This window comes from Actinoplanes sp. NPDC051346, from assembly GCF_040682215.1.
GTDB lineage: Bacteria > Actinomycetota > Actinomycetes > Mycobacteriales > Micromonosporaceae > Actinoplanes.
In genome coordinates, this window is the sequence record NZ_JBFBAJ010000014.1 from 1 (window position 1) to 56,859 (window position 56,859).

The window sequence follows — 56,859 nt, forward strand, 5'->3', positions numbered from 1 at the left end:
TGCAGGCGCTCGCCGAGACGGTCATCTGCAGAAGGAACCGCCCGGCGGCGTGCAGACCGAGCCCGACGATCACGGTCTGGGACGCTCTCGTGGTGGGTTCACCACGAAGACGCATCTGGCCTGTGAGCAGGGCCGTAAGACGCTATCGCTGGTAATCACCGCGGGCCAGCGCGGTGACAGCCCGCAACTCATCACGGTCCTCGAACGGATCAAGGTGTACCGGGTCGGTGGCGGCCGGCCACGGTCCCGTCCGGATCTGCTGCTGGCGGACAAGGCGTACACCAGCCGGGGCAACCGCGGATACGCCCGTCGCCGTCGGATCCGGGTGTGCATCCCGAGCAAGGCTGACCAGGACGCCAACCGCAAGGCAAAGGGGTCCAAAGGTGGGCGGCCGCCCACCTTCGACTCGCAGGTGTACCGGCTACGTCATGCCGTGGAATGCGGCATCAACCAGCTCAAACAGCACAGAGCGATGGCCACCAGGTTCGACAAGCTCGCCGTCCGCTACGAAGCCACCGTCACCATCGCCGTCATCAACCAGTGGCTTCGACCATTCCGAAACACGGCCTAGACCGCAAGATCCGGCCTGCGTACCGGCCCGGCCCTCCAGGGTGTGTGCAGAGGGGCCGGGCCGCTCTGGGACAGCCGTAGCCAGCACCGTTCCGCTGGTCACGTACAAGACGGTCCGCCCCGGACCCCGGGAACACCGCGACCGGGGCGACCGCCGCCGACCGGTAAGAAACCGGTGAGCGCGCGACAAGTGCGAACGCGCCGCCGGGGGCGGCGGCGCGTTCAGCTCAGCCGCAGAAGTTGTCCAGCGGCGTGAGCCACTCGGTGATGCCGGTCTCGAGCGCCTTGTCGAGGTCCTTCTCCGTCTTGAGCTTCTTGAACCAGGCGTCGTCCTCGGCGGTGCTGGTCATGCTCCGCAGGGTCTCCTCGCCGGCCGCCTTGAGCTCCGGGTCCTTCGCCTCGGCTGTGGCGTCGTTCAGCGCCTTGCCGAGGTCCTTCAGCCCCTCCTCGGCCCCGACGCGGGCCTTCTTCGCCTCGGCGGTCGCGTTGGCCTCCTTGAAGACCGTGTACTTGGCCAGTTCCTCGGCGAAGGTCTTCATATTCTTGCCGACGACGATCTTCTTGATCTTGCCGCAGACCTTTTCGGTGTCCTCGGTGTAGTCGGCCGTCGGGCTGGCCGACGCGGTCACCGTGGGCGTCGCCGGGGCGGCGGCGGTGTCGGTGTCGGACTTCGTGTCGCCGCAGGCGGAGGCGGTCAAGAGCAGCGCGCCCGTGGTGGCGGCCAGAATGATGCGTCGCATGAGGTGATTTCCCGTAAACCTAGAAAGATCAGGACAGGGCACGATAGGCGGCCCGGATGGGGGCCCGGCATCGCATCTTGGGGCTGACCGTGGGCCCGATGGGCGCGCGGCCGGCGGCGGACGCCGGTCGACTGGGCTGGATGGATGCCGATTTGCCGAGTTCGGCGGATCTTGATCGGCCGAGCGGGGCGGATCGGTGGCCGGAAGGGTTTCGATGATCGCCTATCGTGCGAGTCATGGCGGTGGATGCTATCGACGTACCCCAGCGGCCCGGCCGGGCGAGCGCGGCCTTCGGAGCCTTCGGCCGGACCGTGGCCGGCGGCCTCGGCATCGGCGCGCTGGCCGGAATGCTGACCAGTCTGGTGTTCCTCGGCACGGCTGGGCTCATGGAAGTGCCGCCCGGCGACCGGTTGAAGACCTTCGTCCAGCTACCGCTGGTCCTGCCGATCGGCCTGCTCTTCGGGATCGGGTGCGGGTTGATCGGCGGGTTGGTCGCCGGGACGGTCATCGCGGCGCTTGCCCCGTGGTGGGCGTGGCAGGAATGGCCCGCCCGGCTCGCCGGAGCGGTGATCTGTGCCGCACCGGTCCTCGTGGCCTCGCGGGTCGGCGCGGTGCTGGCACCGCACATGGGCTCGTGGTGGCCGCACCCGTTGATGGCGATCCCGGCGGCGATCGGGGCGGCCGCGGGGGGCGCCTGGCTCGGTCCCTGGCTGCTGTCCGGCTCGGCCGCGAAGGTCACCCACCACGGCCGGTACTGGGGCGCGGCGGCCGCCGCCATGCTGCTCGTGGTCGTCCTGCCGGGCGACACCCTGGCGTTCGGGCCGGGCCAGCGGATCGAGGTGGTGGCCGGGGCCGGCACCGGCTCGGGCGCGTCGGCCGCGGACGCGGCCATCAGTGGCCGGCTCGTCGGCCTGGCGGTGGACGACACCGCGGCACTGCGGGTGCTGACCCGCCAGGGCAGCGACCACTCCCTGTGGACGGTCCGCGACGGGCAGCTCTCCCGCGTCGCGGTGCCGGACCTGCGCGGCGTCAGCGGGTTGGCCACCGGTCCGGGCGGCAGCGTCTACGTCAGTACCGGGAGTAGCGTGCTGCGGATCGAACCGGACGGCCGCACGGTCCGCCGGTTCGAGGCGGACCGTGCGACCTATCTCGAGCCGGGATCCCCGGCCTCGAACGGCGTCCCGGTGAAGAAGACCTACAGCCCCTCTTTGAAGGGCGTCGCAGTCTCCGCCGACGACCGGTTGTCCATCGTCGAAAGCCACTTCAACGGGAGCACGTTCCAGCTCGTCCGCACGGTCAGCGACGGCAAGCTCCGCACCGTCCTCGGCCGCGCGCCGGACGGCCGCTCCGCCAGCCTGAAGAAGGGCTTCGCGGATGGGATCCGGGGCACCGACCTAGCGGTCGACTCACTTGCCCAGGCTTCGCTCGCGACCGCTCCGGACGGCGGCCTCTACGCGGCGGTCACCGGACGCGGCGTCGTCCGGGTCAAGCCGGACGGCACCGCCCACGCAGTCATCGGCGACTTCGCCGACGATAACGGCACCGAACCCGAGGCCGAGTGGCAGGGCCCGTGGAAGGACCGCGGGCCGGCCGCGCGGATGCCAATCGTGATCCGCGGCAACTCCGAGCCGTATCGCGGTGCCGACAACGCCAGCCTGGTGGCCGCCGCGAACGGCGACCTCTACCTGACGAACGGATGGATCGGAAAGGACCGCCGGCTGCCGGACTCGTTCGAGTGGGAAGGCGCCGCGAACGACACCCAGCAGGCCGTACTTGACGAGGCCCGCAGGGACCGCTGGAAGCAGGCCGAGGAGGAGGTGCTGCGGGTCACGCCGGACGGCCGGGTCGCCACGGTGGCCGGATACGCCGACATGATCGCCGTGCACGGCGACTGGCTCTACCTCGCGCAGGGTTTCCACGACGAGCGTGACGCGGAGCGGGTGGTGATCGTCCGGACCGCGATTCCGCGATAGGCGCCCACCCGACCGGCGGATCAGCTTTCGGTGAGTGCCGCCCGCAGGGCATTCAGCATGCCGGTGCGGAATGCGGTCATCCTGCGTTCCCGGCCGTCGAAGAGCGTGTCGGCGCCGTGGTACATGCCCGGGACGACCAGAAGCTCGCAGGCGACGCCCGCCTCACGTAGGCGGCCGGCGTAGTCGACGTCCTCGCGGTGGAACAGGTCGAGGTCACCCACCCCGATCCAGGCGGGTGCCAGGCCGGTGAGGTCGGCGCGGCGAGCCGCGGCGGCGTAGGGGCGGTCCTCGTGTTCTCGCGGCGGGTGGCCCAGATACGCCGTCCAGCCGAAGCGGTTGGACGGGGGCGTCCACGTGAACACCGGCCGGTCCGGGCCGGGGCGCAGCACCGTACGGTCATCCAGCATCGGATAGACCAGGAGCTGGAACCGGACCGGCACGCCGGTGTCCCTGGCCCGTTGGGCCAGGGTCGCCGCCAGGCCGCCGCCGGCGCTGTCACCGCCGACCGCGATCCGGGCCGGGTCGAGGCCGAGGTTCGCGGCTTCCTCGTGCAGCCAGCGCAGCACCCGGTAGCAGTCGTCCAGACCGGCCGGGAAGGGATGTTCCGGCGCCAGCCGGTAGTCCACGCTGACGACGAGCACGTCCAACTCGGCGGCGACGCGGCCGCACCAGGCGTTGCCCATCGCCGGCGTGCCGAGCACCGTGCCACCGCCGTGGATCCAGATGAGGGCGGCCCCGCGGTGGGTGCCCGTCGCGCGCCGATAGGTGACCACGTCGACGGCCGGTGAGTGCCGGTCGGCGGGCACGGTCAGTCGCTCGACGCGGACATCGGGCCGGATGCGAGCGCCGGGGAAGGTCAGCCGCCGGCCGACGGCGAGGGTCGCCGCGTTGGTGACGTGCAGCGGCAGGTAGAGGACCGGGTGTCGCAGCTCGGGCGGCACGCCGGAGACCGCCCGGCGCCGGAGGGCGACGGCGCTGGCGACGGCGGCGAACGCCGTGACGGTGGCCACAAGGACGCGGCGGGAGGTCATGGTCCGGCATCACCTTCTGGATAGGCTGGCGCAGATGCGATACGTGGCGATCGGGGACAGCTTCACCGAGGGGCTCGGCGACGAGCTGCCGGACGGGTCGGTGCGCGGATGGGCGGACCGGGTCGCCGCCGGCCTGGCCGTCGCGAGCGACGAACCCGTCGAGTACGCCAACCTGGCGATCCGCGGGCGCCTGCTCGAGCCCATCATCACCGAGCAGCTCGACGCGGCGCTGTCCCTCACCCCGGCACCGACGCTGATCACGCTCAACGGTGGCGGCAACGACATGATGCGCCCGGGCCGCGACATGTCGCGCCTCATCGACCTCACCGAGCGTGCCGTGCTGCGCTGCGCCGAGGCCGGGGTGCGCCTGGTGCTGATCAGCGGCGCGGACCCGTCCGAGCGGATCCCGTTCGGCGGTGTCATGCGACGCCGCGGTGATCTGCTCACCGCGGAGCTCGAGGCGCTGGCGGCCCGCCACGGCCTCGATTTCGCGAACGTCTTCCACGACACCGAGATCCGCCGGGCCGGTTACTGGTCACCCGACCGGCTCCATCTCAACGCCGCCGGCCATCAGCGCGCGGCCGGCCTGATCCTCACCGCGATGGGCTACCCCACCGCCGCCCACATCGTCGACCCGGGTCGGGCCGAGAGCCGCCGCCTGCTCGGCGAGGCCCGTTACTACCGGCAACACGTGCTCCCCTGGCTCCACCGGCGGGTGCGCGGCCGCTCGTCCGGCGATCACCGCACCGCCAAGTTCCCCGACTGGACCCCGGTCGGTCCCTGAACAGCCACCCCATCGCAGCTATCGATGATTGTCAACGCCGGCGGCACGGGCCGGTGTCGACCGGCTCGGCGCGGGCGGCACCCAGCTCCGCGACCTGCGCTATCTCGGCGGTGGTGAGGGCGAAGCCGGTGCCGGGGTCCTCGTCGGCCACGGCGAACACGACGCCGAGAACCTGCCCGTCCGGCGCGACCAGCGGGCCTCCGGAGTTGCCGCCTCGGATGAGGGTCCTGACGGCGTACATCTCCCGGTCCACCGCGCCGGCGCCGTAGATGTCCGGCCCCTCGACGCGGCCCACGCCGCCGATCCGGGCCGGCTGGGCGTCGTACGGCCCGTCGAGCGGAAAGCCCAACACGACCGCGTCGGCACCGGTTCCCACGGGCTCGTCGGTGAACGGCAGGACCGGCGAGACGAGTCCGGGGACGCGCAGCACGGCGATGTCGCGCCGCGGGTCGAAGGCGACCACCGTGGCCTCGAGCTCCTCGCGTCCGGTCCGGACCCGGACGTTCCGGGAGCCGGCGACCACGTGGGCGTTGGTCAGGACGCGCTCGGAGGCGTACACGAATCCCGATCCGACCGCACCGCGGGCGCAGTGCGTGGTCCGGGGCTGGGTGGCACGGATCTTGACCACCGAGCGCCGCGAGGCGGCGACGACCGAGGCGTCGGCGAGGGTCGGGTCGGGGGCGTCGACCTGTTCCGCGCGGTGACGCAGCCCGTGGAACATCGCGGGGAGGCCATCGGCGTCGACCGCCCGGGCGAGATCGGCGGAGAGCGCCCGGACCGGGCCGGGCATCAGCGCGCCCGTGCCGGCGAGGATGGCGCTCGCCCGCAGCTCGCGGTCGAGCCACGGCGACGACGCCCTCAGGGGCACGACCATGAGCGCAGCGAGGACCAGCACGGCGACCGCTGACACGACCGCGCCACCCGCCTCGTCCGCGCGGCGCAGCGGGTGGTTCCGGACGCAGTCGCGCCACCGCATGCCGTATCGGGCGGCGAGAAACCGCCCCAGCGCGGCCGACCCGAGGATGGTCACCACGGACACCACGCCCCGCGCGACGCCGACGAACGGGGCGGCGATCGTCGGACCGGCCCGCACACCCAGCAGGGCGCCGACGCAGAGGCCGGTGAGACACAGCGCGCCGAACAGCAGGCCCCGGCGGAAGCCGCACACGGCGGAGGCCAGGACCAGGAGGATCAAAATCGCATCGACGGCGCGCATCGCGCGCAGCGTACAAAGGGCAAGCCAGCAGCTCAGGCGCCGCCGTTGATGGCGCCCGTACGCAGGGCCCCCTCGGTGACCTTCCACTTGGTGAGCAGCGCGTCGTAGGACCCGTCGTTGATCATCGAGTAGAGGGCCGTCTGGATCGCCCTGGTGAGCTCCGGTCGGTCCTTCGCGATGCCGATGCCGTACGGAATGGCCTCGATCTGCGGTCCGGAGAGCTCGAGGCTGCCGTCCTTCTGCACGTCCAGGGCGGCGATCGGGAAGTCGTTCAGGGCGGCGTCGGCGCCCTTCTTCGCCACCGTGGCCGACGGGGTGTTGCTCTTGACGAGGATGGCCTTCTTGGCGCCGCACTTGGCGGCCTGGGCGACGGCCATGTCGACGTAGACGGTGTCGGGCTGCACGGCGACGCGGCGCCCGCAGAGGCCGGGCATGCCGCCGATGTCTCCGACGCCCTTGCCCACCACGATGGAGGTGCCGGCGTTGAGGTAGTTCACGAAGTCGGCCTTCTTCTGGCGCTCGGCGCGGTCGAACATCGAGGAGATCGAGAAGTCGATCTTGTGGCCCTCGACCTGGTCGAGCAGCTCGCCGAAGCCTATGGCCTGCCACTTGACGGTCAGACCGAGCTTCGCGGCGATCGCCTCGGCCAGCTGCACGTCCAGGCCGGTGAAGGTGTCACCGTCCTTGAACGTCATCGGCTCGAAGGTCGGGTCGGTGCCGCCGATCAGCGCGCCCGCCGCCTTGACGTCCTGGGGCAGCGCGGCCTTGGCCTCGGCGAGGCGGTCGACGGCCTTGCCGGCGTCCGATCCGCCGCCGCAGCCCGCCACGCTCGCGCCCAGAACGAGCCCGGTGAGAAGCAGGGAAACGATGCGTCGCCTCATGAGCCCCTCTTCGGTCGGCCGCGAACCGAACTGAGCCGAAGCGGCCACCGAATGCGGGGATTGGCCATACCGTGGGTCCGAGGAGGTAACCGTGACGTTCTCCATCCGGCGCCAGATCGCGGCTCTCGCAGTGGTCGGCTTCCTGCTCGTCATCACGGCCGGCGTTATCGGGTTCACCGGTACGTCCGCGCTCGCCGACCAGCAGCAGACCGTCCGCAATGCCGCATCCGCGCTGCAGGCGGTGCAGTCGGCGGACCTGGCGCGGGCCCTCTTCCGGGGCAACGTGCTCGCCGCGCTGGTCACCAACGATGCGACCGAACGCCAGGAAGTGCTCGACAAGCTCGGTCAGAACGTGAGCCAGGCCCGCAGCGGACTCGACGACGTCATCAGGTACGTGCCGGAGCTGCGTCCGCAGGCCGACGCGGTCCTCCCGGTCCTCGACGAGCTGATCGCCTCCGGGCAGCGGATCGTGACCCTGGCCAGCCGGGTCGCCTCCGACCCCAAGCGGACGGGGGCTCTCGCCGCCCGACCCGCGATGGACGCGGTGGACGCCAAGGTCGCCGAGACCATCGGCGCACTCAAGACGGCGATCACCGAACGGGTCACGCAGTCCGGCAAGGACGCCACCACGCTGGCCCGGCGGGCGGAGGCGGCGACGCTGGTCACCGGCCTGCTCGCGGCCCTCGTGCTGGGCGGCGCGGCGCTGCTGCTCGCCCGCCGGATCGCCCGCCGGGTGGACTACTGCCTCGCCACCGCCCAGTCCATCGCCGACTACGACCTCACCAACGACGCCACCCTGGGCGGCAGCGACGAGCTCGCCGAGCTCAGCGAGAGCCTCAAGCGCATCACCACCTCGTTGCGGACCGCCCTCACCGACATCGGCAACAACGCGACCTCCGTCGCGGCCGCCTCGGAGGAGTTGACGGCGACCAGCCGCCACCTGTCCGAGGGCGCGGGCACGGCGTCGTCGGAGGCCGCCGAGGCGAGCCGGGACATCGACCAGGTGACCACGAGCGTCGGGCAGACCACCGATGCGGCGCGCGGCCTCGACACCTCCATTCAGGACATCACCGCCGCGGTCGGCGAGGCCGACGCGGTGGCCCGCGAGGCGGTGGACCTGGCCGTCAACACCAACCGCATGATCGAGCGGCTGCGCAGCTCGAGCGACGAGGTCTCGGCCGTCGTCAACATCATCACGGCGATCGCCGAGCAGACCAACCTGCTCGCGCTCAACGCCACCATCGAGGCGGCGCGCGCCGGCGAGCAGGGCAAGGGCTTCGCGGTCGTGGCGGGCGAGGTCAAGGACCTCTCCCGGGAGACCGCGTCGGCGACCGGAGACATCTCCGCCAAGGTGACGGCGATGCAGGCGGACACGGCCGGCGCGTTCGAGGCGATCAGCCGGATCAGCCAGGTCATCGACCGCATCGACGAGCTGCAGCGCTCCATCTCCTCCGCGGTCGACGCCCAGATCAGCGCCACCAGCCGGATCGTCGCCAACGTCGACGTCGCCGAGCGGTCCGCCGCGGCCGTCGCGGGTTCCATCGGGCGGGTCTCGGGCACGACCTCGCTGACCCACGAGGCGGCGAACCAGACCGAGTCCGCCGCGATCGAGCTCGCCCACCTGTCCCATCAGCTGCGGCTGGTCTCGGACCGCTTCCGCCGCTGACGGCGCCCGGGTCAGCTGTACGTCGCGGCCCGTTCGGCCTTGCCGGCGTACATGGCGGTGTCCGCCCGACCGATCAGTGTCTCCCGGTCGACGGTCTCGCCGGGCCGGGCCTGGGCCACGCCGGTCGTCACGCCCACCGACACCACGGCTCCCGGCACCGGGATCGGCGCTCGTACCGTGTCGGCGATCCGAGCGGTGAGCGCGACCGGGTCCAGACCCGCGCTGCCCCGGCACAGGATGAGGAACTCGTCGCCGCCGAGCCGCCCCACCAGGTCGGCGTGGCGGACGACGCCGGTAAGCCGGGCGGCGACGGCCCTGAGCACGGCGTCGCCGGCCGGATGCCCGTACCGGTCGTTGACGGGCTTGAAGCCGTCCAGGTCGCACAGCATGATCGTCACCTCGTCGAGGGCGCCGGAGTCCAGGTCGGCCAGGGCCCGGTCGATCTCGGCGGTGATGTGCCGGCGGTTGCGCAAGGCGGTCAACTCATCGTGCGTGGCGTGGTAGGCCAGGGTCCGCTCGGCCTGGTCCCGCTGGGCGGACAGCAACCGGATCCGCAGGAGCACCAGGGGTACGACCAGCAGCGTCCCGACCGGAAGCAGCAGGCTCGACGAACCCTCGTCCCTGATCGCCTGAACCGCCGCGATGACGGGGTTGGCGCTCAGCGAGACGGCGAGCCACCAGAGCCGCTGCTTGCGGACGGTGCGGTCCACGACGGGCGGCGGCACGGTCACCGCGGCCGCCCCGGGATGCAGTGGCGCGGCGGCGATGGCCAGGAAGGCCGCCAGCATGAGTTCGGCACTCCAGACGCCGCTGCCGCCCGGCGCCAACGCCGAGGTCACCGTCGCGGCGAGGGTGAGAACGGCGGTTGCCATCAGGTAACCGAGGGTGCCGCGCCCCGCCGCCGCCATCATGCCGATCCGCAGCAGGCAACCCGCCACGGCGCACAGCACCAGGACGTCGGCCAGCAGCAACAGCTGTCCTCCCGCTGACGCGTCGCCGGGCAGGTGCGGTCGGAGCACCCACTCCCACAGGGGTCCACCGGCGCAGAGCCCGAACAGGGCGGCGTCGATCATGCCGCCCGGGTCGGCGCTCGCCCGCCGGCGTACCGCCACGGCGGTGCCGACCAGGAACAGGGTGTGCGCGCTCGACCGGGTCAGGTCGGTCAGGGTTCCCTCGGCCCGGCCGAGGTCCTCGATCCAGGTCGGCCAGCACACCTGGATGACGAAGAGCAGCACGAGCCCGGCGACGGCCAGGAGCCACGGGCGGCGGTCCGGCAGGTTGCCGTTGGCGAGCGCGGCCAGGAACGTGACGATCGGCAGGGCGATGACCAGCATGGAGACCGACGGGCGCAGGGCCGGTCCGGCCAGCGGGTACGCCGTTGCGACGACGGCAAGCGCGGCGAGGAAGGTGGCGTGCACGAGCCAAGCCGGTGCCGTGGCGCAAGGCCGGGGCATCAGCAGCTCCTTCCGTCGGGATCGCTTCCTCCATCGACCATGGCGTCGCCGACCTGAGCCTCGCCGCGCGGCGCCGAAGATGCCAATTTGGCCCCACGGGTTCCGCTGACCCCTCCAGTCACTGCATGCTGATCGAGGGGGCACTATGAGTGACTACGACCTGCCACCGCATGTCCGGGCCGAGATCGCCAGCCCGAGCCGGGACGCCCGCCTCCTGGGCGTCGGCGAGCTGGCGCAACTCGCCACGAACGCCGACCTCACCGTGGCGGCCGCCGCGCGGCTCGCCCTGCACCGACTGACCGAGGACGACAGCCGCAGCGTCGCCGCGGCGGCGGCCACGGCCCTGGGCCGGACGGCGGTCCGCGTCAGCCCGGACCGCGTGGACTTCGGCCAGGTCCCAGCACAGACGCCGCCGCTGGTCTCGGAGGTCCTGGTCGACGGTCCCCCGCTCGCCGTCGCCGCGGCCACCGTGACCGCCGCCGGCCCCGGCCTGCGGGCCACGCTCGCCGGCCACCGCCTGCGCATCGAATGGCGGCCGATGTCGGACTGGCTCGACGGGTCCGTCACCGTACGCGGCCCGGCCGGCTGGGCCGACGTCCGCGTGACCGGCCAGATCTCCACGCCGGAACCGACGCCGCGCGACGTCCTGCGGGAACAGCTCGAGGCGGAGGCGGGAATCGGCGCCTACCCCGCCACGCGGGTGACCGTGCTCGCCCCACCGGAACGCCGGCGCACCGGCGGCACGCTGGTGATCGCCGGACTCACGGCCCTCGTGCTGCTCGGCGGCGCGGCGGCCGCCGTGGCGCTGGCCGCGAGACCCGGCGGCCGGGCGCCGGTGGCCGCGCCCCTGCCCTCGCCCGCGCTCATTCCCCGGCCGCTGACCACGGCGGCATCCGCTCCGGTGAGAGCCGCACCCGCGCCGGCGGCCGTCGCGAAACAGCCGGTCGCGCTGCGCGCGGTGAGCGTCCGCAAACCGACCGCCGTGGGCACGATCCAGGTGGGAGCCGAGCCGGAAGGCGTCGCCGTCTCCCCGGACGGCCGCACGGTGTACGTCGCCAACCAGAACTCCCGCATCCTGACCGTGATCGACGCGGCCTCCCGGCGGACGACCTCCGTACGGCTGCGCAACACGCCCCGCTTCGTCACCACCTCCCGCGACGGCCGCCTCGTCTTCGTCTCCATGTACGAGAAGGACATGAGCGGCAGCGGCGTAGCCGTCGTCGACACCGCGAACCGCCAGATCGTCCGCTACCTGGCCACCGGCGTACAGCCGTTCACACTGGCCGTCGGCCCGGACGACCGCCTGTGGGTGCCGATCCACAGCAGCGGCCGGGTCGAGATGTACGCCGCCGGTGGCACGCAGCGCGCCGACGGACGGGTGAGCGTGCCGGCGAACCCGCACGCGGTCGCCTTCTCCGCCGGCCTGCGACGCGCCTTCACCGCCAACCACGAGTCGAACGCGGTCACGGTCATCGACATGCCCACGGCCCGGGTGTTGCGATCGATACCGGTGAGCCGCGCCCCACACAGCGTCGCCGTGTCCCCGGACGGGAAGAGGGTCCTGGTCGCCGGCTACGAGGCGGCCACCGCCGACCTCATCGACGCACAGACCCTGCGGCGCACCGGACCGCTCCCGGTCGGCGACAAGCCCCAGGCCGTCGCCTTCGCCGGCGACGGCAGGCACGCGTACGTGGTCAACGAGGGCGACAACTCGGTGACCGTGCTGGACGGCTTCACCGGCGCCACGACCGCGACCGTCGGGGTCGGCGGCAGCCCCCGGAGCATCGCCGTCTCGCCGGACGGCCGCCTGGCGTACGTCTCGAACGGTGCCGACAACACCGTGACCGTCCTGCGGATCGGCGAATGACCACCGCGGGCTGGGTCGCGCTCGGCATCACCGTGTTCGGGGCGCTGAGCTACGGCGCCGCCTCGATCCTGCAAGCCGTCGCCGCCCGGCGCAGCGCCGGCACGGTCCGCACCCTCGGCCACCCGTTGTATCTGCTCGGCATCGGCTGCGACGTACTCGCCTGGGTGGGCTCGATGATCGCCCTCCGCGAACTGGCCGTGTATCTGGTCGAGTCGATCCTGGCCGGCTCACTGGCGGTCACCGTCATCGCCGCCCGGTTCGTCCTGAAATCCCGGCTGCGCCGCCGCGACGTCGCCGCCGTCGTGGTCTGCGTCGCCGCGCTGGCCACCCTGGCCCTGTCGGCCGGACCACAGCACGACGTGGCGCCGGCCCAGGTCCGCCTCTGGCTGTGCTCGGCGGCCGGCGCCCTGGCGCTGATCGGCTGGGGCGCGGCCCGAACCTGCCGGCCCGGGGTGGTCGCCGCGCTGGGCGGTCTGTGCCTCGGCGGCGCCGCCCTGACCGGTCGCTCCCTGCCGGCGGCCCGGGACCTGCTCACCGAGCCGCTCCTGCTGGCGCTGCTGACCTTCGCCGTCACCGGCATGATGCTCTACGCCCACGCCCTGCAGAAAGGCCAGGTCGGGCCGGTGACGGCGGTGCACTGGACCGCCGAGGTCGTGGCACCGTCCGCGGTGGCGCTGGCGCTGTTCGGCGACACGGTCCGACCCGGATGGCACCTGGCGGCGGCGGTAGCCGGCCTGGTCACCGTGGGGGCGGCGGTCCTGCTGGCGACCGCACCGGCGACCAACGCGGTCGCCCTGCCTCCGGCGGACACGCGGCCGGCGCGGGCACCCGACGGCGAACGGATCATCTGGTGGGGTCCGCCGCCCATCTGGATCCCTCCGGTTCGCGCGCGGGCCGGCGTCGGTGGGTCGCGGGGACGCGAGCTGACCTGGAGTCCGCTAGAGAGTCCGGTTCCCGCGTCGGCCCGCCGGCCATCGCTGGACGCGGCCGCGGTGGCGGGTCCGTGGCACGACCTCTGACCCTGCTCAGCGTTGCTGTCGGGCCAGGGAGGAGGTCGCCGCCGGGTCGTCGTCGCCCGGCGGCCGGGCGGGGTGACGGAGCTGATCGAGGCGGACCAGCGCGATGCCGGAGACGATGAACGCGCCCCCGACGGCCTGCGTCGCGCTCGGCAGCTCACCGAGCACCAGCCAGGCGATCACCACCGCGAACAACACCTCGGTCAACCCCGCGAACGACGACAGCGCCGCGCCGAGCACCCGAGCGGCGGCGATACCGGTGACATAGGCGACGACCGCGGCCAGCAGCACCAGGCCGGCGATCGGCACCATCCAGCTCGTGGTGTGGCCGGCCAGGACGACCGTGCCGAACGTGGCACGCATCGGCATGGCGCCGACCGTACCCAGAAGAACCAGAACGATCGCACCGAAGGCCATGCCGCCGCAGGCCAGCGCGATCGACGGCAGCCGCGGATCCACCCGCGCCGACAGCACGAAGTAGGCGGCCAGCCCGACCGCCGCCACCAGCCCCCACACCACACCCAGCGGATCGATCTCGGCTCCACCACCGCCGATGTCGAGCACCAGCGCCAGCCCGACGACCGCGGCCGCGGCGCCCGCGACGGTCAACCCGCGCGGTCGCTCGCCATGCCGGACCCACATCCAGAGCACGACCAGCACAATCCCGGAATACTCCAGCAGCAGGGCGACCCCGACCGGCAGATACCGTACGGCGTTGAAGAACCCGACCTGCGCGCCAGCGACGGCCAGCAGGCCGAACAGGCCGACATCGCCCAGCGAGCGACCCGCCACGGACCACCGCCCCCGCAACGCCAGCAGGGCGGGCACGGCCAGAATCAGCGCCGCGACCCCCACCCGCGCGGCCACCGCGGCGTCGGCCGACCATCCGGCGTCGATCAGCGACCGCGCGAAGGTGCCGGAGGTGCCGAAGGTGGCCGCGGACAGCAACGCCAGCCCGAGGCCCGCACCGACGGACCGTTCCGATCCCATGAACACCCTCCGCCCAGCACGGCCGCAACGAGCAGAACCGTACCCGCGCGGCGCGGCGGTCGCGGAATACGTCCACGAGATCTACCGGCGTTACGAGCACGCGCCGATCCGCGACTTCCTGCCCTTGCTCGTCGAGCGCGAGGCAATCAGGGGTCTGTCCACGAGGTCCGACGGCGACGGCCCCCGGCTGCCGGCACCTCGCTAGGCGGCGTGGCGGATTCCCACACGCCGCAGGTGGTGGGCGTCCACGCCGGCGGCGGTGAGCTGGTCCGCGAGGGCGACGGAGGAGTTGTCGAGGAACACGTCGACACACTGGTCATCGCCGAGATGACAGGCGGCGGCGAGGGTGCCGAGGTTGATCGGATCGACGTCACGCAGGTCGCTCAGGTCGAGAATCAACCGTCGCGGGCGAACGTGCCGCACGGCGTGCACGATGACACGGCGCAGGTCAACGGCGTCTTCGGCACGAAGAGCGCCGTGGGGCTGGATGATCAGGCTGCCGTCGGAACTGGTGTCGACGTCGAGCGTCGTACCGGTCATCGCGCTCCCCTTCGCCGGGTGCTGTCCGAGTCAGTCAGGGTAAGACGCACGCGAACAACGGTCGACGGTTGGGCGAATATTTCACCCGTCTCAAAGGCATGTCGGGCGGTCGGCGTAGGATGCCGGGCAATCGGCCGCGTTCTCTCGCGGCCCCGCGCCGAGGTGGTGGACATGGACACGGTGGCTCACACCGTCCGCCCCTCGCGCCCGCGACGACGATAGTCGCCGACCGCGCTTCCGCGATTCCGCTGTTTCAAGCCCGCCCCTGCCATCGGCAGCTACGCGGCTGTCCGTCCTGATCTATGCCGCCCCGATCCGGGAGTACCCGTGCCTGTGCCCTCTCTTGCCGCCATGTTGTCTCGCACGGTGGCCGATGCCGCCGACAAGGCCCTAGGTGTGACGGAGTTCGCCGCGCACATCCGACGGTCGGACCACGCCGACTTCCAGGCGGACGGCGTGCTGACGGTGGCCAAGAGCATGCGGCGCAACCCACGCGACCTCGCCACCGACCTGATCTCGGCGCTGCCGGCGGACGGCGAGCTGGCGTCGGCGCGGGTCGCCGGGCCGGGGTTCGTGAACCTCACCCTGAGCGACGCCGCTCTGTGGAGGCAGGTCGCCGCGCGCCTGGCCGACCCCCGTCTCGGCGTCGACACCCCGGAAACCGGCGTCACCACGGTGATCGACTACTCGCAGCCCAACATCGCCAAGGAGATGCACGTCGGGCACCTGCGCTCCACGATCATCGGCGACGCGCTCGTCCGGATTCTCGAACACCTCGGCGGCTCGGTGATCCGGCGTAACCACATCGGCGACTGGGGAACGCAGTTCGGGATGCTCATCCAGTACCAACTCGAGCACCCCGTCGCGCCGGCCGACGGCGACGAGATCGCGACGATGAGCCGGCTCGCCGCGCTCTACCGGACGGCACGCGCCGCGTTCGACGCCGACCCGGCGTTCGCCGACCGTGCCCGCCAGCGGGTCGTCGCCCTGCAAGCCGGCGACCCGGAGACCATCGACGCCTGGCGGGACATCGTCGCGGAGTCCACCCGCTACTTCACCGACATCTACGACCAGCTCGGCGTGCGGCTCACGCCGGCCGACGCGGTCGGCGAGAGCGCCTACAACCCGGCGCTGGCCGAGGTCGCCGACGAACTGACGCGGTCCGCGGTGGCGGTGAACAGCGACGGCGCGCTGTGCGTGTTCTTCGATGACCTTCGTGGACCCGACGGCGAACCCACCCCGCTCATCGTCCGCAAGAGCGACGGCGGCTACGGATACGCCGCGACCGACCTGGCCGCTCTGGGCCAGCGCGTCACCGACCTGCACGCCGACCGGATTCTCTACGTGGTGGACGCCCGGCAGGCCCTGCACTTCCGGATGGTCTTCGCCACCGCCCGGCGGGCCGGCTGGCTCCCCGGGACCGTCGACGCCGTCCACGTCGCCTTCGGCACCGTGCTGGGCCCCGACGGGAAGCCGTTCAAGACCCGCGCGGGTCAGACCGTCCGCCTGGCCGACCTGATCACCGAAGCCGTGACCCAGGCCCGTGCCGTCGTCGCCGGCAAGAACCCCGATCTGCCCGGTCCGGCACTGGACCAGCGGGCCAGGCAGGTCGGCATCGGCGCCCTCAAGTACGCCGACCTGGCCACCAGCCGCACCCGCGACTACACCTACGACCCGCAGCGGATGCTCGCCCTGACCGGCAACACCGGCGTCTACCTGCAGTACGCCCATGCCCGGGTCCGTTCCATCCTCGCCAGGGCCGGTGGCGGCCGACCGACCATCGACGTCACCGCCGCGCTCGAGCCGGCCGAACGGTCACTCATCCTCGATCTCGACGCCTTCGCCGATACCCTCCACGAGGTCACCGCGGGCTACGAACCGCACCGGCTCTCCGGCTACCTCTACCGCCTGGCCCAGACCCTCACGACCTTCTACGAACTCTGCCCGGTCCTGCGCGCTGAGCCGGCACAACGCGCCAACCGGCTCGCCCTGTGCCACCTCGCCGGCGACACTCTGCGTACCGGCCTCGGCCTTCTCGGGATTGACGCACCCGACCAGCTGTAGGCCGCACTCTTAACGTACGTATGGAGCACGGTTGCCGGAGGTGTCGCGATGAGCGAGCGGTACGTGGTGGCTCTGGGGGTCGACGAGACGCGGGTCGCGGTCGTGGGCGGCAAGGGCGCGCACCTGGGGGCGCTGTCGCGGATCGAGGGCATCCGCGTGCCGCCCGGCTTCTGCGTGACGACGGACGCCTTCCGGCGGATCATGGCGGAGGCGCCCTCGATCGACGATCGACTCGAGGAGCTGTCGCGCCTGGGCCCGGACGACCGGGAGGCGATCCGCACGCTCAGCGCGGAGACCCGCCGGACCATCGAGGAAACCGCCATCCCGGACGATCTCGCGGCGGCGATCAACCGCGCTCTCACCGGAATGCGCCGACCCGACCGGAAGATCGCCGCCGCCGTGCGGTCCAGCGCGACGGCGGAGGACCTACCGACCGCCTCCTTCGCCGGCCAGCAGGACACGTATCTGAACGTGGTGGGGTCGGCGGCGATCCTCCAGCACATCAGCCGGTGCTGGGCCTCGCTGTTCACCGAGCGGGCCGTGATCTACCGCATGCGCAACGGCATCGACCACCGTGCGGTCCACCTGGCGGTGGTCGTGCAGGAGATGCTCTTCCCGCGGGCGGCCGGCATCCTGTTCACCGCCGATCCCCTTACGTCCCACCGGAAGGTCGCCTCGGTGGAGGCCAGCTTCGGCCTCGGCGAGGCCCTGGTGTCCGGCCTGGTGAACCCGGATGTCTACCAGGTGCGCGACGGCCAGATCGTCACCAAGGCGATCGCCGCCAAGCACGTCGCCGTGCACGCCTCGCCGGCGGGCGGGACGCGGGAGGAGGCGCTCGACCCGGAACTGCGGGACCGGCCGGCGTTGACCGACGCTCAGGTCGTGCGGCTCGTCGAACTCGGCCGGCGGATCGAAACGCGCTTCGGCCGCCCGCAGGACATCGAGTGGTGCCTGGTCGACGACGGCTTCCAGATCGTCCAGAGCCGGCCGATCACCACGCTGTTCCCCATCCCCGAGGCCGGCGACCAGGAGAACCACGTCTATGTCTCCGTCGGCCATCAGCAGATGATGACCGACCCCATGAAGCCTCTGGGCCTGTCCTTCTGGCAACTGACGACCCCCGCGCCCATGGCCGAGGCCGGCGGGCGGCTGTTCGTCGACGTCACTCAGCGGCTGGCCTCGCCGACGAGCCGCGCCGCCTTCCTGGAACTCGCGGGCAGATCCGATCCGCTGACCGGGGACGCGCTGCGGACCGTCCTCGAGCGCGACGGCTTCATCCGGCCGCTGCCGGACGCGGGTCCCCCCTCACCTCTGCCCGGCGGCACGCCGGCCCCGATCGAGACCGATCCGGCCGTTGTCACCGAGCTGATCGCGTGCGGCGAGGCGTCCATCGCCGCCGCCAAACGCGACATCCGCGCGAAGTCCGGGCAGGAGCTGCTCGACTTCATCCGGGCGGACCTCCAGGAGCTGAAGCGGATCTTGTTCGATCCGCGGAGCCATCAGGTGTTCATGTCGGCGATGGAGGCCACGTGGTGGCTCAACGAGCGGGTCGAGGCCTGGCTGGGCGAGAAGAACGCGGCCGATCCGCTCACGCGGTCCGTGCCCCACAACGTCACGTCGGAGATGGGGCTGGCGCTCCTGGAGGTCGCCGACGTGATCCGCCCGCATCCGGACGTGGTGGCGTTTCTGCGGCACGTCGAGGACGACAGCTTCCTGGACGTGCTGCCCCGGTTCGCCGGCGGGCGGGAAGCGCGGGAAGCCATCGAGGCCTGGCTCGACACGTACGGCATGCGCTGCGTCGGCGAGATCGACATCACGCGGCCCCGGTGGAGCGAACGGCCCGCCACGCTCGTACCCATGATCCTCGGAAATATCAAGAATTTCGCGCCGGGAGCCGGGGAGCGGCGCTTCGCACAAGGGCGGCAGGAGGCCCGGGCGAAGGAACAGGAGCTTTTGGAACGCTTGCGGGCCCTTCCGGACGGGGAGCAGAAGGCCGAGGAGACAAAGCACAAGATCGATCGGGTACGAACCTTCATCGGGTACCGGGAGTATCCGAAGTACGGCATGGTCAGCCGCTACTTCGTCTACAAGCGGGCCTTGATGGAGGAAGCCGAGCGCCTCGTGCGGGCCCACGTCCTCAGGGAGAAGGAAGACATCTTCGACCTCGCGTTCGAGGAGCTCTACGACGTTGTGCGCACGCAGCGCGTGGATGACCAGCTCATCGGCCGGCGCAAGGACGCCTTCAGGACGTATCAGGCCCTCACGCCGCCCCGGGTGCTCACGTCGGACGGCGAGGTCATCGCCGGAGCGTACCGGCGCGACGATCTGCCGGCCGGCGCGCTGGTCGGCCTGCCGGTCTCCGCGGGGACCGTCGAAGGGCGGGCCCGCGTCATTCTGGACCTCGCACGGGCCGAGCTCGAACCGGGCGACATCCTCGTCACGGCCCACACGGATCCCAGTTGGACACCCCTCTTCGTCGCCGTCGCGGGCCTGGTGACGGAGGTCGGAGGACTGATGACCCACGGCGCGGTGATCGCCCGGGAATACGGACTGCCGGCCGTCGTCGGCGTGGTGGACGCCACCCGGCTGATCCCCGACGGCCAGCGGATCCGCGTGCACGGCACCAACGGGTACATCGAAATTCTGCCGTGATCCCCCGTCGAGAACCTCCTGCTGAGGGTCACCACCCGTCGATGTGCAGCACCTCGCTGAGTGGCTGTCGCGCTGCCGGACGGAAGGTGTCGCCCGTGTAGAAGGCGGTGGGAATCAGCGCTCCCTGGTGTACGTCCGCGGGAATGCCGAGGATGTCAGCGGCCTCGCGCTCGTAAGCCAGATGCAGGGTGGTCCACGCCGTACCCAACCCGCGCGAGCGGGCCGCGAGCATGAAGCTCCACGCGGCGGGCAGCAACGATCCCCACAGGCCGGCCTGATTGCCCTCCGGAAGCTTCTCGCGCCCGGTGCGAAGACAGGGGATCACGTGGACGGGCACGTCGGCGAGGTGGTCTCCCAGATAGGCGACGCTGTCGCCCACCCTTTGTTGCACCGGGGCACGGGAATCGTCGTCACCGAACAACTTGCCGGCCGCTCCCTCGGATTCCAGGTATGCCCGCACCGCCCTGCGGTAGAGGTCGCCGAGCGCGGCGCGTCGGTCCCGGTCGGTCACGACGATCCAGTGCCAGGCCTGCCGGTTCGAACCGCTGGGTGCCTGCAGAGCCACTTCGAGACATTCCCGTACGAGGGAGAGCGGCACGTCCCTCGACAGGTCCAGTCGCTTGCGGACGGAGCGGGTGGTGGTCAGTACCTGATCAGCGGTGAGCTCGGGCATTCCGGCATTATGCCCCGCCGCTCCGGGTGCCGATCCGCCACACTCGTGACGCGCAATGCACAAGAGCTGTTGTGCGACATCTCTTGTGCATGTCATGATCGCGGCATGACGTCCGACGAAGTCCGCCAGATCACCGACTCGCGCGTGCTCGCCGCCATGGCACACCCCCTCCGTCGTCGACTGATGGACGTTCTGAAGGTGCACGGGCCGTCCACGGCCACTTCACTAGCGGCCGTCACCGGGCAGGCGATCGGCAATGTCAGCCACCATCTGCGCGTGCTCGGCGACTGCGCCCTCATCGAAGAGGCTCCGGAACTCGCCCGGGACCGGCGAGAACGATGGTGGCGGCTGGTCTCGCGAAGCCTGCAATGGTCATCCGGTGACTTCCGCGACGACCCCGCCACGGCCGCCGTCGCCGACGCCGCCGAGTCGCTCAACCTCGATCACCACGTCCAGCAGGTCCGCACCTGGTTCGCCGCCGGCGACGAGGAAAAGGCCTTCTGGCGCGACCGGACGTTCGCGATGGATCACTGGCTGCGGCTGACGCCCGACGAACTACGGCAGGTCGGGGATGAGATCAACGAACTGCTCGAACGTTGGCGGCACAAGCCGGCCCCGTCCGACGGCGAACGCCAAACGGTGTTTGTCTTCGCCTACGGGGTGCCAGGACAGCCATGACGGTGCGGACCGTATCGCCCAGCCCAGCACGGCTGTCGCGGCACGGCGACTTCCGGCTGCTGTGGATCGGCCAGAGCAGCAGCCGATTCGGTAGTGCCATCACCGCCGTCGCCCTGCCCCTGGTCGCCGTCGGCACTCTCGACGCCAGCACCATGCAGATCGCCCTCCTGCAGGCCGCGGTCTGGCTGCCCTGGCTCCTGATCGGACTTCCGGTCGGGGTCTGGGTCGACCGGCTTCCCCGGCGTTCCACGATGATCACCTGCGACGTGATCGCCCTCCTGCTGTTCGTGAGCGTGCCGACGGCCGCATGGCTACACGCCCTGACCATCGAGCAGCTCCTGGTGGTCGCCCTCCTCGCCGGCACCACGACGGTGTTCTTCGAAACCGCCTACCAGGTCTACCTTCCATCGCTGCTCCACGGCGCCCGGCTGACCGAGGGCAACGCCAAACTGCAGGGCAGCGAGGCCGTCGCGCACGTCGCCGGACCAGGCGCGGCCGGCCTCATCGCCCAACTCCTCGGCGCCGTGGCCGGACTGCTGGCCGACGCGCTCAGCTTCCTCGTCTCCGCCGCCTGCCTGCTCACCATGAACCACCGAGAACCGCGCGAATCCTCGTCGGCCCCTCGCACAGCGATCCTGCGAGACATCACCGAGGGCCTGACATTCCTCGCCCACGACCCCTACCTGCGCGTCATGGCGGCCTTCGGCGCCGCCGCCAACCTCGCCCTCATCGGCTACCAGGCAATCTGGATCACCTTCCTGGTCAGGGAAAACGGCATCAGTCCCGGAACCGTCGGCGTCATCGTCGCGGCCATGGGCGCCGGCGGCGTCATCGGCGCACTCATCGCCACCACAGTCGCCCGACACCTGGGAACCGCCCGCGGCATGCTGATCTGCCAGACCGGCACCGCTCCGTTCGCACTGCTCCTGCCTCTGGCGGGGCCAGGCGCACGCCTCAGCCTCGCCGTGGTCGGCGGCATAGCGGTCAGCACCGGAGTCGTCGCCAGCAACATCATCAAGAACAGCTTCCGTCAGATCTACACACCAAGGCATCTGCTCAGCCGCGTCATCACCAGCATGCAATTGATCAACTACGGCGCCATCCCGATCGGCGCGCTGCTCGGCGGCTTCCTCGGCACCGTCCTGGGACTTCGGCCCGCCATCTGGCTCATGGCGACCGCCCTCGTCCTTTCCACCGGGATCCAGCTCATCGGCCCCCTCCGGCACCACCGCGACCTGCCCACCACGCCCGCAGCCGACCCGCGGCTGGCACTCACGGCGAGAGAATGACCGGGTTGCCGGCTGGACCTGGGAAAATTCGCGTCATCGTGTGATCCGATCGCTGTCGACGGCATGATCGATATCGACTTCGACGAGACCGGCCACCTGGTCGGTATCGAAGTGCTGGACGCACGCGCGAAGCTCGCGCCAGAGCTCGTCGCGGCCGCCGAGGACATCACCCGGCGGGGCCGGAGCCAGGGACGCACGGCAAGCTGTCCGAAACGGGACTTGCTACTCGACCGTCGACGTGATTGTTGAAAGCGTCAGGCGAGGGCCCATCGGCGCTCACCTGGAGGGCTCGTGATCACGATCCTGCTGGTCCGGCACGCGGACATCGATCTTCCACCGCTCACGGCGGATCCGTCGCTGAACGACGCTGGGCGCCAGCGGGCCGAGGCACTCGCGCACGTCGCGGGCGCCGCCGGGGTGACGACGGTGTTCACGTCATCGTTGGCCCGCACCAAGGAGACGGTGCGGCCGCTCCTCGAGGTGCTCGGAATCAGCGGGCAGGAGATGCCGGCCCCGGCCACCGTCGCGCGCAAGGTTCGCGCCGGGGAGTTCGGCGACGTTGTGGTGGTGGCCGGTCACAGCAACACCGTGCCCGAGGTGATCGCCGCGCTGGGTGTGCCGACGCCGCCCGTCATCGGCGAGACCCAGTTCGACAACCTGTTCGTCGTCACCCTGACCGAGCCCGACGGGGCAAGCATGCTCGCGTTGAAATACGCCGCCCGGTCCGCCTGACCGGCCTGCTACCGGTCGGCGGCCGGCTCCACCCGGAGCGTCGTCTCGGACGCCGGCGGCCGCATCATCGCCGCGGCGTACGGGGAGGCGCCGTATTTGCCCAGGTAGGCGCGGTCGATCGCCGCGTCGAGGTCGGGGTCGGCGGCGGGGACGAAGCGGACCGGCAGGTCGTCGGCGCCGGCGGAGATCGTCCCTATGCCGTGGTGGCGGGCTCGGCGGAACCAGCGGCCGGCGTCGCCCTTCCAGGAGCGGATGTAGAGATCGCCGCAGACGGCGACTATCCAGATCGGTGCCCGGATCGGCTCGTGGCCCGGCGCGGGCACCACGATGGTGATCTCGTGGGCCCGCGCCAGCTCGTCGAAGATTGGTGCATCCCAGCTCATACCCCACGCTAACCGAGCGGCACGTCCAGGTAGGAGCCGCCGGCGACCGTGACCGACTTTCGGGGCTCGTTCTCGTCGTAGTACAGCCCGTCCACGGTGTCGATCACCAGGGTCAGCGAGTGACCGGCGGGCAGGTCGTACGCGGTCGCGGAGAGGTTGAGGTCAACTGTTCGGGCGCCGCCCTTGGTGTCCAGCCAGGTGGTCGGCGAGTGGGTGATCAGGCCGGCGCCGCCCAGCGGGTCGAGGTCGTAGAGGTACGCCACGACCGTGCCCTGGGGCTCGGTGCCGGTCAGGTCGAGGTGCAGTTTCGGGATGCCGCGGATGCGCTGGGTCTGGGACGGCCGTTCGGAGGCCCAGACGCCGGCTCGGGAGCGGTCCACGGTGGGCAGCCAGGTCCAGGGCTGCTTGCCGGTGAACGCGGCGATGCCGTTGGTGATGATGGCGATGCCGCCGTTGGCGGTGGTGTCGCGGTCAGTCGGCAGGGTCTTGCTCCAGCCGGTGGACGGGGCGCCGCCGAGCAGGCCGGTGCCGTCCCAGGTGCGGATCGCGCCGAGTCCGTAGCGGCGGGTGTCGTCGGTGACCGCCGGCCAGTCGGCGTAGTTCTCGGTGGCCGCGTTGTAGGGCTTGATCGAGACCGGATGGTGGAGGTCGACCCCGCCGGAGATGCCGCGCAGGTGCAGGTCGAACCACCGATACAGGCTCGTCCACACCTCGTTGCTCAGGCCGATCAGGCCGGTCAGCTCCGGGATCGCGTGGTCGCCGGGGCGCAGTTCGAGGCGCTTGGGGACGGTGAGCCGCTGGTAGAAGTCCACGATCTGGTTGGGCGGGAAGAACGTGTCACCCCAGCCGTTGGCGATCAGTACGGCGGTGCCGTTGGCGTTGAGCGCGTCGACGTACGTTGCCGGTGATCGGGTCTTGGCCCAGGCGGAGACCCCTTCGACGTTGCGGTTGGCCGCGAAGTCGTCGAGATATTCGCTCAGCTCCGCGCTGGGGTTGCCCAGCGTGTCGGCGGCGATCTTGAGGAACCCGCCGGCCTGTCGGTGCCGGGTCTGGTCGGCGTAGAGCGCCGACACCATGTCGGCCCAGCCGCTCATCACCCCGACGGCGCGGATGCGCTTGTCGTGGGCGGCGCCGAGGACGCTGATGCCGGCGCCGTAGGAGATGCCGGCGGCACCGACGCGCGCCGGGTCGGCCGGGGTGTTGGCGAGGGTCCAGTCGATGATCCGCGACAGGTCGGCCAGGTCCTTCGGACCGGCCGTGTCGATCTCGCCCTCGGAGAACCACCAGCCACGCGGAGTGTACGAGACCACGACGTAGCCGCGTTCCGCCAGCTTGATGGCCTGGGCGACGTATTCGAGGTCGTTGAGCCCCCAGCTGGACGGCATGATCAGGGCGGGATACCGGCCGGAACCCGTCGGTGTGACGACGTTGGCCTTGAGCACCACGTCGCCGCTGGTGATGTCGACGAATCGGGGGCCGGACGTCGCGACGCGCGCCGATGTGGCATGCGCGGGGGCGGCGTGAGTCGCGGCGGAGATGGTCGCGGCGGCGGCCGGGGCGGGCGAGCCGACGAGGGCTGTGGCGGTCAGCAGCGGGAGAAGTAGGGCGGGCACGACAGGGCGACGGGGCGCCATGGGCACTCCTGAGGGTGTCGGGTGTCGATGGACCTTCCGACGGCCATCGCCCCCGGTCAGGGGCGGCGGCTAGCTGCAGCGCGTCAGTGGCGGCAGCGTAAAAGCCGGTACCGAGAAATTGAAGCTGGTGACATTCTCGTTACTTGTCGGTAACATGTACGCCGACTCGAGGAGACAGGACAGTGGTGCTTTACGGTGCCCGGACGTCGCTCCGGCGGGATGCCCGGCGCAACCGCGCCGCCATCGTCGAGGCCGCTATCGAGGTGCTGCGCGGGCCCGGATCCACCGCCCTGATGCCGGAAATCGCCCGGCGCGCGGGCGTCGCCCTGGCGACCCTCTACCGCCACTTTCCCGACCGGCTGGCGCTGACCACCGCCGTCATCGGCCACCAGTTGCATCAGCTGGAGGAGGCCGCCGCCAGCACCGACCGACCGTCGGGATTTCGGTCACTTCTGCGTACGGTCCTGCACTGGCTGATCGAGATGCGTTCCCTGATCGCCCTCGCCGAGGGGCTCGAGGCCGGCGCCCGCCGGCGCTACCAGCACCGGATGGTCACGGCCTTCGCCAAGCCGCTGCGCCTCGCCCAGGACCGGGGATATGTGCGGCGGGACCTCGTGCCCGGCGATCTGCTCCTGCTCTTCGCGATGGTGCAGGCCGTGGCGGGCGCCGGCGACGACACGGCGACGGCCCGCGCCGCCGCGGACCGCTCGATCGAGCTGATGCTCGATGGCGTCTTCCGCGGGCCCGAACCGTCCGACACGTCGGCGGACGACGCACGTCCACTCGCCGACCGACCGGTGCCCTGACACCACGCCGCTCCCCCGTCCACTGACGGCCGGCGCCGATCAGCCCAGGGCGTGGTCCGTCGGGAGCTTCGGCTCGCTGTTGAGCTCCTGCATCTGCTGCACGAGGTGGTTCTGCAGCGCGACCTGGTAGCTCTGCGCGAGGTGACCCAGCCGGTCGATCTCGTCGAGCAACTCGGCCCGCTGGACGACCAGGTTGTTCATCGCGTCGGAATGATTGCGGCGGGCGTCGCCCTCGATGGTGCCGGCCCGCAGCTGCGCCTCGCCGGTGAGCTGGGCGGCCTGGTCGCGGGCGGTGGAGAGCACCGTCTCGGCCTCCTGCCGGGCGTCGATCAGGTGATCGTCGGCGGTGCGCTGCGCCATCATGAGGACCCGGGCGTTGCGCTCGTCGTCCTCCGGGGAGGCGGGAACGGCCGACGCCGCGGTGCGGGCCTGCTCCAGCTGCGCCTGAACGCTGCGGGCGTTCTGCTCGGCCCGGGCGCGTGCCTCCTGCATCCGCTCCAGTTTCGCGGCGAGGTCGGCGAAGTCGGCGGGCAGCACCATCGTGGCGGCGGCACCGCCGGGCGCGCCGGGGCCGCGCTGGACCTGGTCCTGCAGCGCCCCGTTCTCCTCCAGCAGCCGGATGAGCTCCTGCTCGACCTCGTCGAGGAAGGCGTCGACCTCTTCCTCGTCGTACCCCCGCTTTCCGATGGGTGGCTTCTTGAAGGCCATGTTGTGGACGTCGGCCGGAGTCAGCGGCATCGCGCTCCCTAGAGCAAGTCGGCGACCGTACGGGGATCGATCCTATGCCGCCGCGAAAAACCGCTCGCGTCGGACCGGATGACCGACGACTTCGTCACGTCCGCCGCCGAGGCGGCGTTCGGTGGACGGGCGGATCTCATACCGAGGCGAGCGCCTGGGTCGGGGTGAGCCGGGCGGCCCGCACCGACGGGTAGACACCGGCCACGACGCCGACCACGACGGCCCCGCCCACACCGGCGAGAACCGCCTGCGTCGGCACCACGACCGGCCAGCCGTGGTACGCCGCGTACGCCACCGTCGCGAGAACGCCGAGCACCGTGCCGGCGATCCCGCCGAGGGCGGCCAGCGCCACGGCCTCGGTGAGGAACTGGACGCGGATCTGGCCCCGGTTGGCGCCCAGCGCCCTGCGCAACCCGATCTCGGAGCGTCGCTCCAGCACCGAGATGACCATGGTGTTGGCGACCCCGATGCCGCCGACGAGCAGCGCCACCGCCGCCAGCCCCAGCAGAAGCGAGGAGAAGGTGTTCTCGGTGGCCCGTTTCGCCGCGAGCGCGTCCGACGGCCGGGTGACCAGCACCTGTCCGGGCCGTTCGGGGTGGATCGTGGCGGGCAGGACGGCGCGGACCGCTTCGAGCTGCGCCTCCCGCACCCGCAGATAGATCACGGTCGGGTGGCCGTCGAAGCCCAGCCGGGCCCGGGCCGCTTCCCAGCCGACCAACACCGAGCGGTCGATGTCCGGTGACAGCGGTGTGGCGGCGAGGATGCCGACCACCGTGAACCACTCGTCGCGGATCATCACCTGCGGCGCCGGAGCGCCGGCGGGCAGGTCGGCGAAGCCCAGTCGGACCGCCGCCTCCGACCCGAGGACCACGCCGGGAAAGGTGGCGGTCACCGGGGTGAGCCAGTGGCCGTACCGGACCCGGGCGTTGATCGCCGGCAGCAGGTCGAGGCCGCTGGCCAGCACGGTGAGCCCGGAGCCGTCTCGCGGGTCCGTACGGTCGGAACGGCGCACGATGGTGTGGGTGTTGGCCACCGCGCTGGCGACCGTGACCGGCGCGATGCGCCGGACCATGCCGACCGCCTGCTCGGGGAGCTGGGCCGGCGGATCCTGATCCGGCGCCGGCATCGCCTGCAGCACGTCGGCGCCCAGGGCGGACAGCTCGCGCGACAGCGCGGCCTGGCTGGACGCCGGAATGCCGGTGACCACGATCATCGTGGCGATGCCGATGGAGATGCCCAGCGCGGACAGAGCCGCCCTCAGCTTGCGGGTGCGCAGCCCGACCAGGCCGAGGCCCAGCAGGTCGAGGGGGGCGAGCCGCACCGGGCGGGTTTCCTCGATCCGGCTCACCGGGTGCCCACCTGGGCCGTGGCACGGGCGCTGTCGGCGACCAGCCGCCCGTCGCGGATCTCGACCCGGCGCGGCAGCGACGCGGCGATGTCCCGGTCGTGGGTGATCAAGGCGATGGTGGTCCCTTCCTCGTGCAGCCGGTGCAGCAGGGCGAGCACGGCGTGCCCGGTGGCGGTGTCCAGGGCGCCGGTCGGCTCGTCGGCCAGCACCAGCGCCGGCCGGTTCACCAGGGCGCGGGCGATCGCGACGCGCTGGCGTTCGCCGCCGGACAGCTGATGCGGCTGGTGTCCGATCCGGTGGGCGAGGCCGACCCGGGCCAGCGCCTCGCTCGCCAGGCCGCGGCGCTGCCGTCGGGGCACCCCGGCGTACAGCAGGCCGGTGGCCACGTTCTCCGCGGCGGTCAGGCCGTCGGTGAGGTGGAAGTGCTGGAACACGAAGCCGAGCAGGCGGCCGCGCAGCGCGGACAGGCGGCGGTCCGGCAGCCGGGCGGTGTCGTGCCCGTTGATGTGGACCGTGCCGGTGCTCGGCCGGTCGAGCGTGCCCATCATGTGCAGCAGCGTGGACTTGCCCGAGCCGGAGGGCCCGACGATGGCGAGCAGTTCCCCCCGCACGATGTCGAGGGAGACGCCGGCGAGGGCGGTGACCCCGCCCGCGTACGTCCTGCTGACGTCGCGTAGGGACAGGACGGCGTCCGCGCTCACGAGGTCGTCACGACCTCGGTGCCCGCGTCCAGGCCGGCGCCGCTGATCTCGACCATGCCCTTGGCGAACATGCCGGTCTCGACCTTGACCAGGCCGCCGCCGCGCAGCTGGACGGCGTAGCCGCCCTCGCTGAGCGCGAGCAGCGCGCCGAGCGGCGCGACCAGCACGTTCTCGTGCGTCTCCGCGGCGAAGAGCACCTCGACGTCGGCGGAGTCGAGCCGGGCGATCGCCTTGGGGTCGTCGACGGCCACGGTCACGATCACCTGCGGGGTCGCGTCGCCGTTGCCGCCCTCCTCCGACTTGACGGCGGCGGTCCCCACGGAGGTGACCCTGCCGGGCACGGTCTTGGCGTCGGGCAGGGAGACGGTCACCTTGGCGTCGCGCTCGATCGACGTGGCCTCGGCGACGCCGGCCGACACGGTGATCACCTTGTCGGTGGGGGTGACCGCGAGGAGGGGCCCGTTCGCCGGCGCGCCGGGCTGCACGGCGAGGGAGTCGACGCGGACGGCGCCGCTGAGCACCATGACGTCGCCGACGGCGATGCTGCCGGTGACCGGCAGTCCGGCGTCGCCCTGCCAGCGCTTGACGGCGGCGATCAGCTCGGCGGTGAGGACGCCGTCGCCCCTGCGGACGGTCACCCACTTCTTCGTGGTGCTCTTGGCCGGTTCTTGCTTGGCCGGCTCTTTCTTGGCCGGTGCCGCCGAGGCGGACTGTTCCACCCGCTGCCCGGGGCCGGGCTGGTAGCCGATCGAGTAGCCGAGCGCCTCGAGGTTGTTCGCCAGGATCCTGACGTCGCGGCCCACCAGGTTGCGCCCGGCCATCGTGCGGAACAGCGGAATCGTGCCGTAGAACAGCGAAACCGGCTGGTCGTCGACACGCAGCAGCTGCTTGCCGCGGGTGATGCGGCTTCCGGGGCGCGGCAGCCACGTCACCGTGCCCTCACCGCTGCCCGTCAGGGTGCGCGCGGAGCCGTAACCCAGTTTGCCGGTCATCGACTCGCTGGTGGAGATGTCCTGCCGGGCCACGGCGACGGTCTGCACCGCGATCGGTGTGTCGGCCGGCTGCCGCGCCGAGGCGGCGGCCCGCCACCGCCAGACCCCCACCGCCGCGACGGCGAGCACCACCGCGACGGCGAGCACCACCAGGGTCCGACGACCCCGCCGCCGCGGGGGTTGCGCCACCTCCACCTCGTCGGGCACTGGGGGTACCACGGGAATCAGCTCGGTCGGCGCCTCGGACTTCACATCCATGCCGGGCATCCTGATCATCGATTATGAGGATCCTGTCAGGTATCGCCGTCATTCTTCGGCCGCTGGCCGTACGCGCCTATAGTCGCCGGCGTGTGTGCCCACGTACTCGTCGCGGAGGACGATCCCAGGCAGGCCGAGGTGCTGCGCCGCTACCTGCGGGCGGAGGGCCACGAGGCGTCGGTGGTGCACGACGGCCGCAGCGCCCTCGAGCTCGCCCGCCGCGATCCGCCGGATCTGCTCGTGCTCGACGTCATGATGCCGGGCCTCGACGGCCTCAACGTGTGCCGGATGCTGCGCCAGGACTCCGACCTGCTGGTGCTCATGCTCACCGCCCGCTCGACCGAGGATGACCTGCTCCTGGGGCTGGAGTTGGGCGCCGACGACTACCTGACCAAGCCGTACAGCCCGCGGGAGCTGATGGCGCGGGTCCGTACGCTGCTACGCCGGGGTGGGCGCGCGAGCCGCACGGTGACCGCGCCGGTCCTGCGGGTCGGCCCGCTCGCCGTCGATCCGGCCCGCCACGAGGTGAGCGCCCACGGTGGGCAGGTCGGCTGCACCCCTGGCGAGTTCGCCATCCTGGCGGCGATGGCCGCCTGCCCGGGACGGGTGTTCACCCGCGCGCAGCTGCTCGCCCACACCCGCGGCATCGACCGCAGCTCCACCGAACGCACCATCGATGTGCACGTGAAGAACCTGCGTCGCAAGATCGAGGCGGATCCGCGCCGGCCCACGCTGCTGCTGACCGTGTACGGGATCGGCTACAAGCTGACCGGCGGCGATCAGTGAGCAAGGAGCCCGCCCGGCGGCGGGTCCCACTGCACCGCAGTCTGATCACCCGGCTGTTGGCGACCTCCGTGCTGGTGGCGGTCGCCGCGATCGTGGCCACCGCCTGGCTGGCGACCCAGACCGTCACCCGGGCGATCCAGCAGGAGCAGGGCCGCTCGCTCGCCGACGACAAGAGCGTCTACGACACGCTGGTGGAATATGCCGCCACCCACCGCGACTGGACCGGCGTAGACGTGGTCATCGCCCAGCGCGCCACGAAGCTGGGCCGGCGCATCACCCTGATGACCGAGGACCGGCGGCCGATCGCCGACTCGGCGCCGGGACCGTCGCTGGCCACGGCACGCCCGTCGGCGACGGTCGACCCGCTGCGTCTCGACCTCGCGCTGACCGGCGGTGACGTACGGATCGACCCGCGCGTGGTGGGGCCGTACCGGCTTCCCGAGAGCGAACGGACGCTCCTGCGCAAGGTGGCTCAGGACGAGCTCGGCTGCCTGCGCGAATACGGCATCGAAGGGGCCTTCGTCGACTCTCCCAGCGGACGCCCGACGGTGCGTACCGGCGGCGCCGCCGCCGCTCAGCGGCTGGAGGTGAGGTGTGACCAGCTCAGCGGATTCGGCAGGACCCGCACCGAGGAGAAGGCGTTCAAGGATCTGGAACGGCGGGCCGCGCCCTGCGTCGGCTTGACCGACCCGAGGTACCTGATCATCGACATCTCGTTCTCGGCGGCGGTGCTCAAGTTGCCCGACAGCGGCTCGCTCTTCGACGCCGCCGTCGCGGACAAGGCCGACCGTTGCATCGAGCAGGCGCGGCAGGCACAGCTCAAGCCGTACGTCGCCCCGCCCGCCCTGCTGTTCGTCACCGACCCGGACGACAAGGCCGGGCAGCCGGTGTTCAACCTCTCGCGGCCCAATACGCTGCGGATAGCGGTGGTGACCGGCGCGGTCCTCATCGTCGCCGTGCTGGTGACGATCCTGGCGGGCCGGCGCCTGGTGCGACCGCTGCGGGCCCTGACCGCGGCGGCCGACGGGCCCGCGGACCACCACTCCCGGGTGCCGGTGACTACCGCCGACGAGATCGGCTACCTGGCCCGGGCCCTCAACGACCTCGCCGAACGCCGGGAACGCTCGGAGAGCCTGCGCCGGGCGATGGTCAGCGACGTCGCGCACGAGCTGCGTACCCCGCTGACCAACATCCGCAGCTGGCTGGAGGCCGCGCAGGACGGCCTCACCCCGACCGGCCCCGACCTGCTGGAGCTGCTGCACGAGGAGGCGGTCCTGCTCCAGCACATCATCGACGACCTGAGCGACCTCGCGGCGGCCGACGCCGGCAGCCTGCGGGTGCATCCGGACGAGGTGTACGTCCGCGACATCCTGGCCCAGGTCGCGGAGGCGCACCGAAGCGCGGCCGAGACGGCGGGCGTCCGGCTCAGCATGGAGGTGGCCGAGGACCCTCAGGTGATGGCGGACCCGGTGCGCCTGCGGCAGCTCGTCGGCAACCTCGTGTCGAACGGCATCCGGTACACCCCGGCGGGCGGTGCGGTGACGGTCACCGCGGCCGCCGACGCCGCCGGGCTCACCATCGAGGTGCGCGACACCGGCGCCGGCATAGCCGCCGAGGACCTGCCGAAGATCTTCGACCGGTTCTGGCGGGCCGAACGCTCCCGCAGCCGGGCCACGGGCGGCAGCGGGCTCGGACTGTCCATCGTCCGCAAGCTCGTGGAGGCGCACGGCGGCGAGATCTCCGTGGCCAGCGAACCGGACGTCGGCACCGTCTTCACGATCCGGCTGCCGGATCAGCGCGCACGGGCCGGAACCAGTGCCGAGACCGCGTAGCGCAGCAGCGGCCAGTAGATCCGCGTCGCGTCGGTGAGCGGGTCGAAGTGCGAGGACGCGTTGTCGTCGAGGTACGTCGTGGCGATGGTGATCTCCTCGAGGGGCAGGCCGCGGCGCGAGGCGTACAGCAGCACATTCATCTCGTAGTCGAAGCGTTCGCCGGGCACCGACCCCAGCCAGCCGAGCAGGTCGGCCGGATATCCGCGCAGCCCGGTCTGGGTGTCGCCGACCCGGCGTCCGGTCGCGGCCCGAAACAACAGCCGGGTGGCGGTGTTGCCGACCCTGCTGCGCAGCGGCATGCGCGCGATGCTGCGGACGCCCAGCACGGCGTGGCCGGTGGCCCGGGTACGGTCGGCGACCCGCAGCACGTCCGCGACGCTGTGCTGACCGTCGGCGTCGGCGCAGATCACCTCGCGTCCCGGATGCGCGTCGGCGATGTGCCGGAAGCCCGTCTTGAGCGCAGCGCCCTTGCCCCGGTTCACCGGATGGCGCAGGACGGTGCCGCCGATCCCGGCCACGGCCTCCAACACCGGCGCCGCGGCGGGGTCACTGCCGTCGTCGACGACCACCAACGCCGTTCCCGCCCGCGCGGCCCGCACACCACGGGCCAGCGTCAGCAGGTGCTCTCCCGGCTGGTAGACCGGCAGCAACACGACCACCGGCTTCTCCTCGACTGACTCCATCGACGCCCCCTTCGATGCCGCGCGGCCCGGATGTCGCCCGGCGGATGCGCCGGTCCTATACCCGTCCGTCGAGCGCCGAACGCGTGCGGATCACCTCTTCGAGCAGATCCGTGGAGATCGGGGCGGCCGCCGGCGCCCGGCGGCGCAGCAGCATCTCGGTGCGGCGCAGCCACGCGACCATGCGGCGCTCGCGGCGCCGCAGGGCGGCGGCATCCCGCGCACCCAGGAGAAAGACGCGGGAGATCAGATACGCGAGACGCTCCCCGCGCCGGGCGCCGTCCGCCGCGCCGGCCACGGGTACGTCGACCAGCGCCGCCCCGCGCAGCCCGAGCACCTTGCCGGTGAGATACCGCACCCGCGGCAGATGCCACGCGTGCGACACCAGGCCGAGCGGTTCCCGCAGATCGGTGAGCAGGCCCTCGGCGGCGACGTGGAGGACGTTCTCCAATGTGCTGCGCGAGCGGGTCTCGGCGCGCAGGTCGGCGTACCGGCCGATGCCGGCCTCGAGCGCGCGGCGCAGCATGAGGTCGCCCTCGCGGCAGCCGGCGGGCGGCTCCGGCGCGCCCTCGCACGCCTCGGCCCAGCCACCGCTGAAGACGATCCTGGCCGGTTCTCCCGCCGCGACGGCGGCGAGGAACGCGTCGCGGTGCCGGGTGACGTAGGCGACCGCGGCGTCCACCCGGGCGGCGCTGCCGGGGGTGAGCGCGTACCCGTCGCGGCAGCGGACCACGCCGCGTCCGAACACGAGCAGCACGGTGGCGTGTCGCGCCGTCATGGCCCTCCTTCGATCCGCTCCGACCGTACCGTCAGGCGAGCTGGTTCAGCAGGATGCGGGTCACGGCCGCGACCGGCGGCAGGTCGTCGAGGGTCACGAGACGCAGTCCCCGGGTGCACAGGGCGTACCCCTCACCCGGGCCGAGCACGACGGCGGTGAGCTCGTCCTCGGGGCTGTCGAGCAGGATGACCGACCGGGCCTCGTCGGCCAGTTCCTGCAGCGAGACGGTGATCTCCGGCCGGTCCCGCGGCACCGAGGCCACGACGATGGCGGTGTTCTGCGTGGCCGCCGTGTCCCGGAGTCGGGCCAGGGCCAGCGTGATGCCCTCGGGTGTGACAGCGGTCGCGACGGCGTGGCGTTCCGCGGTCTGATAGGGGGTGCCGGCGGGCTGGTGGAAGCCGGGCCGCGGCGTGCGGAGGGTGTGGACCGCCGCGGTGTCGTAGCGGTCAGGGTCGATCTGGTCGAGGCGGACCGGCCGGCCGAAGAGCCAGCCCTGTCCCCAGACGGCCCCGAGCTGGCGCGCGGTGACCAGATCCTCCTCGGTCTCGATGCCCTCCGCGATCACCACCGCCCCGGTGCGCCGGGCCTCCGAGCGCACGATGGCGCAGACCGCGCGGGTGTGCTCGGTGTGCGGGTCACGGATCAGGCTCATGTCGAGCTTGATCACTTCCGGTTCCAGCACGGGGAGCAGCGCCAGCGACATCGGGTCGACGCCGACGTCGTCGAGGGCCAGGCTGTTGCCCCAGGTCTGCGCCTGGCCGGCGATGCGCATCATGCTGCCGGGTACGGCGGGCAGCGACCGCTCGGTGAACTCCAGAACCTCGCGGAACGGCAGACCGTTCTGCACCAGCTCGATCAGCCGGGGCGACAGGGGCTGGTTCAACGCGGCCGGTTCGGCGTTGACGAACAGCAGCGGCGGTGGCGCCGGCGCGGCCACGGCGCACTCCAGCGCCCGCTCGGAGCAGAGCATGTCCAGCTCACCGAGCCGGCCCGCGAGCCGGGCGGCGGCGAACAGGCGGTCCGGGAATTCCAGGACCGTGCCCGCCGGGCCGCGAGCGAGGGCCTCGACGCCCACCACGGCCCGGGTGGCGAGGTCGACGATAGGCTGGAACAGCGGTTGCACCAACCGCCCCGCCAGCACCGCACCGATGGTGAGGTCGATCTCCGGAGTCGCCGAGCTCCGCGCGGACGCGGTGTGCATGATCCAAGCCCCCTACCTGACGGCATCGGCTCTCTTATCGACGCCTGGACCGCGTAATCAAGCGACCCGGCGGGTGTCACCGTGTGGCTGGACCGCTCTTCAGGCATCTTCCGGCCGTTGCCCGGGGGCGTGGAGAGAAACCGGGTAAATACCGTCGGCGACGATTTCCGTATACTCAATCCACCGGTATATTCTCCGACCATGACCGCAGCAGCGCGCAACGGCCGGCCCGCGCGCCTCTCCGCGAGGCTGCGCCCCGCTCTCACCCTGCTGGCGTTCGGCGGCGCGATCGTCCTCACCGTGCTGCCGCTGGTGCGCCCGGCCGAGCCGTTCGACGCCGCCCTGCGCTGCACGGTGTGGTGCGCGGTGGTCATCGCGGCGTCGGCAGGTGCCCGCAAACCCGCGGCGCTGTTCGCCACGGTGGCGGCGCTGGTCGAGATCTGCGGCCACCTCACCGCCCACGGCGGCGGGCCGGGATCCTCGACGCCCGTGCCGGCCGTGCTCGTCGCGATGGCGCTGATCGCCACCCGCAAGGGACCGCGGGTCCGCCGGGTCATCACCCGGCTGATTCGATCGGCTGGCCGCCGGGGCGCGGCCCGACCGCCCGGCCCGGCGAGCGTCCCGACTCAGCGCGCGCCCGAGCGCGCCGAACCCGAAACCGTGCGGATCGGCTGAGCGAGCGTCAGTGCTCGCCCGCCGGCCGGCTCTCGTCGGCGCCGGCGGTGGTCACCCAGCCCCGCTCGGCGCCCAGACGGATGATCAGTCGTGGGTCCTGGAGCCGGCACCGGCACCGGCCGGCGTCGCGACCCTGGACGGCAGCATCACCGCCGCGACCGGCACGGTCAGGGCCGCGATGAGCACCGTGACCAGGAACGCCCGTTGAAAGTCGGCGGTCACCGGCGCCGGTCCGTGCAACAGCACCAGCAGCGCCAGACCGATGGCGCCTCCGACGTACTGCGTGGTGGTCACCAGGGCCGCGCCGCTACCGTTCGCGCTCTCGTCGAGGTCCCGGGTCCCGGTGATGAACATTGCGGTGAACGCGATGCCCTGCCCCACCCCGGAGACGACCAGGCCGGGCAGCACGCCGGTGAGATATTCGTGCTGGGTCAGACCGAGCGTCAGCAGCCCGAGCCCCACCGCGCCGATGCCGAAGGCGGCCATCAGCAGTCGGCGCAGTCCCCATCGACCCGCCAGCCACCCGGCCAGGCTGTTGCCGGCCACAATGGTCAACGTCAGCGGAAGGAACGCCAGCCCGGCGGCGAGCGTGCTCATCCGCATGTCCCGTTGCAGGTAGAGCGTCACCAGGTAGAACTCGGCGCCGAGGCTGGCCATGTAGAGCGCCGCCACCACACAGGCGGTACGCAGCGTGGTCACCCGCCACAACCCGACCGGAATGAGCGCACCCGGCCGTCGCGACTGCGACCAGGCGACCGCGACGCCCAGCCCCGCGGCCACGGCCGTCCAGGCCGCGACGACGCTCCAGGAGGCATTCCCGGTCGACGCCTGGGTCGCCGCCACGACGAGTGACACCACCGCGCCGGTGCCGAGTAGCGCCGCCGTCGGATCCAGCCGCCGGCGTAGCGACACCGGCCGATTCCGGAGCAGCCCCATCGAGGCCGCGACACACACCACATTGATCGGCACGGCCACCCAGAACACCCACCGCCAGGAGACCGTGGCCAGCACGACGCCGCCGACCACCACGCCCAGGGCCAGGCCCACCGCGCCGGTCGAGCCCCACACCGCCAGCGCCCGGTCGCGGGCCCGGCCGGGCGGCCAGCCCTCGTTCAGCAGGGCCAGCGTCGCCGGCGCCAGAAGAGCGGCCGCCAGTCCCTGACCCACCCGGCCGGCCAGCAGCAGTTCCGCGTCGCCGGCCGCACCGGCACCCAACGACCCGATCGCGAACAGCGCGTGCGCCGCCACGAACACCCGCCCACCGCCGACAGCGTCGACCAGTCGGCCGCCTACCAGCAGGAACCCCGCGAAGACGATCGCGTAGCCGCTGACCACCCACTGCAGGGTCACCGTGCTGAATCGAAGTGCCTCACCCAGCGACGGCAGGGCGACGTACACGATGGAGAAGTCGAGCGCGACCACTAGCTGGGAACAGGCCAGCGCGAACAGCAGCCGCGCTGAACCCGGACGTGGCGCAGCGATGTCCGGCAAGACGTACCCCCGTGATGTCCGCCGTTTGTTCGGTGAGTGTCGAAACTATCGACATGCTTGGAATTGATCAAGCTGAGGGTCTAGGGGGCCGGATATTCCTTGAGATAGACCGGCACACCCGTGTTGCTGGTGTCGGCCGGGCCGCCCACTCCATTCACGACATGGTCGATGGTGCCGGCGCTGAGGTTCACCGTCATGACATGGTGCAGCTTGACGCCGGGGCGCCGCGGGACCTCGAAACCGTTCTCGGTGTGGATCGACGGGTTGTTCTGGTTGAACACGTAGACGCCGGCACCGTGCAGGGTGTGGGTGCGTACCCGGTCGCCGACCTTGTAGCCGGCGTAGCCCTCGACGGCGCCGTTCATCCAGTCGGCCTGCGTCGGCGGGTCGTACGGAAGCTCGTTCTGATAGAGAATCGTGGTGCCCCGCTCGCCGTTCCAGGTCGTGTTGTAGCGCTGGAAGTGCTCGACGAACAGCCCCGTCGCCGTGACGTCGTCGCCGTTGATGACCGCGCCCTGCCGGCCGGTGTTGGTGCGCCAGCGCTCGGTGTCGCCGTTCACCCCGTCGGTGAAGCCCTCGACGCCGTGGTCGGCGCGCCACACCCAGGTGTGGTCGATGAGCACGTTGTCGCTGTTGACCTCGAGCGCGGTGTCGGCCTTGCCGATGTGCGGGCCGCCGACGCGGAAGTACACGTCGGACAGGGTGGTCGGGTTGCCGGTCGAGCTGATGCCGACGCCATGCTTGCGGCCGACCCGCAGCAGCGTCGCCGACTCCTCGGTGCCGGCGTCGATGGTGACGCCCGCGACGATCACACCCGGCACGTCGGCGACGGTCAACGGGGTCGCGCCGTCCACGGCGGTCAGGGTCGCGTGGCCGATGCCCAGCACCACCGTGCCGGGCCGCCACACGTGGATGCTTCGGGCGATGTCGTACACGCCCGGGGTGAGCAGCAGGTGCTTGCCGAGCGCGAGCTGGGCGTTGATCCGCCACACCGGGTCGGAGGGCTTGGCGACGAAGAAGTCGCTCAGCGGGAGCGTACGGCCGGCGGTCAGCCCCTCGCCCCAGGACGTGCCGGCGGTGCCGCGTCGCGCCGACGGCACGCGAACCTGGAACTGTCCGGAAGCGTCGACGAACAGGTACGGCTTCTCCCGGCTCAACGGGGTCTGTTCGATGGTGGTGTACGGCGGCGTCGGGAACGTCGCGTCGTCCGGTGCGCCCTCGACGCCCGCGAAGACCTGGTTCCACACGCCGTTGGACCAGCTCGTGACGGAGCTGTTCCGGGTGAGCCACTGCTGCTGGGAGCCGCTGACGACGTCGGGCAGCGCGGAGTCGGCGATGAAGCCGCCGCTGGCGTACTGCGGTCCGGCGGTGCAGTAGTCCATCAGGGACAGGTTGCCGCCCTTGATGTCCAGCCGGCGCAGCGACACTGCCTGCGACACCGCCCAGAAGTTGGCCGAGGACCGGCAGCCGTCCTGACCGGTGCTGTTGACGTTGATCGTCAGGTTGGAGAGCGTACGCCAGAAGTTGACCAGCGCCAGGCAGTTGCCGGTGCCGCCGTCGGCCAGACAGCGGTTGTAGACCTCGACCTTGCCGTTGATGACGACGTCGGCCGGGGACGCGCCGAGGCCGGAGATCTCGGTGTAGTAGCCCACCTTGATCTGCAGCGGCTTCTCCGCCGTGCCGTACGTGCCGGGCTTGAACAGGTAGGCGTAGCGGTCGGTGCCCATCTCGTTGTCGACCTGCTTGGCGTGCGTGGCGTCCAGCGTGGCCTGGATCTGCTCGACCGGCATGCTCGGATCGAACACCACGGCGGCGCCGAGGCTCGACACCACGGCGGGGCGTGCCGGCGCCGCGGACGCGGACGTACCCGTCAGCGATCCGGCGATCACCAGGAGGCCGGCGGCGAGAGTCCGGCGCCAGGGGCGTGTCCTCATTCGGGATGGTCCTTTCCGTCGCGGGGTTGCTATGAACCAGGTCACAGCAAGCGATAGACCGCGACGGATGTCAAGCCGGGGAGCGCTCTCTAGGCCCCACATTCAGGCCGCATGCGGACATCCCGCCCCGGTTCCGGTACCGGTCGGACCGAACGGCCGATCGGGGCCGCACCGATACCATCCGCGGACCGAGCCCCCCTCCGACCGGAAGAGTCCCTTGACTGCCACCACGGTTTCGCCCGGCACCCCCGGCATCGCCGCGACGCAACGCCGCGTCCTGCGCGTGTTGGTCGCCTCTCAGGTCCTCAGTGGCGCCGGCCTGTCCGCAGGGGTCACGGTCGGTGCGCTGCTGGCCCAGGACATGCTCGGCGGCGCCGGCCTCGCCGGGCTGCCCAGCGCGCTGTTCACCGCCGGTTCCGCTCTGGCCGCCGTGGTCGTCGGCCGGCTCTCCCAGGCCCGCGGCCGCCGGCCCGGCCTGGCCCTCGGCTACCTCGCCGCGGTCGTCGGCAGCGCCGGCATCATCGTGGCGGCGGTGGCCGGCAGCGCGATCCTGCTCTTCCCCGCCATGTTCCTGTACGGCGCCGGCACCGCCGCGAACCTCCAGGCCCGGTACGCCGGTGCCGACCTCGCCTCCCGCTCCCACCGCGGCCGCGCCGTGTCCACCGTGCTGGTCGCCACCACCGTCGGCGGGGTCGTCGGGCCGAACCTCGCCGCACCCGCCGGCGACCTCGCCCACGCCCTCGGCATCCCGCACCTGGCCGGGCCGTTCCTGCTCTCGGGCGTCGCCTACGCGCTCGCCGCCGTCGCGCTGACCTGCTGGCTACGCCCCGATCCGCTGCTGCTGGCCCGCTCCCTCGCCGAACCGACCGTCGAACCGACCGTCGAACCAGCCGCCGAATCGGCCGCCGAGCCGGCAGCCGAGCCGGCACTCGCGGAAGCCGGGCGCGGCAGCGTCGTCGTCGGCGCCTTCGTCATGGTCGTCGCCCAACTCGTGATGGTCAGCATCATGACCATGACGCCGATCCACATGCACGACCACGGCCTCGGCACCGCCGCGTCCGGGCTCGTCATCGCCGTCCACGTGGCGGCCATGTACCTGCCGTCGCCCGTGACCGGATGGCTCGTCGACCGCTTCGGCACCCGCGCGACGACGGCCGCCAGCGCGGCCACGCTCCTGGCGGCCGGCATCGTCGCCGCCACCGCGCCCGGCGACTCCATCGTCATGCTCTCCGTGGCGCTGGGCCTGCTCGGCCTCGGCTGGAACCTCGGTCTCGTCTCCGGCACCGCTATCGTCACCGACGCCCTGCCCCTCGAAACCCGCGCCAAGACGCAGGGGCTGGTCGACGTCTGCATCGCCCTCGCCGGCGCCGCCGGGGGAATCAGCTCCGGCGTCGTCGTCGAGACCGCGGGCTATGCCGTCCTCGCCAACGTCGGCGGTCTCCTCGCCCTGGCGCTGCTGCCGGTCATCGCCGTCGGCGCCGTCCGCCGGTGAGTCACCGACCGAAGGCGATCGTCCTGCCCTCCTTGACCTGCCCGGCCCGGTAGCTCACCTCGTCGATGGGCGTGCCCAGCGCGTCCACCAGGGTGACCGTCCCTCCGGTATTGCCCAGCGCGAACGCACCGTCGCCGGCGATCTGGGTGACCGCACCACCGTCGAGAGTGCCGGTCAGTCGCTGCGCGCGGCCGTTGCGGTCCCGCAGCGTCCACCCGGCCAGGTCGACCTGGGCGGCGGTGGTGTTGAGCAGCGTCAGCCGCTCGTTGCCGCGGTCCGCCCCCGCCGGGTCCGGCAGGGCCGCCACGATGACGACGTCGCCCGCGCCCAGCCTCGGCGGCCGCGTCGGCGCTCCGGGCGGCGCCGGATCCGGGTCGATGATGAAGTCCTCCGGCCAGACCGTCATCCGGATGCGGTGACCGGCGGCCTCGATCACGTCGTGCAGGTTGCCGGACTCGAGCCGATCCAGCAGGAACAGCGAGTCGTCGCGGTTGACCGGATCCGAGCGCAGCCACGCGTCGAACCCGTCGAAGTCCGTCGCGCCCGAGGCCAGGAACGGCACCAGCCGGCGGAACAGCTTCGGCCAGCACACCAGCTGTTGCAGGCCGGCCAGGTCGGTGACCGTGGCGGCGCCGTCGGGGTCGGCCGTCGAGGCGGGCCAGATCCCGGCGCCGTCGGCCCGGGCCTTGCGGGAAACCCCACAGAGATGGGTACGCAGCGACGCCGGCAATGTGGCGTAGAACGCCGGGTACGCCAGACCCGCCGCGAGCAGCTTCGCGTTGACCGACCGGTCCGCCCCGGCGTCGTCGAGGAAGACGGTGCCGCCGGCGGGTCCCTCCGGCTCGCCCGGGTAGACGAAGCCGATCAAGCGGCCGTTGGCGTCGATGCCGTTGGAGAGCACGTGTCCCCGCAGGCTGTCCCGGTCGGCGGAACGCACCTTGTTGGGCAGATCGTCGAAGAACTCCACCCCCGTGAACCCCAGCAGCCGCAGCAACTCGTCGCGAGCGGCGTTCGCGCCGGTGAGATCCTGGTGCGTCTCGTTGAAGTGGGTCTCCAGCGCGTCGATCGCCTCCAGGCGTACCGATATCCCCCGGGCGGTGAGATCCGGCGGCGAGCCCGACGGTCGGGGCAACCTCTCCACCAGCCCGGGCGAGTCCGGGCGGAACTTGACCGTGTCCCCGTCCGGCTCCGGACCCTGCCGAGGGAGATCCGCGTAACGAATCACGAATTGTCCGGTGAGCACCGTGTACGTCATTACCTCACCACCCACGTCGAAGGCTCGACACCCGGGCCTTCCGGCACCGTATTCCCGCCCGCGGCGGCCACAGAACGGCTGCGTCGGCTACGCGTCCGCAGATCTGACCGTTCGGCCGGACCCGGTCGTCTCAACGGTGGCCCCGGAGGGCGTAGCCGCCGCCACCGACTCCCCGCACTGGCGGTAGGGACCCCGTTCCAGGCAGCATGGCTGCGTGTCCCAACCGTCCCCGCTCCTGGCCCCCCGGCAGCACGCCCGGGCGCTCGCCGACTCCGGCGACCTCGCGCAGGCCCGCGCGCTGCTCGAGCACGCCGTCGACCTGGGACGCGCCAACCTCGGCGAGGACGACCCCGAGGTGCTGGCCACGGCGCAGCAACTCGCGGCCGTGCACCGGCGGGCCGGGGACCCGTCGTCCGCACGCCGGGTGCTCGAGGAGGCGTATGCGGCCGGGCAGTGGCGGCTCGGCGACACCGATCCGGTCATGCTGGGCATCTCCTTCGACCTGGGCGTCGTCGCCGAGGAGATGGAGAACCGGCACGAGGCGCGCCGGGCCTTCGGCCGGGTGGCGGCGCACGGGCCCGCGGTGCTCGGGGCCGACCACTGGACCGTCACCCAGGCGCGTTCCTATCTAGGAGAAGACCCTCCTACGGTACGGATGGAGCGCCCGACTCCCCCGCCTGCCGCGTCCCCGGTGCCGACGCAGCGCCAGCCCGCCTTTCCTCCCCAGCAGCCTCCTTCTCCCGGCCCGCAGCCAGCTTCTCCCGGCCCACAGCCAGGCTCTGCCGGCCCACAGCCAGGCTCTGCCGGCCCGCAGCCAGCCTCTCCCGGCCCACTGCCAGCTTCCACTGACCCGCAGCCTCCTTCTCGCGGCCAGCAGCTCGCTTCTCCCGGCTCGCAGCCCCCTTATCCGGGCCCCCAGCCCTCATATCCCAGCTCGCAGCCCCCTTACGCCGGCCCGCAGCCCCCTTACGCCGGCCCGCAGCCCCCTTACGCCGGCCCGCAGCCCCCTTACGCCGGCCCGCAGCCCCCTTACGCCGGCCCGCAGCCTCCTTATGCCGGCCCGCAGCCGCCCAACGCCGGCCCGCAGCCCGTCTACGCCAGTCCGCAGACCGCTTCTTCGGGGCCGATGCCCAAGGCCGCCTATCCCGCCCCGCGGGACGAGCGCGGGTCGATGCCGTCGCGTTTTGGGCCGTCGAGCGCCGAGGCGGCGCCCGTTTCTTCCGCGAGCGCCAAGTCCTCGTACACGGGCAAGGCTCCGGCCCTGTTCGCGGCGATCGCCGCGGTCCTCGGCGTGCTCATCGCCGTGGCCGCGCTCGTGGTGGTCCTGGCGAGGCCGGGCGACGACGACGGGGGCGACAAATCCGACGTGCCGACCCTGAGCGGGCCGGCGCCCACCGACGTGCGCATGCGGGACTACGGTTCGTCGGTGCGGCTGACCTGGACGGATCCCGCCAACGGACGGACCTCGTTCCTGGTCACGGGCGGCCGCCGGGGCGAACAGCTCAAGCCGATGGGCCAGGTCAGCCCCGCCACGACCTCGTTCGATCTCAACGGCCTCAACCCGGGCCTGGACTATTGTTTCGCCGTCGTCGCGGTCTACAGCACGAGCCAGTTCGCCACTTCGCCGCAGGCGTGCACCAGTCGTGGGGACACCGGCGCCAGCTCGGGGAAACCCCGCCGATGATCACACTCAGCGATCATCGTTATCCACAACGGTGACTTATCGAACGCCCCACGACGCCCCGCCGGCCCCTATGATGGCCTGCGTCCTTGGGGTGGAAAGACGACGTACCGAAAGGAATGCGGACCGTGGCCAGTGCGAAAGCGTCCAGTGAGGACGCCGTCACCGAGCGGCGCGGGAAGCGTTGGCGTGGCCGTGGCGGCCTCGTCACCATCGGCACCGTGCTGGCCCTCGTCGCGGGCCTCGGGCTCACCGTCCTGGGCCTCGGCGCCGCCGATCAGGCCGTCGCCAGCTTCGACGCCGCCTCCTGGGTGTGGAGCCGCACCAAGGGCGAGGCCTCCCGGGTCAACGGCGTCACCGCCCGGGTGGACACCCGCGTCGACGTGCCCCGCGCCCGCGGACACCAGCTTCAGGTCACCCAGAATGACCGCTTCGTCATCCTGCGCGATGTGCAGACCGGCGTGGTCAGCACGATGGATCTCATCTCGCTCAAGGAGGCGGCGACCGCCGACACGACGTCCGGCCTGGGCGTGCGGGTGGCGCTCGACAAGGACTCCGCCTTCATCGTCGACACCGTGCAGGGCGAGGTGCGCCAGCTCGACCCGCGCACGCTGACTCCGGTCGGGCAGTCGCTGCGCTTCCCACCGGGCATCACCGGCGGCGTTTTCGACGGCAAGGGCCACCTGTGGATAGCCGTGCCCAGCGAGGGCACGGTGTCGGCGATCACTCCCGCACCCCTACCGGACGAGTCCGCTACCGGCGGCTCCGCCGCCGGAGCGGCGGCCGGGCGGGCTGCCGGCCCGGCGCTCGTCAGCACCGAGGACGTCGCTCCGGGCAACCACGACCTCACCATCTCCACGCTGGAGAACGGCGTTGCCGTGCTCAACCGCACGACCAACGAGCTGACGACCGTGCGCGGCCGTGACAAGCAGACCATCACCCTGCCGCTGGACGGCCCCGGCTCGCTGCCGCCGCACACGGAGGGCGACGTCATCCCCGTCACCGTCCCCGACACCCGGCGGGTCTACGCGGTGAGCCAGGGCCGGACCACCGCCGAGTTCCCGGTGCCCGGCGACGGCGCCGAGTTGCAGGCGGCGGTCGCCTGGGAGGGCTTCTTCTACATCGCCGACGAGTCCACCGGCAAGGTGCACGTCTTCGACCAGGCCGGCAGCGAGCGCAAGGACATCGGCTTCGCCAATCCCGGCGGCCCCCTCGAGCTCGAGGTCCGCGAGAACTACCTGTTCATCAACGCGCCGGGCGCGTCCACCGCCCAGGTGGTCGACGACGCCCACACGGTGCGCGTGGTCGACAAGTACGCCGACGACGTCCTCGGCGGCGACCCGCCGCCCACCCCGCCGGCACCGCCGCCGCCCCCGCCGAAGCCGAAGAAGCCGCCGGTGGCCAAGCCCGGCGCCCCCCGCGCCGTGCGGGCCGCGGCCGGCAACGCCCAGGTCCGGGTGACCTGGCAGGCGGCGTCCGACAACGGCGCGCCCATCACCCGATACGTGGTCGAGGGCGCGGACAAGACCTTCCCGGTCGGCGCCAACCAGCGGTCGCTCGACGTCACCGGGCTGACCAACGGCGAGACCTACCGGTTCACCGTGCACGCGGTGAACAAGAAGGGCGCCGGCCCGATCCGCACCAGCAACGCGGCCACGCCGACCTCGGAGGTGCCCGACGCGCCGACGGCCGTCACCGCCGAGGCCCGACCCGACGGCACGGTCCTGGTGAGCTGGCCCGCCGCCAACGGCCAGGGCATCGACATCGAGCGCTACACGGTCACCGCGATCAGCGAGGGCGGCAGCTCCCCGATCGGCGAGGCCAAGGACGGCACGTCGCTCACCATCGCCGGCGGCGAGCTCGAATACGGCAAGCAGTACGCGTTCACCGTCGTCGCCGTAAACGTTCGCGGCGCCGGATCGAAGGCGTCCCCGGTCAGCGCCAGCGTGGTGCCCTTCACCAAGCCCGGCCGTCCCGAGGGCGTCGACGCCGCGACGGTCGGCGACCGGCCCGGCACCATCAAGGCGTCCTGGACGGCCCCGGCCGACAACGGCCGCCCGATCACCAAGTACGTCGTCTCCGCCGGCGGCCGCACCACGGAGGTCACCGACGGCACCAGCGTCACCCTCGAGGGCTTCGGGGCGGGCGAGACCGTCGCCGTCGAGGTCCGCGCGGTCAACGAGGCGGGCGAGGGCGAGGCGGCCTCCGCGACGGCCCGGACGGTGGCGAAGCCCACGGTGACGATCACCGGGTCCTCGGCGACCTTCGACACCGCGACGGTGAACTTCACCGTCGACGCGGGCGGCGGCACCGCGAGCTGCACCATCTCGGCGTCCGGCGGGGGCGGCACGGCCTCGGGCAGCTGCACCAGCCTCAAGGTGAGCGGCCTCAAGCCCAGCACGTCGTACACGTTCACGGTGAGCGCGAAGAACGCCGCCGGCACGGAGTCGAAGACCCGCGCCCAGAAGACCGACGTCCTGTTCGGCACCGCGACCTGCAAGAACGGTCAAAACGGCGACACCGCTACCTACTGCGACGAGGATCGTGACGGCCGCAACGGTGGCGAAATCTTCAGCATCACCAAGCAGGACAACGACAAGCAGGTCGGCTGGGCCAAGCCCGGCACCCGGTTGGAGGCGTTCTGCAAGAAAAAGGGCGACAACATCGACTCCTACATCTACAACAACCACAAGGAGTCGACGTGGTGGATTCAGGTCAACTACAAAGGTAAGAACTACATCCCGTTCGCGTGGCTCAACCTCGACGGTGGCGACGATGTGAACGACCTGCCCACCTGCTGAGGACGTGTCCGTGAGCACCGAACCCCTTCCGCCCGCGCACGTCGAGGGCTTCGCCGGCATCGCGGCGCAGCTCGCCGACCGCATCGGCACGGTCGTCCTGGGCAAACCCGACGTCGTACGGCTCGCCCTCGCCGCGTTCTTCGCCCAGGGCCACGTCCTGCTGGAGGACGTCCCCGGCGTCGGCAAGACCACGCTGGCCCGGGCGCTCGCCGCCTCGGTGCGCGGCCAGTGGCGCCGCATCCAGTTCACGCCCGACCTGCTGCCCTCCGACGTCTCCGGCGTCACGATCTTCAACCAGGCGAGCCGCGGCTTCGAGTTCCACCCCGGCCCGGTCTTCGCCAACATCGTCATCGCCGACGAGATCAACCGGGCGTCGCCCAAGACGCAGTCGGCGCTGCTGGAGGTCATGGAGGAGCGCCGGGTCACCGTCGACGGCGTACCGCACCCGGTGCCGCAACCCTTCCTGGTCGTCGCCACGCAGAACCCGGTCGAGATGGACGGCACCTACCGGCTGCCCGAGGCCCAGCTCGACCGCTTCCTCGTCAAGCTCTCGGTCGGATACCCCGACGAGGAGGTCGAGGTCGAGGTGCTGCGCGGTGCGGCGCTGCGCTCCCCCGACGCCCTCGAGCCGGTCACCGACACGGCCACGGTCGGCGAGATGGTCCGCATGGCGTCCCGGGTGCACATCGCCGACCCCCTCTACACCTACGCGGTCCGCCTCGCCGCCGCGACCCGCGACCACCCACAGGTCCGCGTCGGCGTCAGCCCCCGAGGCGTCATCGCCCTGACCCGCGCGGCCTCGGCATGGGCCCTGATCAACGGCCGCGGCTACGTGCTGCCCGAAGATCTGAAGACCCTGCTCCACCCGGTCTTCGCCCACCGCGTCCTGCTCTCCGCCGACGCCCAACTCCGCGGCGTCACGGCGGCGGAGGTCCTCGACGACGCGGTCCGCTCGGTCCCGGTCCCGCTCCCCGACAACCAGCGCGCCGGAGCGTGAACACCCCCGCCCCCCACCACCGAGGCGCCGACCCCGAACGCGACGCTGACCACGAGCGCGACGCTGGGCGCGTCACCGAGCACGGGCGCGACGCTGACCGCGAGCGCGACGCTGGGCGCGGCGCTGAGCACGGGCGCGACGCTGGGCGCGGCACCGAGCACGGGCGCGACGCTGGACACGAGCCCGGCGCTGGGCGCGGCATTGAGCGCGAGCGCGGCGCTGGGCTTCGGATTGGGCGTGGCGCCGGGCTCAGGCTTGGACGCGGGCGCGACGCTGAACGCGACGCAGGGCTCGGGAGTAGGCGCGGTTCCGGCCTCGGGACCGGGCGCGACGCTGGCACTGGCCGCGGCGCGCGGCTCGGGCGCGCCGCTGGACTTGGCCGCGGCACACGGCTCTGGCGCGGGCTTGGACTTGGCAGCGGAGCGCGGCTCGAGCGCGGGCCAGGGATCGGGCGCGGGGCTGGGATTGGGCGCGGCGCTGGACTTGGGCGCAGGGCTGGGACTGGGCGCGGCGCTGGACTTGGGCGCGGGGCTGGGATCGGGCGCGGCGTTGGGGTGACTGGTCGTGGCGTCGGGGTTGGGGTTGCCGCTGTCGTGCTGCTCGCGGGCGGGTTCTCCTTCGGCTACCCCGACCTGGCTCTGCTCGGCGCGGCGGCTGCGGTCGCGGTCGTTGGCGCGGTCGTGTTCGGGCTGTGGCGGCCCCGGCTCGGCGTGGATCGCCATGCTGAGCCCGACCGTGTCCCGCGCGGCGAGCCCGCGGCGATGACGTTGACCGTTCGCAACACCAGTCGTCTGCGGGCCGCCAACGTCGTCGCCGCCGACCGGTGTGGTTCGGCGAGTGTGCCGGTGCCGTTGCTGCGGTTGCGGCCCGGGCGGGACACGACCGTGGAATATCAGGTGCCGACCACGCGGCGCGGGGTGGTGCCGGTCGGGCCGCTGCGGGTCACCCGCGACGATCCGTTGGGGCTGCTGACGCTGTCGCGGGCGTACGGCGGCACCACCAGCGTCTGGGTGCACCCTCGCATCCACCTGTTGCGCGCCGTACCCGCCGGGATGGCCCGCAGCCTCGACGGGCGCATCGACAAGGTGCCGCACGGCACGATCACGTTCGACTCGCTGCGGGAGTACGTCGTCGGCGACGAGTTGCGGCGGGTGCATTGGCGCAGTTCGGCCAAGGTCGGCGAGCTGATGGTGCGCGAGCAGCTCGACACCAGCGAACCGACGATCGTCGTGCTGCTCGACGACCGCGCCTCGGCTCATCCCGGGCAGCGCGACGGCACCGCCGAGTCGTTCGAGGCGGCGTGCGAGGCGGCGGCCTCGATCATCGCGGCCGCCGTCCGGGAGGATCTGCCGGTCGCGCTGCAGCTCGTGTCGGGTCCGGTCAAGGGGCCGTTCCTCGACGTGCTCACCGAGGCGGGGCTGGGCGACGGCGACCTCACCCAGACCGTGCGCAGCCTGCGCCAGAACCGGATCGGTGACACCCTCGTCTATCTGACCGGGCCGGGCGGGCGGTCCGGCCTCGGCGCGGTGAGCGCGCTGCGCGGGCCGTACCCGGTGGTGATCGCCGGCCTGTTCGGCGATCCCGACGCGGCGCCGGTCGGTGTGGGCGGCGGGATGATCGTCATCGAGGCCGAGGACGGCGAGCAGTTCGCGGGCGCCTGGGACGGGGTGCGCGGATGGTGAGGTGGCTGCGGGCTTCGGTCGTACCCATCGCTCTGATGATCCTGATCTTCCTGTCCGGGGTCGTGCTCGGACGCATCTACGCCGACGACCTGCTGGTGCGGCTGGTCGCGGGCGCGGCGGTGGGGTCGGTGGGGATCGGCGTCGCCGTGCGGCGGCTGCCGTCGTGGACCGTCGCGCCGATCTCGGTCGTGGCGCTGGCCGGGTACACCGCGGGAGCGCTCAAGATCGCCGCGACGCACGCCGCGCTCACCGATCCGCTGCCGCGCGTCATCACCGACGCCCTGGTCAACGGCATTCCCCGGCTGCTGACCGCCATGATCCCGGTGGAGGCGACGCCGGACACCGTGGTCGTACCCGTGATCGCCGCCTGGCTGGCCGGCCTCGCCGGCGCCGAGATCGCCCTGCGCGCCGGCCGGACGCTTCTGGGCTGCGTGCCCGCGGCGACCGTCTATGGCGGCGCGCTCTACGTCGTCGGGCCCAACGCGGGCAGTGCCGGGTGGCCGACGCTCGCCTTCGCCGTCGCGGTGGTCGCCGCCCTGGCCGTCACCGCGCGTCCCGCCGGCGGCCCCTCCCTGGAGGACATGCCGGCGAAGACCCGGGCGGCGGTGCGGGGCCGCGCGCTCGCCGGGTCCGCCGCCGGCCTGGTGGTCCTGGTCGGCCTGATCGCGGCGCTCGGCCCGTGGGTCGGCGGCCGGGTCACCGTGACCCCGGTCGACCCCCGACGGTACGTCGAACCGCCGCGGGTGGACAGCCTCGACGAAAGCCCCCTGAACCGGATCTCGGGCTGGGCGCTCACCCCGAAGCAGAAGCTGCTCGAGGTCGGCCCTACCACGCCCGGCAAGGGAAAGGTACGGCTGCGGCTCGCCGTACTCCCGGACTACGACGGCATCACGTGGCGGGTCGGAGCGACCTATCGCAACGCCGGGCGGGTGCTGCCCCAGCCGCCGCTGTTGCCCGACGTACCCGTCAAACGGGTCACCCAGGACGTCACGGTGAACGAGTTGACCGGGCGGCTGCTGCCGGTGCTGCCGACGCCGGCCGGCGTGGACGGCACCCGCATCGCGTACGACGCGGCCACCGGCACGGTGATCCGGCCGGAGGCGCTGCGGCCCGGGCTGCGCTACACGGTCACGTCGGACACCCAAGAGCCGGACTACAACCTGCTGCCGACCGCCGACTCACCGGCCGGCGACACGGTGGCGCGCTTTCTCACGGTCGGCGCCGGCGTGCCCGACGCGATCCAGCGGCTCGCCGACAAGCTGGCGGACGGCAACGGAGCCGCGTACGACCGGGCGGCGGCGATCGAACAGTTCCTCGCCGAGCACTACCGCGTGGTGGCGGACGCGCCGAGCGGGCACGCGTACCCCAATCTGTCGTACTTTCTCTTCGGTCCCCGCGACCGGGGCGGCCAGCGGGGCACCTCCGAGCAGTTCGCGGCGTCGTTCGCGCTGTTGGCGCGGCTGACCGGCCTGCCGTCACGGGTCGCGGTCGGCTTCGAAGCTCCGAAGGCGGGCGGCCCGGTGACCGGCGGCGACGCGATCGCCTGGCCGGAAGTGCTCTTCGAGGACCTGGGCTGGGTGGCGTTCGACCCGATTCCCAAGAGCGACAACCCCCGGCCGGTCGAGGACGACTTCACGCCCAAGCCCACCGTCCCGCCGACCTCGGAGCCCCCACCGGCGACAGACCTGCCCAGCGCCTCGGCGCCACCCCCGGTGGCCGCTCCCCCTGCCCCGACCGCCGCCGGGCCGTCGCGCGTCCTGGTGGCCTCGGGTACGGGCGGAACGGTCCTGCTGATGCTGGCCGCCGCCGCCGCGACGGTGGTGTCGATGCGACGGGGGTTGCGCCGCCGCCGCTTGACCACGGGCGGCCCGGCCGACCGCATCACCGGCGCCTGGTTCGAGTTCACCGACGCGCTGCGACTGGCCGGACGTCCCATCCCCCGCCACCTCGCGGCGTCCGAGGCGGCCGCCTTCGCCGCCAACGCCCTCAACCCGCCGACCCCGTCCCCCACCACCGACGCCGCACAGGCGTCACCCGCGAACACCGGAGCCACACACTCCTCGCCGGCGGGCAACGGCGCCGCCCACCCCTCGCCTACGAGCGACGGCGCAGCACAGGCGTCTTCCGCGAATACCGGAGTCGCCCAGGCCTCGCCCGCGGGCCATGGCGCCGCAGAAACCTCAGCGGCAGCGCCCGGGGGCGTGGGCGCTTCGCCTACCGGCGCCACAACCGCATGGGCTACCGACGCGGCCGCTTTGTCCGCTGGGGCCGCAGCGTCGTCCGCGAGTGCGGCGGCGGGGTTCACGGCGGCCGAGACGCCGCTGCTGCGCCGCGCCTCGCCCTCGCTGGATGCCGGTTTGCCGGCGTTGGACGAGTTGGTCACGGCCGTCAACACGGTGGCGTTCGCACCCGGGTCGGCGACGGACGAGCAGGCGCAGCGGGCTGGAGGCCAGGCGGTCGCCTTTGCCGCCGCCCTGCGGCAGAGGCGATCGTGGTGGCGGCGAGCCTGGTGGAGTCTGCATCCGGGTCCGCTCCGCTGGCACTCACCTCGGCGCTGAGCCGCGTAAGGCCGCGCCGCGAGGGTAGGAAGTGGGGCATGAGACTCGGCCCGCGGCTCACCACCGCCGCCCTGCTCGCGATCGGCCTGCTGGTGCCGTTCGCGCTGCTCGCCGTGTTCGTGGTGGGCGACTGGGCGCCGCTGCGCGAGGCGGACGCCGAGGTCACCGGCGCGTTGCACGGGTGGGCGTTGGCACATCCGGGCTGGGTCGATACGACGTACTGGTGGACCACCATCTTCGCCCCGTTCCCGTTGCGGTTCGCCACTCTGCTGTTGGTGATCTGGCTGCTGCGCCGGCATGCACGGCGGTTGGCGCTCTGGGTGGTGACCACCATGGCGGTTGGCGGCGTACTCGGGGCGGTGCTGAAACTGCTCGTCGGACGCCACCGTCCCGATCTGCTCGAACCGGTCGCGCGGGCAGCCGGTTTCTCGTTCCCCTCGGGACATGCCCTGAACGCGACCCTCGCCGCCGGGGTGTTCGTGCTCGTGCTGCTCCCGGTGGTGCGCCACCGCTGGATCCTCTGGGCGGGCGCGATCGTGGTGGCCGTGCTGACCGGGGTGAGCCGCGTCGTCCTCGGCGTGCACTACACGAGTGACGTGATCGCCGGCTGGCTGCTCGGCGTCGCCCTCCTGGCCGCGACGACGATGGCATTCACCCGCCGCGGCCCGGAATCCGTGATGGAACAAGGGCTCGAACCCCGCCTGACCGACCCCCACCACGCGGCGCTGACCGGCGGCCCGTGGGCTGGCGGCGGAGCGGAAGGTAGGCTGTCCTAACTTCGAGAGCGGGGTGGGGCGTGGCGGAACCGGAGTCGCTGGCCGAGGTGCTGGGCGGGCGCCGGGCCGCCATCGACGCGACCGTGCCGCCCGTTGTCTTCGTTGCCGGCTGGCTGGCCGGTGGGCGGTCCGTCTGGGCCGGTGCGGCGGCCGCGTTCGTGGCGGCCATCATCGTCGCCGGGGTGCGGCTGCGGCATGGCGACCGTCCCCGGGCCGTGCTCGTCGGACTGCTCGGTGTCTGCGTCGCGGCGCTGGTCGCGTTGCGTACCGGGCGTGCCGAGGATTTCTTCCTGCTGCAGATCGTCAGCAATGCCGCCAGTGCGTTGCTGTGGGCGGTCAGCATTGTGGTTCGCTGGCCACTGCTGGGCCTGGTCGTCGGTGCGGTGCTGGGGCAGAAGACGCGGTGGCGGCACGATCCTGCTCTGCTCCGGGCGTACCAGAGGGGCAGTTGGATCTGGGTTTTGCAGTATGTGGTGCGGCTGGTGGTCTTCGTGCCGCTGTGGGCCGCGCAGGCCGTGGTCGCGCTCGGGGTGGCGCGGGCCGTGCTGACCTGGCCGCTGATCGCCGCGTGCCTGGCGGTGAGCTGGTGGGTGATCCGGCGCGACCTGCCCGACGATCATCCCGGGCTGCGGCATCCGCGGACCGGCCCGGAGCAGCACGCCGCGGCGGTGTCCGATCGGGAGCCGCCCTCAGCTCCGGCTGGCGCCGACCATCTCGGGTGAGTCGACCTCGCCGCCGAAGCCCTCGCGGTGCATCGTGCCCCAGACCGCCGTGTGGCCTCGCCAGGCGCTGAGCACGCCCGCGACCTGCCAGAAGGCGAGCAGTTGCCGGTAGCCGAAGTTTTCGATGACCGCCGCGGCGACCCCGCGGGCCACGTCCGACCAGCGGGGATAGCGGTGGAACGAGACTTCCTCGATGAACAGTGACGTGAGGCTGACCAGCAGGCCATAGCCGTACGCGACCAGCACGAACCGCCAGGCGAACGCGACGTCGATCGCGTCGGCCCACAGGCCCAGCGGCAGCAGCACCACGGCCGCCAGTTCGATGAACGGCGCGAGCAGCTCGAACACGACGTAGTAGGGCAGGGCGACGAGGCCGATGCGCCCGTAGCGGGGATTGCCGATCATGCCGCGATGCTTGGCGAGGATCTCCGCGATGCCGCGATGCCAGCGACGCCGCTGTCGGCCCAGCACCTCGAGGCGGGACGGCGCCTCGCTCCAGCTGACCGGCTCGGCGACGAAGATGACGCGGTAGTCCTCCTTGGCCTGCCGGAGGTGGTGGTGCAGGCGGACGACGAGTTCGGCGTCCTCGCCGATGGTGTCCGGGTCCATGCCGCCGACGCGGACCACGAGGTCGCGGCGGAAGAGGCCGAACGCCCCGGAGATGACCACCAGGCCACCGAGTCGCGACCAGCCGGTGCGGCCCATGAGGAACGCCCGCAGGTATTCGACCACCTGCACGCGCAGCAGCCAGGACCGCGGCATGCGGACGTCCACGACGCGCCCGCCGACCACCTTGCAGCCGTTGGCGATCCGGACCACCCCGCCGCAGGCGGCGACGCGCAGCGGGTCGTCTCCGAAGGGCTTGGCCACCGACAGCAGCGCGTCGGGGTCGAGCACCGAGTCGGCGTCGACCATGCAGACGAGCGGGTGCCGGGACAGGTTGATGCCGACGTTCAGCGCGTCCGCCTTGCCGCCGTTGGTCTTGCGGACGACGGTCAGCGTCTCCGGGTCGGCGCGGGCGACGTGCACGGACAGCACCTGCGACCGGTACGGCACCTCGGACGGCACGACCCGCGGCACGGCCACGAGATCGAAGTGCGCCCGGAGCCGCTCGAAGGTGTCGTCGGAGGAGCCGTCGTCGACGACCACGACCTCGTAGCGTGGGTAGCGCAGCGCGGTCATCGCCTGGACCGCGGCGACGATGCCGGCGCCCTCGTTGTGTGCGGGCACGATCACCGACACCGGCAGGGTCAGCGGGCTGCGGAACATGTCGTCGGCACCGGCGAACGGGATGCGGCGCAGGTGCTTGGCGAACTCGAGGCCGGCCAGCACGATAAGCCCCAGATAGCTGCTGTTGAGCGCGATGAAATAGACGAAGATCGCCAGGTCGGTGTAGTGCAGCGCGTCGCGTACCACCTCCGTCACCGGGCGGCTCCGACCCGCTCGTCGCTCAGCACTCCGGCCAGCGCCAGTGCCTCCTCGGCGTGGCACGCCGCCGTCGAGCGCTGGGCGTGCGCGCCCGCGCCGCCCGCCTCGGCCCGCGACTGTTCCGCCGTGACGACGTCCCGCAGGGCCTCGAGGCCGGCGGGGCCGATGCGGCGCAACGCGTGCGCGGCCTCGTGGGCGACCTGGAACGCGTCGTCGCCGAGCAGGTTCACCAGGGTCGGGACCGCGGCCGGTGCGCCGACGTCACCGAGCGCCCGGGCGGCGGCGGCGCGCAGGGCGGTGGGCCGGGATTCGCGCAGCGCGTGGGTCAGCGGTTCGAGGGCGCTGCGCGTACCCAGTTTGCCGAGGTTGACGGCGGCGGCTACCCGTACGTCGAGGTGGGTGTCCTCGCGCAGGATCCGGGAGACGCGATCCACCGAGCCGGTGGCGCCCAGCAGGCCGAGCGCGTCGAGGCAGACCGCGCGCACCCGGGCCTGCGGGTGGTCCAGCGCGGCGGAGAGGGTGACCTCGGCCCCCAGGCCGAGCTGGGCCAGGGTGTGGCTGGCCAGCAGCGCCGGGATCGGGTCCGGCTGGTCCAGGCTGGAGATGATGCGCCAGGCCGCTGCCGGGTCACCGATGCGGCCGAGCGCGCGTACGGCGACCACGCGCACCTCGCCGCGCCGGTCGGTGAGCAGCTGACACAGGTCGGGTACGGCCCGGCGCACCTCCAGATCGCCGAGGACCTGGGCGGCCCGGGCCCGCTTGATCGGGCTCCGGGAGCGCAGCTGCCCGAGGGCGGCGCGTGCGGTGCCCCGGCGCAGGAAGACGGAGACCAGGCCGAGGTGGGCCTCGCCGCGGAGCTTGCCGAGCAGCGCCAGGGCGTGCGGTTCGGCGGCGCGCCAGGCGTCGTCGGGGATGGCGACGAGGTCGTCGCCGCCCTCTTCGCCGTTGTCGGCCACGAAGGCGAGCAGCGCCTTGCGGGGCGCGGCGGCAAGCCGGGTGCGCTTGGCCTCCCGGACCCGGCGCGTCACGCGCACGACGATGATGCCGGCCGCGGTCACCGCGACGACGACGGCGAGGATCGCGATGAGGGCCGTGAACAGGGCGAGCATCACCGGGCCACCCGCGCCAGCGCCGCCTCCACGCGTTCGAGCAGTTCCCGCGGGCTGAACGGTTTCACGACGTAGTCGGTGGCGCCGGCCGCGTACCCCTGCTCGAGGTCCTGGGGGCGCGACCGGGCGGTGAGCATGATGATCGGCACGTCGGCGGGCAGCGGGCCGGCGCGCAGCTCGCGGCAGACCTCGATGCCGGACATGCGCGGCATGCGGACGTCGAGCAGCACCAGGTCGGGCGGGCGCGTCCGGACCTCGCGGAGCGCGGAGATCCCGTCCGGCACGGCGATGACGTCCAGGCCGCCCTTGCCGAGACGGTACGACACCAGGTGACGAATATCCGGATCGTCCTCGACGAGGAGAATGGTGCTCATCGTCCCCCCGGATGGTCGAACCGGACCCTCACCTGCCCAACATATCCGTTTTGTGAGCTTCCCTCGCGGCGAACCCCGAGCAAAGCGCGCCCGCGCCGGCCATGCTCGGCCCCGGATGCGCCTGGAACGGGAGCGGACCGGGGGACGGCGATGGGAGCAAAGCTGCAACCGCGTCGCCACAGCTCAATCCGCCCCCGACCGCGTCCGATAGAGGCAACGTGACGTTCACCAGGTGGCTCCGGGCAGTCGGCCCGCGCGGTACGGCCCTCGCCGCCGCGACGCTCACCCTCGGCCTGGGCACCGGCGCGGCCGCCACCGCCGGAATCGCCGCCGCCGAACGCGACGCCACGGCCGCGGCACTCACCCTGCGCAGCGCCAGCGTGCGCACCGCCCTAGACACCGCTTTCCAACGGTACGCCGACACGATGCACGACATCGCCACGGCCGCCGCCACCCAGCCCGCCGCCACCCTGCCCTCCACCGTGGCGCGCATCGCCGGCTCCCGGCTCGCCGGCGCGCACCAGGTCGTCGTCACGAACGCCGCCGGCGGGATTCTGGCTCAGCACACCGTCGACGGCAGCACGCCGCCCCCGCGCGTCACGCTCGATCCGGAGCCGCGCCTGGCCGAGACCATGCGCCTGGCCCGGGACAACGGCCGCCTGGTGGCCGGCCCGGTGCACGTCCTACCGTCCGACCGTGGACTGCCGGCGGCGGGACAACCGGCCGCCTTCGATCTTGTCGCACCCGTGTACGGCGCCGGATTCCGCGGCTGGGTCGTGGTCGCCGTCCGCGCACCCGAGCTGCTCCGGCAGTCGCTGCGCGCGGCGGACGTCACCGGCGTGGCCGCCGTCGTCACCGAGACCACGGCCGACGGGGGCACCCACGAGATCGCCCGGTGGACCGGGGACGGCAGCCCGGCGGGTGCCCTGCG

The 56,859-nt window shown here is 72.2% G+C and carries 49 protein-coding genes (1 of these 49 only partly in view); 26 read left to right on the forward strand and 23 right to left on the reverse strand.

Going from position 1 to position 56,859, the window contains the following annotated elements:
* On the forward strand, positions 1 to 571 hold a 571-nt coding region (locus tag AB0M36_RS29630; protein WP_364163938.1), incomplete at its 5' end, for an IS5 family transposase.
* A gap of 226 nt (positions 572 to 797) precedes the next feature.
* Here AB0M36_RS29630 and AB0M36_RS29635 read toward each other — a convergent pair.
* Entirely contained in the window at positions 798 to 1,310 is a 513-nt protein-coding gene (locus tag AB0M36_RS29635) for a hypothetical protein (protein WP_364163941.1), read from the reverse strand.
* Positions 1,311 to 1,546: 236 nt separating this feature from the next.
* Between AB0M36_RS29635 and AB0M36_RS29640 the strand changes: the two genes are divergently transcribed.
* Positions 1,547 to 3,283: a hypothetical protein gene (locus AB0M36_RS29640; protein ID WP_364163943.1), complete on the forward strand. Its 1,737-nt coding sequence runs from the start codon at positions 1,547 to 1,549 to the stop codon at positions 3,281 to 3,283.
* Positions 3,284 to 3,303: 20 nt separating this feature from the next.
* Here AB0M36_RS29640 and AB0M36_RS29645 read toward each other — a convergent pair whose 3' ends face one another.
* Positions 3,304 to 4,314 carry an alpha/beta hydrolase gene (locus AB0M36_RS29645; protein ID WP_364163945.1) on the reverse strand — a complete coding sequence of 337 codons (1,011 nt, stop codon included), beginning with the start codon at positions 4,312 to 4,314 and terminating at the stop codon, positions 3,304 to 3,306.
* 34 nt (positions 4,315 to 4,348) lie between these two features.
* On the opposite strand from AB0M36_RS29645, the gene AB0M36_RS29650 reads away from it, so the two are divergent.
* A complete protein-coding gene (locus tag AB0M36_RS29650) occupies positions 4,349 to 5,098 on the forward strand; it encodes an SGNH/GDSL hydrolase family protein (RefSeq protein WP_364163948.1) in 750 nt (249 codons plus the stop codon).
* A 31-nt stretch (positions 5,099 to 5,129) separates the two neighbouring features.
* On the opposite strand, the gene AB0M36_RS29655 is transcribed toward AB0M36_RS29650, so the two are convergent.
* Both AB0M36_RS29655 and AB0M36_RS29660 read right to left on the reverse strand, forming a co-directional pair.
* Entirely contained in the window at positions 5,130 to 6,314 is a 1,185-nt protein-coding gene (locus tag AB0M36_RS29655) for a MarP family serine protease (protein ID WP_364163951.1), read from the reverse strand.
* 32 nt (positions 6,315 to 6,346) lie between these two features.
* Positions 6,347 to 7,195, reverse strand: coding sequence for a transporter substrate-binding domain-containing protein (locus tag AB0M36_RS29660; protein WP_364163953.1), 849 nt, complete (start codon positions 7,193 to 7,195; stop codon positions 6,347 to 6,349).
* 91 nt (positions 7,196 to 7,286) lie between these two features.
* Here AB0M36_RS29660 and AB0M36_RS29665 point away from each other — a divergent pair, with 91 nt between their 5' ends.
* Positions 7,287 to 8,861: a methyl-accepting chemotaxis protein gene (locus AB0M36_RS29665; protein ID WP_364163956.1), complete on the forward strand. Its 1,575-nt coding sequence runs from the start codon at positions 7,287 to 7,289 to the stop codon at positions 8,859 to 8,861.
* Between the two features lie 11 nt (positions 8,862 to 8,872).
* Here AB0M36_RS29665 and AB0M36_RS29670 read toward each other — a convergent pair whose 3' ends face one another.
* Entirely contained in the window at positions 8,873 to 10,315 is a 1,443-nt protein-coding gene (locus tag AB0M36_RS29670; RefSeq protein ID WP_364163959.1) for a GGDEF domain-containing protein, read from the reverse strand.
* A gap of 145 nt (positions 10,316 to 10,460) precedes the next feature.
* Here AB0M36_RS29670 and AB0M36_RS29675 point away from each other — a divergent pair, with 145 nt between their 5' ends.
* Complete coding sequence (locus AB0M36_RS29675; protein ID WP_364163962.1) at positions 10,461 to 12,182, forward strand: YncE family protein; 1,722 nt, start codon at positions 10,461 to 10,463, stop codon at positions 12,180 to 12,182.
* Positions 12,179 to 13,201, forward strand: coding sequence for a hypothetical protein (locus AB0M36_RS29680; RefSeq protein WP_364163965.1), 1,023 nt, complete (start codon positions 12,179 to 12,181; stop codon positions 13,199 to 13,201). The genes AB0M36_RS29675 and AB0M36_RS29680 overlap by 4 nt, the downstream gene beginning before the upstream one ends.
* A gap of 6 nt (positions 13,202 to 13,207) precedes the next feature.
* Here AB0M36_RS29680 and AB0M36_RS29685 read toward each other — a convergent pair whose 3' ends face one another.
* On the reverse strand, positions 13,208 to 14,188 hold the full coding sequence (locus tag AB0M36_RS29685; protein ID WP_364163968.1) for a DMT family transporter: 981 nt from the start codon (positions 14,186 to 14,188) through the stop codon (positions 13,208 to 13,210).
* On the opposite strand from AB0M36_RS29685, the gene AB0M36_RS29690 reads away from it, so the two are divergent.
* Complete coding sequence (locus AB0M36_RS29690) at positions 14,187 to 14,393, forward strand: three-helix bundle dimerization domain-containing protein (protein WP_364163971.1); 207 nt, start codon at positions 14,187 to 14,189, stop codon at positions 14,391 to 14,393. The genes AB0M36_RS29685 and AB0M36_RS29690 overlap by 2 nt on opposite strands.
* Here AB0M36_RS29690 and AB0M36_RS29695 read toward each other — a convergent pair.
* A complete protein-coding gene (locus tag AB0M36_RS29695) occupies positions 14,390 to 14,728 on the reverse strand; it encodes an STAS domain-containing protein (protein WP_364163973.1) in 339 nt (112 codons plus the stop codon). The two genes, AB0M36_RS29690 and AB0M36_RS29695, sit on opposite strands and share 4 nt — an antisense overlap.
* A gap of 327 nt (positions 14,729 to 15,055) precedes the next feature.
* On the opposite strand from AB0M36_RS29695, the gene argS reads away from it, so the two are divergent.
* Together argS and rph are read left to right on the forward strand one after the other, a co-directional pair.
* A complete protein-coding gene (gene argS / locus AB0M36_RS29700) occupies positions 15,056 to 16,792 on the forward strand; it encodes an arginine--tRNA ligase (protein WP_364163980.1) in 1,737 nt (578 codons plus the stop codon).
* Between the two features lie 48 nt (positions 16,793 to 16,840).
* Positions 16,841 to 19,444 (forward strand): rifamycin-inactivating phosphotransferase, encoded by a 2,604-nt coding sequence (rph, locus tag AB0M36_RS29705; protein ID WP_364163983.1) that lies wholly within the window; start codon positions 16,841 to 16,843, stop codon positions 19,442 to 19,444.
* 28 nt (positions 19,445 to 19,472) lie between these two features.
* Here rph and AB0M36_RS29710 read toward each other — a convergent pair whose 3' ends face one another.
* Positions 19,473 to 20,117 carry a nitroreductase family protein gene (locus AB0M36_RS29710; RefSeq protein WP_364163986.1) on the reverse strand — a complete coding sequence of 215 codons (645 nt, stop codon included), beginning with the start codon at positions 20,115 to 20,117 and terminating at the stop codon, positions 19,473 to 19,475.
* Positions 20,118 to 20,222: 105 nt separating this feature from the next.
* On the opposite strand from AB0M36_RS29710, the gene AB0M36_RS29715 reads away from it, so the two are divergent.
* From AB0M36_RS29715 to AB0M36_RS29730, 4 genes are all read left to right on the forward strand, one after another.
* Complete coding sequence (locus AB0M36_RS29715; RefSeq protein ID WP_364163989.1) at positions 20,223 to 20,795, forward strand: helix-turn-helix domain-containing protein; 573 nt, start codon at positions 20,223 to 20,225, stop codon at positions 20,793 to 20,795.
* Positions 20,792 to 22,084, forward strand: coding sequence for an MFS transporter (locus AB0M36_RS29720; protein WP_364163992.1), 1,293 nt, complete (start codon positions 20,792 to 20,794; stop codon positions 22,082 to 22,084). The genes AB0M36_RS29715 and AB0M36_RS29720 overlap by 4 nt, the downstream gene beginning before the upstream one ends.
* A gap of 63 nt (positions 22,085 to 22,147) precedes the next feature.
* Positions 22,148 to 22,333: a DUF2283 domain-containing protein gene (locus tag AB0M36_RS29725; RefSeq protein WP_364163995.1), complete on the forward strand. Its 186-nt coding sequence runs from the start codon at positions 22,148 to 22,150 to the stop codon at positions 22,331 to 22,333.
* 42 nt (positions 22,334 to 22,375) lie between these two features.
* A complete protein-coding gene (locus AB0M36_RS29730) occupies positions 22,376 to 22,816 on the forward strand; it encodes a histidine phosphatase family protein (protein WP_364163997.1) in 441 nt (146 codons plus the stop codon).
* Positions 22,817 to 22,824: 8 nt separating this feature from the next.
* Here AB0M36_RS29730 and AB0M36_RS29735 read toward each other — a convergent pair whose 3' ends face one another.
* The gene (locus AB0M36_RS29735) at positions 22,825 to 23,199 is read right to left on the reverse strand and encodes a DUF2255 family protein (protein WP_364164000.1); all 375 of its coding nucleotides are present in this window, start codon (positions 23,197 to 23,199) and stop codon (positions 22,825 to 22,827) included.
* An 8-nt stretch (positions 23,200 to 23,207) separates the two neighbouring features.
* Positions 23,208 to 24,833, reverse strand: coding sequence for a CocE/NonD family hydrolase (locus AB0M36_RS29740; RefSeq protein ID WP_364164003.1), 1,626 nt, complete (start codon positions 24,831 to 24,833; stop codon positions 23,208 to 23,210).
* Between the two features lie 182 nt (positions 24,834 to 25,015).
* Between AB0M36_RS29740 and AB0M36_RS29745 the strand changes: the two genes are divergently transcribed.
* A complete protein-coding gene (locus AB0M36_RS29745) occupies positions 25,016 to 25,639 on the forward strand; it encodes a helix-turn-helix domain-containing protein (protein WP_364164006.1) in 624 nt (207 codons plus the stop codon).
* Between the two features lie 39 nt (positions 25,640 to 25,678).
* Here AB0M36_RS29745 and AB0M36_RS29750 read toward each other — a convergent pair whose 3' ends face one another.
* The 4 genes from AB0M36_RS29750 to AB0M36_RS29765 all read right to left on the reverse strand — a co-directional run bounded on the left by AB0M36_RS29750 (position 25,679) and on the right by AB0M36_RS29765 (position 29,676).
* Positions 25,679 to 26,377 carry a DivIVA domain-containing protein gene (locus AB0M36_RS29750; RefSeq protein WP_364164009.1) on the reverse strand — a complete coding sequence of 233 codons (699 nt, stop codon included), beginning with the start codon at positions 26,375 to 26,377 and terminating at the stop codon, positions 25,679 to 25,681.
* A 136-nt stretch (positions 26,378 to 26,513) separates the two neighbouring features.
* The gene (locus tag AB0M36_RS29755) at positions 26,514 to 27,716 is read right to left on the reverse strand and encodes an ABC transporter permease (RefSeq protein WP_364164499.1); all 1,203 of its coding nucleotides are present in this window, start codon (positions 27,714 to 27,716) and stop codon (positions 26,514 to 26,516) included.
* 5 nt (positions 27,717 to 27,721) lie between these two features.
* The gene (locus tag AB0M36_RS29760; RefSeq protein ID WP_364164013.1) at positions 27,722 to 28,426 is read right to left on the reverse strand and encodes an ABC transporter ATP-binding protein; all 705 of its coding nucleotides are present in this window, start codon (positions 28,424 to 28,426) and stop codon (positions 27,722 to 27,724) included.
* On the reverse strand, positions 28,423 to 29,676 hold the full coding sequence (locus AB0M36_RS29765) for an efflux RND transporter periplasmic adaptor subunit (RefSeq protein WP_364164016.1): 1,254 nt from the start codon (positions 29,674 to 29,676) through the stop codon (positions 28,423 to 28,425). The genes AB0M36_RS29760 and AB0M36_RS29765 overlap by 4 nt, the downstream gene beginning before the upstream one ends.
* Before the next feature lie 90 nt (positions 29,677 to 29,766).
* Here AB0M36_RS29765 and AB0M36_RS29770 point away from each other — a divergent pair, with 90 nt between their 5' ends.
* Together AB0M36_RS29770 and AB0M36_RS29775 are read left to right on the forward strand one after the other, a co-directional pair.
* Positions 29,767 to 30,462 carry a response regulator transcription factor gene (locus tag AB0M36_RS29770; protein WP_364164019.1) on the forward strand — a complete coding sequence of 232 codons (696 nt, stop codon included), beginning with the start codon at positions 29,767 to 29,769 and terminating at the stop codon, positions 30,460 to 30,462.
* Complete coding sequence (locus AB0M36_RS29775) at positions 30,459 to 32,294, forward strand: HAMP domain-containing sensor histidine kinase (protein ID WP_364164021.1); 1,836 nt, start codon at positions 30,459 to 30,461, stop codon at positions 32,292 to 32,294. Before AB0M36_RS29770 ends, AB0M36_RS29775 begins: the two co-directional genes overlap by 4 nt.
* On the opposite strand, the gene AB0M36_RS29780 is transcribed toward AB0M36_RS29775, so the two are convergent.
* Genes AB0M36_RS29780 through AB0M36_RS29790 form a run of 3 tightly spaced genes read right to left on the reverse strand, consistent with a single transcriptional unit; the run spans position 32,255 to position 34,953 of the window.
* Entirely contained in the window at positions 32,255 to 32,977 is a 723-nt protein-coding gene (locus AB0M36_RS29780) for a glycosyltransferase family 2 protein (RefSeq protein ID WP_364164024.1), read from the reverse strand. The genes AB0M36_RS29775 and AB0M36_RS29780 overlap by 40 nt on opposite strands.
* A gap of 55 nt (positions 32,978 to 33,032) precedes the next feature.
* Positions 33,033 to 33,752 (reverse strand): YdcF family protein, encoded by a 720-nt coding sequence (locus AB0M36_RS29785; RefSeq protein ID WP_364164027.1) that lies wholly within the window; start codon positions 33,750 to 33,752, stop codon positions 33,033 to 33,035.
* A gap of 31 nt (positions 33,753 to 33,783) precedes the next feature.
* A complete protein-coding gene (locus AB0M36_RS29790; RefSeq protein WP_364164030.1) occupies positions 33,784 to 34,953 on the reverse strand; it encodes an EAL domain-containing protein in 1,170 nt (389 codons plus the stop codon).
* A 201-nt stretch (positions 34,954 to 35,154) separates the two neighbouring features.
* Between AB0M36_RS29790 and AB0M36_RS29795 the strand changes: the two genes are divergently transcribed.
* Entirely contained in the window at positions 35,155 to 35,628 is a 474-nt protein-coding gene (locus AB0M36_RS29795; RefSeq protein ID WP_364164032.1) for a hypothetical protein, read from the forward strand.
* Positions 35,629 to 35,712: 84 nt separating this feature from the next.
* Here the strand turns inward: AB0M36_RS29795 and AB0M36_RS29800 are convergent, their stop codons facing one another.
* Both AB0M36_RS29800 and AB0M36_RS29805 read right to left on the reverse strand, forming a co-directional pair.
* The gene (locus AB0M36_RS29800) at positions 35,713 to 37,119 is read right to left on the reverse strand and encodes an MFS transporter (RefSeq protein ID WP_364164035.1); all 1,407 of its coding nucleotides are present in this window, start codon (positions 37,117 to 37,119) and stop codon (positions 35,713 to 35,715) included.
* An 80-nt stretch (positions 37,120 to 37,199) separates the two neighbouring features.
* Positions 37,200 to 39,053, reverse strand: coding sequence for an adenylyl cyclase (locus tag AB0M36_RS29805; protein WP_364164038.1), 1,854 nt, complete (start codon positions 39,051 to 39,053; stop codon positions 37,200 to 37,202).
* Between the two features lie 217 nt (positions 39,054 to 39,270).
* On the opposite strand from AB0M36_RS29805, the gene AB0M36_RS29810 reads away from it, so the two are divergent.
* Positions 39,271 to 40,545, forward strand: coding sequence for an MFS transporter (locus AB0M36_RS29810; protein WP_364164041.1), 1,275 nt, complete (start codon positions 39,271 to 39,273; stop codon positions 40,543 to 40,545).
* Position 40,546: 1 nt separating this feature from the next.
* On the opposite strand, the gene AB0M36_RS29815 is transcribed toward AB0M36_RS29810, so the two are convergent.
* The gene (locus tag AB0M36_RS29815) at positions 40,547 to 41,800 is read right to left on the reverse strand and encodes a lamin tail domain-containing protein (RefSeq protein WP_364164044.1); all 1,254 of its coding nucleotides are present in this window, start codon (positions 41,798 to 41,800) and stop codon (positions 40,547 to 40,549) included.
* Positions 41,801 to 42,014: 214 nt separating this feature from the next.
* Here AB0M36_RS29815 and AB0M36_RS29820 point away from each other — a divergent pair, with 214 nt between their 5' ends.
* The 7 genes from AB0M36_RS29820 (at position 42,015) to AB0M36_RS29850 (ending at position 53,017) form a co-directional block, all read left to right on the forward strand.
* Positions 42,015 to 43,484 carry a tetratricopeptide repeat protein gene (locus AB0M36_RS29820; RefSeq protein ID WP_364164047.1) on the forward strand — a complete coding sequence of 490 codons (1,470 nt, stop codon included), beginning with the start codon at positions 42,015 to 42,017 and terminating at the stop codon, positions 43,482 to 43,484.
* A 116-nt stretch (positions 43,485 to 43,600) separates the two neighbouring features.
* Entirely contained in the window at positions 43,601 to 46,282 is a 2,682-nt protein-coding gene (locus tag AB0M36_RS29825) for a fibronectin type III domain-containing protein (RefSeq protein WP_364164049.1), read from the forward strand.
* 10 nt (positions 46,283 to 46,292) lie between these two features.
* A complete protein-coding gene (locus AB0M36_RS29830) occupies positions 46,293 to 47,279 on the forward strand; it encodes a MoxR family ATPase (RefSeq protein ID WP_364164052.1) in 987 nt (328 codons plus the stop codon).
* Between the two features lie 593 nt (positions 47,280 to 47,872).
* On the forward strand, positions 47,873 to 48,961 hold the full coding sequence (locus AB0M36_RS29835) for a DUF58 domain-containing protein (RefSeq protein WP_364164055.1): 1,089 nt from the start codon (positions 47,873 to 47,875) through the stop codon (positions 48,959 to 48,961).
* A complete protein-coding gene (locus tag AB0M36_RS29840; protein WP_364164058.1) occupies positions 48,955 to 51,519 on the forward strand; it encodes a DUF3488 and transglutaminase-like domain-containing protein in 2,565 nt (854 codons plus the stop codon). Before AB0M36_RS29835 ends, AB0M36_RS29840 begins: the two co-directional genes overlap by 7 nt.
* Positions 51,520 to 51,557: 38 nt before the next feature.
* Positions 51,558 to 52,295, forward strand: coding sequence for a phosphatase PAP2 family protein (locus AB0M36_RS29845; RefSeq protein ID WP_364164061.1), 738 nt, complete (start codon positions 51,558 to 51,560; stop codon positions 52,293 to 52,295).
* Between the two features lie 20 nt (positions 52,296 to 52,315).
* Positions 52,316 to 53,017 (forward strand): DUF3159 domain-containing protein, encoded by a 702-nt coding sequence (locus AB0M36_RS29850; protein WP_364164063.1) that lies wholly within the window; start codon positions 52,316 to 52,318, stop codon positions 53,015 to 53,017.
* Here the strand turns inward: AB0M36_RS29850 and AB0M36_RS29855 are convergent.
* From AB0M36_RS29855 to AB0M36_RS29865, 3 genes are read right to left on the reverse strand one after another with little or no spacing between them, the layout of a single operon-like run.
* Positions 52,985 to 54,442 (reverse strand): glycosyltransferase, encoded by a 1,458-nt coding sequence (locus tag AB0M36_RS29855; RefSeq protein WP_364164066.1) that lies wholly within the window; start codon positions 54,440 to 54,442, stop codon positions 52,985 to 52,987. The two genes, AB0M36_RS29850 and AB0M36_RS29855, sit on opposite strands and share 33 nt — an antisense overlap.
* Positions 54,439 to 55,554: a HEAT repeat domain-containing protein gene (locus tag AB0M36_RS29860; RefSeq protein ID WP_364164502.1), complete on the reverse strand. Its 1,116-nt coding sequence runs from the start codon at positions 55,552 to 55,554 to the stop codon at positions 54,439 to 54,441. Before AB0M36_RS29860 ends, AB0M36_RS29855 begins: the two co-directional genes overlap by 4 nt.
* Positions 55,554 to 55,928: a response regulator gene (locus tag AB0M36_RS29865; RefSeq protein WP_364164069.1), complete on the reverse strand. Its 375-nt coding sequence runs from the start codon at positions 55,926 to 55,928 to the stop codon at positions 55,554 to 55,556. The genes AB0M36_RS29860 and AB0M36_RS29865 overlap by 1 nt, the downstream gene beginning before the upstream one ends.
* A gap of 218 nt (positions 55,929 to 56,146) precedes the next feature.
* Between AB0M36_RS29865 and AB0M36_RS29870 the strand changes: the two genes are divergently transcribed.
* On the forward strand, positions 56,147 to 56,859 hold the start of the coding sequence (locus tag AB0M36_RS29870) for an ATP-binding protein (protein WP_364164072.1). The gene runs 1,168 nt beyond the window's last position; the window shows 713 of its 1,881 coding nt (coding positions 1-713); its start codon is at positions 56,147 to 56,149; its stop codon lies off the right edge, out of view.

What these genes read in the sequence shown, in the direction of transcription:
- AB0M36_RS29635 (WP_364163941.1), bottom strand. Translation starts at nt 1,310, where the DNA reads ATGCGACGCATCATTCTGGCCGCCACCACGGGCGCGCTGCTCTTGACC.
- AB0M36_RS29640 (WP_364163943.1), top strand. Translation starts at nt 1,547, where the DNA reads ATGGCGGTGGATGCTATCGACGTACCCCAGCGGCCCGGCCGGGCGAGC.
- AB0M36_RS29645 (WP_364163945.1), bottom strand. Translation starts at nt 4,314, where the DNA reads ATGACCTCCCGCCGCGTCCTTGTGGCCACCGTCACGGCGTTCGCCGCC.
- AB0M36_RS29650 (WP_364163948.1), top strand. Translation starts at nt 4,349, where the DNA reads ATGCGATACGTGGCGATCGGGGACAGCTTCACCGAGGGGCTCGGCGAC.
- AB0M36_RS29655 (WP_364163951.1), bottom strand. Translation starts at nt 6,314, where the DNA reads ATGCGCGCCGTCGATGCGATTTTGATCCTCCTGGTCCTGGCCTCCGCC.
- AB0M36_RS29660 (WP_364163953.1), bottom strand. Translation starts at nt 7,195, where the DNA reads ATGAGGCGACGCATCGTTTCCCTGCTTCTCACCGGGCTCGTTCTGGGC.
- AB0M36_RS29670 (WP_364163959.1), bottom strand. Translation starts at nt 10,315, where the DNA reads ATGCCCCGGCCTTGCGCCACGGCACCGGCTTGGCTCGTGCACGCCACC.
- AB0M36_RS29675 (WP_364163962.1), top strand. Translation starts at nt 10,461, where the DNA reads ATGAGTGACTACGACCTGCCACCGCATGTCCGGGCCGAGATCGCCAGC.
- AB0M36_RS29680 (WP_364163965.1), top strand. Translation starts at nt 12,179, where the DNA reads ATGACCACCGCGGGCTGGGTCGCGCTCGGCATCACCGTGTTCGGGGCG.
- AB0M36_RS29690 (WP_364163971.1), top strand. Translation starts at nt 14,187, where the DNA reads ATGAACACCCTCCGCCCAGCACGGCCGCAACGAGCAGAACCGTACCCG.
- AB0M36_RS29685 (WP_364163968.1), bottom strand. Translation starts at nt 14,188, where the DNA reads ATGGGATCGGAACGGTCCGTCGGTGCGGGCCTCGGGCTGGCGTTGCTG.
- AB0M36_RS29695 (WP_364163973.1), bottom strand. Translation starts at nt 14,728, where the DNA reads ATGACCGGTACGACGCTCGACGTCGACACCAGTTCCGACGGCAGCCTG.
- rph (WP_364163983.1), top strand. Translation starts at nt 16,841, where the DNA reads ATGAGCGAGCGGTACGTGGTGGCTCTGGGGGTCGACGAGACGCGGGTC.
- AB0M36_RS29710 (WP_364163986.1), bottom strand. Translation starts at nt 20,117, where the DNA reads ATGCCCGAGCTCACCGCTGATCAGGTACTGACCACCACCCGCTCCGTC.
- AB0M36_RS29715 (WP_364163989.1), top strand. Translation starts at nt 20,223, where the DNA reads ATGACGTCCGACGAAGTCCGCCAGATCACCGACTCGCGCGTGCTCGCC.
- AB0M36_RS29720 (WP_364163992.1), top strand. Translation starts at nt 20,792, where the DNA reads ATGACGGTGCGGACCGTATCGCCCAGCCCAGCACGGCTGTCGCGGCAC.
- AB0M36_RS29725 (WP_364163995.1), top strand. Translation starts at nt 22,148, where the DNA reads ATGATCGATATCGACTTCGACGAGACCGGCCACCTGGTCGGTATCGAA.
- AB0M36_RS29735 (WP_364164000.1), bottom strand. Translation starts at nt 23,199, where the DNA reads ATGAGCTGGGATGCACCAATCTTCGACGAGCTGGCGCGGGCCCACGAG.
- AB0M36_RS29740 (WP_364164003.1), bottom strand. Translation starts at nt 24,833, where the DNA reads ATGGCGCCCCGTCGCCCTGTCGTGCCCGCCCTACTTCTCCCGCTGCTG.
- AB0M36_RS29750 (WP_364164009.1), bottom strand. Translation starts at nt 26,377, where the DNA reads ATGCCGCTGACTCCGGCCGACGTCCACAACATGGCCTTCAAGAAGCCA.
- AB0M36_RS29765 (WP_364164016.1), bottom strand. Translation starts at nt 29,676, where the DNA reads ATGGATGTGAAGTCCGAGGCGCCGACCGAGCTGATTCCCGTGGTACCC.
- AB0M36_RS29780 (WP_364164024.1), bottom strand. Translation starts at nt 32,977, where the DNA reads ATGGAGTCAGTCGAGGAGAAGCCGGTGGTCGTGTTGCTGCCGGTCTAC.
- AB0M36_RS29785 (WP_364164027.1), bottom strand. Translation starts at nt 33,752, where the DNA reads ATGACGGCGCGACACGCCACCGTGCTGCTCGTGTTCGGACGCGGCGTG.
- AB0M36_RS29790 (WP_364164030.1), bottom strand. Translation starts at nt 34,953, where the DNA reads ATGCACACCGCGTCCGCGCGGAGCTCGGCGACTCCGGAGATCGACCTC.
- AB0M36_RS29795 (WP_364164032.1), top strand. Translation starts at nt 35,155, where the DNA reads ATGACCGCAGCAGCGCGCAACGGCCGGCCCGCGCGCCTCTCCGCGAGG.
- AB0M36_RS29805 (WP_364164038.1), bottom strand. Translation starts at nt 39,053, where the DNA reads ATGAGGACACGCCCCTGGCGCCGGACTCTCGCCGCCGGCCTCCTGGTG.
- AB0M36_RS29815 (WP_364164044.1), bottom strand. Translation starts at nt 41,800, where the DNA reads ATGACGTACACGGTGCTCACCGGACAATTCGTGATTCGTTACGCGGAT.
- AB0M36_RS29825 (WP_364164049.1), top strand. Translation starts at nt 43,601, where the DNA reads ATGCGGACCGTGGCCAGTGCGAAAGCGTCCAGTGAGGACGCCGTCACC.
- AB0M36_RS29840 (WP_364164058.1), top strand. Translation starts at nt 48,955, where the DNA reads ATGGTGAGGTGGCTGCGGGCTTCGGTCGTACCCATCGCTCTGATGATC.
- AB0M36_RS29845 (WP_364164061.1), top strand. Translation starts at nt 51,558, where the DNA reads ATGAGACTCGGCCCGCGGCTCACCACCGCCGCCCTGCTCGCGATCGGC.
- AB0M36_RS29860 (WP_364164502.1), bottom strand. Translation starts at nt 55,554, where the DNA reads ATGCTCGCCCTGTTCACGGCCCTCATCGCGATCCTCGCCGTCGTCGTC.
- AB0M36_RS29865 (WP_364164069.1), bottom strand. Translation starts at nt 55,928, where the DNA reads ATGAGCACCATTCTCCTCGTCGAGGACGATCCGGATATTCGTCACCTG.